This window comes from Streptomyces sp. O3 (assembly GCF_054788135.1).
This window is the reverse complement of record NZ_JBTVYK010000048.1, coordinates 1-53,752: the sequence shown is the minus strand read 5'-3', so window position 1 is coordinate 53,752 and position 53,752 is coordinate 1. Positions and strand designations below refer to the sequence as shown.

The window sequence follows — 53,752 nt, the reverse complement described above, 5'->3', positions numbered from 1 at the left end:
ATGACCTGTAGCGTCTCGTGGGCTGGGAGTTGTTTATAAGACACCGCCCTCCGCTTCGCTCCGGGCTGGGCTCCGCTGACGCTCCGCCTGTTTTCCCCGCTTGCGGGGAAAACGGAAATTCTGCTTGCGGAATTTCTGTGGGTCAATTCGCGCTTGCGCGAATTGTGCGCCCCCGCGCTTGCGCGGGGGCTGATGCTGGCTGCGGGGCGGGGTGCATCATGTGCTGGGCTGTGTGAGGTCTGGGAGACTCGGCTGTTCCCCAGGGGGTGACGAGTCGTCACTGTCCTGGGGAACAGCCGAGTCTGGGGGAAGTGGGAGGCTCCGCTGCGCTCCGCCTGGACCTGCTCTCTCGGATTGAACTAGCACGTTCAGTGACGTTTCGTCAGGTTGCACTGCAACCGGGCTATCGAGGTGAGATTGATTTGGGATCCAGGGGGAATTTCATGCACAGATAGTGCATCGCTGGAATGTAGTTGCCTGGAATGTGTTGTGTGAGAATTATATTCTATGTCTCATCCCCAGACAGACCCACCGCCCCGGCCAGTGAAACCGGGCAACGCTCACAGCCTGCACGGCCACACACAGAGCCGCAGACCCCACCGTTCAGGAAGCCGCCGGCCTCGGCTCCGCACAGACCGGCACGCCAGACCAGACACCACCCACTCAACAGAACTACGCAACGCCAGACCGCACACGACGCCTACTCACATAGGCCCAGGTCCCCCCTGACAGGCCTGAAGAAAGAAACAGGACCCGGTAGCACGCGTACGCGCGCTCTAGAAGGAAGAGCTACGCGTTTTCCCAGCTCAGAGGCCTGGACTCCCGAAGGTATGTCAGCCCTGGACTGACATACCCCGGCCGGAACGCCAGCGGGTGGAGGTACTGCGGGCACGGCTGCGATGACTTTTCCCGGGCCCGCGGGTCTACCCTTCCGACAGCCATGATCAGAGATCACCGAGCGGGAGCAGGTAGCACCATGACGCAGTTGCTGCGGGTCCAGAACTTCACCGTCTCAAGCGACGGATTCGGCGCAGGCGAGGGACAAAGCCTGGAGCGGCCCTTCGGCCACGCCGATCCGATGAGCTTGATGAGCTGGGCCAGCACCACGGCCAGCTGGAAGATGCGGACAGAGCCAGGCGGCAGCCGCGGACTGGACGACTACCTCATCCGCGACTACGACCACAACATCGGCGCCGAGATCATGGGCCGCAACAAGTTCGGCCCGCAACGCGGCCCCTGGGAAAACGAAGACTGGCAGGGCTGGTGGGGCGACGAGCCCCCCTTCCACACCCCCGTCTTCGTCATGACCCACCACACCCGCCCGTCCCTCACCCTGTCGGACACAACCTTCCATTTCGTCAACGACGACCCCGCCAACGTCCTGGAAAGAGCGAAAAAGGCCGCCCAAGGCAAAGACGTCCGCGTCGGCGGCGGCGCCACAACCATCCGCACCTTCCTGGAAGCCGACCTCCTAGACACCATCCACATAGCAGTAACCCCATCGATCACCCTCGGCTCCGGCACCCGCCTATGGGAATCCCCAGACGAGCTAACCAACCGCTACCACCACAACACCATCCCCAGCCCAAGCGGAGTAATACACCACATGTTCTGGCGCTAAAAACCCACCCAGACATCTACAAACACAACACCAACCCCCAACAACCACACCACCACACACCCCAGAAAAAACACAGAGACAAGACCCAACGAAAACAAACCACGAGCACCTAACACCACACTAAAAAACCCAACACCAAGACCACCCTGGTGTCGGCGTAAACATGAACGCGGCCCTGGCAAGATTTTCGTGAAGCGGGAGTGTGCTTCCGTGCGCCGGTGACGCTCCGTCACGGGTAGCGGCGTCGGAGCTCTGCCATGAGGATGACGCGGTGGCGAAGGAGCGGAACTCCGGCACGGCCAGCCATGATCCTCTTCTGAAGCTTCAGATCCGTGATCCGGCCTTCGTTGACGCCAGAGTTGAATGGGGTGGTGATCCCTTGAGCGACGGCGTGCTGGTCCTCTCGGATGGCCTTGGCCAGGCTAGCCAGGGCCGGGAGGCGGGGAGGCCGCGAGTTGGTCGAGCCAGTCCGGTAGTGGGGCGGCGTCGCGGGCGTCGAGCATGGCGGCGAACTGCCTAACCAGGTCGTGAGTTCGGTCCAGCTCCGGGCAGTGCGTGAAGTCGCCCGAAAATAAGCCGTGATCAAGGCATCTGGGCTGACAGTTCGGGTCCGTGGAAGAGATCGTGCCCCGGTTGAAGGAGCTGTTGTTCCCGTCGATCTCGGACGTCGCGGTGCTGTCGGTGGACGTGAGCATCGCGATAGTGCGGGTCGACGCGGAATGCACTGCAAACGGTGCCGCTTGCCCGGCGTGTGGGGTCTGGTCGAACCGGGTCCATGGTTCCTACCTGCGGTTTCCGGCTGATGTGCCCAGCACTGGACGAAGCGTTGTTCTTCAGCTGAGGGTCCGCCGGTTTGCCTGCCGGACCCGCCGCACCTTCGTCGAGCAGATACCCGGCCTGACCCGTCGGCACGGTCAGCGGACCGAGCGGCTGCGCGCGACGCTGGCCTCGGTCGGCCTCGCCCTGACGGGCCGCGCCGGCGCCCGCCTGAGCTCCGCGCTCGGGTTATGCGTCAGCCGGAGCACCGTCCTGCGCCTGGTCGACGCCCTGCCCGAGCCGGAAGCGCCCGCCCCGCGTGTGGTCGGCGTTGACGGGTACGCCACCCGCAAGGGCCGCCACTACGGCACTGTTCTCGTCGACGTCGAGACCCGCCGCCCTGTCGACCTGCTGCCCGACCGGGAGGCATCGAGCCTGGCGGCCTGGCTCACCGATCGGCCCGGCGTCGAGGTCGTGTGCCGGGACCGGGCACCGATTCGCCGATCGGACCTGGGATCGGCATGCCGCCGTCCACGCCCTGCTGACAGCGGGACACAGCCGTCGCTCGGTGCAGCGGCAGCTCGGGATGACCTACCGCACCGTCAAGCAGCTCGCAGACGCCGCGATGCCGGAGGAGCTGTTCACCGGTCAGTGGCAGAACCGGCACTCCGTCCTCGACGACTACAAGCCCTATCTGGACGACCGCTGGAGCGAGGGCTGCACCAACGCCTGGAAGCTGTGGGAGGAGATCGTGCCACTCGGCTACAAGGGCAGCTACCAGCGCGTTCGCGCCTGCCTGCACGACAAGCGCACCTCACCGCAGCCGGTGACCGCCCGGCCGCCCACGCCCCGAACCGTCGCCGGATGGATCCTCCGCCGTCCGGACACCCTCACCGAACCCGAGCAACTCCAACTCAAGGCCGTCCGGACGCACTGCCCCGAAATCGACGCCCTCACCAGACACGTCCGCTTCTTCGCGACCATGCTCACCGAGCGCCAGGGCGAGCGCCTGCCCGACTGGCTCGACGCCGTCCGGCAAGACGACCTGTCCAGCCTCCACACTCTCGCCGCAGGCATCGGCCGCGACCGCGACGCCGTCATCGCCGGCCTGACTCTGCCCTGGAGCTCAGGTGTCGTGGAAGGGCACGTCAACCGGATCAAAATGCTCAAGCGCCAGATGTACGGCCGCGCTGGCTTCTCGCTGCTGCGCAAGCGAGTTCTCCTCGCTTCGTGAGGGCAGCTGCTGCTGTCAGCACCTCAACGGTTCGCGGCTCTGCGAATGGTGACCACGGACAAGAACGGGTCGGTAGGCGGCACCAGCTCCCTGGAGGAGACCTCTACAAGGTGCGCCGGAGCATCGCCATGCTGCAAGGCGGTCACGTACTCGATGATCTGAGCGTGGGAGAGTACGGGCACTCTTTGGCGCAGGATGTGCATGGCATGAACCCTCCCACGAGCGCCTGCCACTGCCCGGACCTCATCGTGCAGATCGTCCACTGCGGTCCGCGTGACCTGCCTTCGAATGCGGACTCGGTAGTCCGCCTCCCACGCGTCCGTTACTGCAGAGACGACACCGATCTGATGCAGGCTCCCGTCGACGCGGTCAACAAGGTACGGCCCATTCCCGGCCAGCGCGAAGTCTGGGTTTCGGGTGCGCAGGTACTCCTCAGATGTCCAGGAAATGATCCATACCAGCTCATGCTGCTCTACATGCGACACAGCCATCCGCATCGGGACAAGCCCAAGTGAAAGCTCTCGCTGGTAGTCGCGTTCCAGTTCTTCCTCAACGATCTGAACCGCGGCATCTCGTTCAATCACTTTGGCAGCATCTCGTACGGCCCGGATGGCTACCACCAAGTTTCCTGCTCGCTTCACGTCTTGGCAGATCGTAGTGGACGCACGTGAACGGCGCCAACGCTGCTGATTCTCCGAGCTATGAGGTAACCCGACAGTCAGTTACGGTGATCTCGTCACAGAAGTTGTGTCAGAACCCCTTGAAGTGAACGAAGCCAATCAGGCGACCTGGCGGGGCGAGGGTGGCCGCTCGTGCGGTGTGTCGATCGGCAAACCGCGACGCAGGGGTGCAATGGCCATCTTGACCCGTTGGTAGTGGCCGCCGTAGCCCTTGGCGACGATCTCCTGGTGCAGCACCGTCGCGGTGTGCTCGCCTTCCTCCCAGCGTTGACGCAGATACTCCAGGTACGGATCGAGGCTCGTGGACCGGCGGGGCGGGGTTCGGCGTACGCAATCCTGTCAGGAGGCAGCGCGTGCGTACTTGGCAACGGTGCGTCGGTTCAGGCCCAGCTCGCGGGCTATCGCGCTGAGCGAGCGGCCGGAGTCAGAGACCGCGTGCACCGCCTCGAACAGCAGTTTGGCGTGGCGGCGAGCAGGAGAATCAACCGTCTCGGATGGTTCCGCCGACGGTGGTGTGGCGGGTTCGGGTTCAGGTACTGCGGCGGACAGACAGCCGCGGTGCGCGGCGGCAATGTCCGAGACCCGTTTCGGCAGCCCCTGCCAGAGGTGAAAACGGTCGCTGACCTGCGCTGCTTCCGGTGCCCCGTCGGTGATGCCCTGCCGGTAGACCAGCGAGCCGTCCCGGCACACCACCTCAACGCCGGGATGCGTGCGCAGCCAGGCAGCCGGCCCACAACTCGATCGGCAACCGCGTATCGGCATCCACCAGCAGCGTGCCGTAGACGTCCGCGTACAACGCGAAGTCGTCCACGCCCAGCACCCGCGGTGTCGTGACCGACGGCAGTCGCATGCGCATCAGCTGGAACAGCACGCTTGTCCGCGACAGCGGCGCCTTCAGAGTGTTCAGGAGCCGGGCCCCGCCACGGCCGGCGAGCAGTACCCCGGCCATCTCCACCAGATGCTGCAGCAGCGGACTGCGACGCTGGTAGCGCACCGTCAGCCCCTCTACCTGCTCGGCGAACGTCCGCCGGCCACAGCTCGGACTGTCACAGAACAAGCGCCACACCGCCAGGGTGATCAGCACCGGGCGTCCACCGGCAGCGACGTCGCCCAGCGTGCGGGAGTACCGGCTGTGCACCCGCGCCGATTCGCGCCCGCAGCCCGGACACGTCACCATCAACTCACGTGTCCGAGCGGCGATACGGACCACGCCGCCCGCCGACCACACCCGCTCCACCCGCACCACATCCAGGTGCGGAGACATGATCCGTACGAGGTCATCACACACTCGCAGACGGTCCCGCTACCCGTGACGGAGCGTCACCGGCGCACGGAAGCACACTCCCGCTTCACGGAAATCTTGCCAGGGCCCCATCGGAGAGTACGCGGACACCGGGAGTTGCGCAGCAAAGTCGTCGGGCTCTACAGAACCGAGTTGATCAAGCCGCAACAACCTTGGAAGACCCTGTCCGAGGTCGAGCTGACCACCGCCGAGTGGATCGACTGGTACTGCCACCGCCGCCTCCACGGTGAGATAGGCCACGTCCCGCCCGTCGAGCACGAGACCAACTACTACCTCACGAACACGAAACCCCAGGTCACAACCACCAATTGAGATCTCTACCGAACCCGGGGCGATTCAGAGTCCGTGGAGAGCCCGGTACTCGGAGACGGGTGCGCCGGGTTCGGCGAGCGGCACGGGGAAACGGACCGGTGGCAACAGTGGAACAGCGCCGGCATGCCCGTCAGGGGGCCTGTAACTGCAATGAGTTGCAGGCCCGCCCTCTTGCAAGGTGGCTCACTTCTTCAGTACAGCCTCCATGACGCTTTTGGCGATCGGGCCGCCAAGCGTGCCGCCCGCGATGGCGTCACGCGGAACGTCCTGGCCTGGGTCGATGAAGACCGCCACGGCCACCGACTTGCCCTCGGGGCTCTTTCCGTACGCGATGAACCAGGCGTACGGGGGCAGCGAGTTGTTGACACCGTGCTGGGCGGTGCCCGTCTTCGCGCCCACCGTGATGCCGTCGATCAGCGCGGGCCGGCCCGAGCCCTCCTTCGCGGTGTGCTCCATGGCCTCCCGGGTCATGCCTGCAGTCTGCTCGGAGACAGCCTGCGACATCGCCTTCGGCTCATACTTGTCCAAAATGTTCAGATCGGGACCGCGCACTTCGTCGACGAGATGTGGCTGCATGAGCTTGCCATCATTGGCGATGCCCGCCGCCAGCATGGCGATCTGCAGTGGAGTTGAAGTTACCGAGCCCTGGCCGATGCCGCTTAGGGCGGTCTGGGGCCGGTTGATGTCGGTGGGGTAGATCGAGTTCCCGGCGCGCACCGGGGTGTCCACCTTGGGATTGTTGAAGCCGAACTTCTCCGCCACCTCAGCCATCTTGTCCTTGCCGATGTCGGCGGCGAGCTTGCCGAACACGTTGTTGCAGGAGTACTGCATTGCGACCGCTACCGAGGCGTTGCGGCACGGTGCTGCCTTGTTGAGATTTGGCAGGACGGTTCGGGTGTCGGGCATGGTCCACGGGTCGGGGGAGTCCGTCGGGGCGCGTACATCGGTCACCTTTCCGGCCTCGATGGCGGCCGCTGCGGTGAGCACCTTGAAGGTGGACCCGGGGGCATAGGTTTCCTTCAGCGCCCTATTGAGCAACGGTTTGTTTCTGTCCTTGTTGAGTTCTTCCCAGGCGCGCTGGTCCTTCTTTGAAATTCCTGCGAAAGTCGACGGGTCGTATGAGGGGGTCGATGCGAGAGCGAGAATCCGACCGGTCTCGGGTTCGATGGCTGCGACACCTCCCTTGAATGTGCCGAGCCCTTCGTAGGCGGCCTTTTGGGCATGTGGGTCGATGGTGGTGAGTACGTCCCCGCCTGCTTGCGGCTGGTTGGTGAGCGTGCGCAGTGGGTCTTTGAGATGCATGCGACTGTCGGTCCCTGACAGCAAATTGCTGTTGAGCGCCTCGAGTTGGGTGGAACCGAATGCCTGGGATGCGAAGCCGGTGACCGGCGCGTACATCGCCCCGTCGGTGTACGTGCGCTTGTATTTCAGGTCGGATCCCTCCACGCGTTCCGATCCGGTGATGGGTTTCCCGCTCACCAGGATGTTGCCGAGCGGTTGTGCGTACCGCTCGATCGCCACGCGTCGGTTCTTCTCGTGTTCGGCCAGTGCGTCCCCCTGCACGAGCTGCACCCAGTTCGTGCGGATGAGCAGCGCCAGCATGAGAAGGCCGCAGAACACGGATATGTGCCGCAGCGTTTTGTTCATGGTCGAACCCTTCTTGTTTCTCCGGCGCGCCCGGATCCACGAAGGGCGCGCCGTTCTTTGGGCGGTGTCCGCGTCGTGCGGACGGCGCGCAGCTCCGGGTGTCTCTTTGGTGGATGCGAGAGAAGCCGGGGTTGCGCGTGGGGTTTGAGGTGTTGTGCGTCGCTGGCGCCTTGTGTTCAGGCCTGACGCAGGTGGTCGCGGAGCGTGCGGGCCACGTGCGCCATGAGCGCCTCGGCCGCGGTTTGCGTGGCGGCGGGCACGTGAGACCGGGTGAGCGCGGCGACCGCGAACGTTTGGCCGTCGGTGTGCTCGACCACGCCGATCTCGTGCCGCAGGTTGAGGAGCGTGCCGGTCTTGGACGACCAGGTCGAGGCGTCGGAGGCGAAGTCGGGGGCGAGCCGGTGACGCAGGACGTTGTGGGCCATGAGACAGCGCACCTGCTGGGCGGAGTCGGGGTCGAGGGCCGACGGCCGCCACAGCGCTTGAAGCAGATCGGTCCAGGCGCGGGCGCTGCCGATGTTGGCGCGGGTGACGTCCAGTTGGGGCACGCGGTGGCCTTGTCCGTCGGTTCTGGAGTCGATGGCCAGGGATTGCGCGAGGTGGTGTGCGTCGTCGAAGCGTTCGGCGGGGGTGTCGATCAGGTCGCGCATGGGGTGCCGCACGGTGATGCCGCGCAGGCCGGCCCGTTCGAGGAACTGGTTGACCTGGGCAGGCGGGGTGAGGTCGAACAGCGCGTCGGCGGCCGTACCGTCGCTGAGGCTGGTGCTCAGGTAGAGCAGGTCGTCTACGGCGATGCGGGCGGGGTGGCGGAACCGGGCCAGGCCGATGGGACCGGGTGTGGTGACAAGACCGGGGGCCACATCAATGGGCGCGGCGCCATTGAGTTCGCCGAGGCGGATGCGGTCGGCGGTTGCCACGGCGAGGGGGATCTTCACGAGCGAGGCCGCGGGCAGCTGCGCTTCCGGGTCGATACCGATCTCGTGGCCCGAGTCGAGGTCGCGGACGAGGAAGCTGCCGTGCAGGCCGGCATCGTGTAGTTGCTCGCGCAGGTGGTGCAGGAGGGCTTGGGTGTTCATGAGACCGATCGCGGAGTGTTGGGGTCTGGGGCCGGAAAGGCTCCCAGGCAGCGGGACACGGCGTCGTGCAGGCGCTCTTGGAGCGGCTTCGGGTTGCTTTGGTCGGCCGTGGCGATGACGTATCCGCGGATGGCCGACAGTTCGCCAGGCGGAAGCCAGGTCAGGTCGAGCTCGCGTGCCTCGACCTGGGAGCACAGCACCAGGTCGGCCGAGCCCAGCGCATGTGCGGCGGCCGTGGCAAGGTCGGGCGCGGCGCGCAGCTGATCGAGGCGCAGCCCCGCGGCGTCGCGCAGCCGCATCAGTGGGTCACGGATGTGCGGGACGTCGTCCTCGGGTTGGAACCAGATGTGCCGGGGCGGCTCCGAGCCGTGGCGTCCTGGGCGCAGGCTGTCGAGGTGGACGCGCTGGGTGCCAGGTGGTTGCAGTCCGGCCAGGCCGAGGGGCACCGTCCAGGCGGCCTCGTCCGCGGGCGCCGGCATCAGAGCAGCGCGCGCCTGCTGGGTGTGCAGGAGCTCGGTGCGGTCGGCCGGTGCGGCGGGCTGCGGTTCGACGACAAGGCCGAGCTGCCGGGCGTCCGCGATCAGGCGGGCCAGGGCGGCGGCAGACAGTGTCAGCGGCACGGCCAGCCGCCAGGGCTTGCGCCCGGCGCTGCGGGATTCGTGTTCAAGTGCGTCGGCGGCCTGCAGCAGCCGACGGGCGGCAGGCAGCAGGTCGCGGCCGAACGGCGTCAGCGCGAGCCGGCGGGTGCCGCGCTCCAGCAATGGCTGGCCCAGGCGCTGCTCCAGTGCTGCGATACGCCGGCTGGCCACCGGCTGGGACATGCCAGCCGCTGTGGCGCCCGCGGTGAAGCTCTCGCGTGCGCTGACGTTGACGAAGGCCCGGCACGCTCCTACCAGGTCCATACCCCCACCTCATGTCGAATCAGCATGGAACCCTTCATTTCCGCATTAGACAGAATAGGTCGCTATGGGGAGGATGCACCCATTGCCCAGGCGGACGCCAATCGACGCCTTGGAACCGAAGAGGGGAACAGTCCATGCCTCGGCCTCGCCTGCGTCAGTTCGCGCCTGTTGTGCTGTCGGTGATCCTCACGACGGTCCCGCTTGCGGCATGCGCGTACGACGGCACTGCCAAGCCCTCGCCTTCAGCCGGCACTGACGACACGAACCGCATAGGTACGCCGGATCGAACGGACGCCGCCTTCAAGGAGATAGAGCGGTCGTTCAAGGCACGGCTCGGGGTGTACGCGGTGGATACCGGCACCGGCCGGGAAGTGGCCTACCGGGATGAGGAACGGTTTGCGTACGCCTCCACCATCAAGGCGCTGCTCGCCGGGGTGGTGCTCCGCGAGCGGAACCTGGACGGGATGCAGAAGCGCGTCGCCTACTCCAAGAGCGATCTGATGCCGCACTCCCCTCAGACCGAGCAGCATGTGACCGACGGCATGACCCTGGCCGAGTTGAGTGCCGCAGCCATGCATCACAGCGACAACACCGCAGCCAACCTGCTCTTCGATGAGATCGGCGGCCCCGGCGCACTGCAGCGCGCGCTCAGGCAGGCCGGTGACCAGGTCACCCGCTCCGACCGTCGCGAGACCGATCTGAATAGCTGGGAGCCTGGCGAGGAACGTGACACCAGCACGCCGCGGGCACTCGCCGAGTCTCTGCGCGCCTTCACTCTCGGCGACGAACTCGACGAACCCGAGCGCGAGCAGCTGGTCCGGTGGTTGAAGACGAACCCCTCCGGAGCAGAGCTCATCCGCAAGGGGATGCCCAGAGACTGGCAGGTCGGTGACAAGAGCGGCGGTGGCGGCCTGTTCGGCGCCCGCAACGACATTGCGGTGATCTGGCGTCCGGACGCCTCACCGATCGTCGTGGCCGTGATGTCCAACCGCCGCACATCGACTGCCGAATACGACGACAAGCTGATCGCCGAGGCCGCATCCGTGGTGGCCTCGCATCTGCGCTGAGGATCCGCCGGGCGCGTGGGCGATGTACAACTAGGCAACGCTTCGTTGTACATAGAAGGTGTGTGCAGAGGAGGCGCCCATGTCGAAGTTCGTAGTCGATATCGATGATGACCTGCTGTCCGAAGCGGCGGACACGCTCGGTACCACCACCAAGTGGCCACGATCCGTGCAGTTCTGGAGGCGGAGATCAACCGCCGCGAGCGCCGCGACTTCGCCGCCGCCATCAAGAGCGGCGACATCGACCTGACCTACGACTCCCGCCGTGACGGCTTCCCCGCGACCACCAGCCACCAGCGCACGGATGCTGCGTGACGATCCGCCCCACCTATCTCATCGACAAGTCCGCACTGGAACGCTGGAACCGGCCCGCCGCCGAAGGCCGCCTCGACGAACTGTCCGACCAGGGCCTCCTCGCAGTGTGCGGGCCCACCGAGATGGAGATCCTTTACAGCGCCCGCGCCGCCGACGAGGCAGAGCGGCTCACGGACTGGATGAGCGCCTTCACCAAGCTCTACATGCCCGACGAAGTGTGGGACCGCGCCCAGGAGGTCCAGCGGAAGCGGACACCGCCCATCCTCTCCCGCCGCCTTCTACCGTCCCTGTCAGTCCTGAAGATTCCGGGGGAAGGACCCGTTACCGGGGTCGCCAGCGCACATGGTGAGGGCGGCCGTGAGGTGAGGCCCGTCTGGCGTCGTCCCCAGATGTCGAGCAGAGCGTAGGCGCGGGTGCCCGTCCGGGTCGCCGGGCCACGGGGCAGTGGGTGGGCTCGGGACCGTTTCAGGCGGAGTGGAGGGCGAGGGTGGGAGAGAGGCGGGAGGCGCGGATGGCGGGGTAGAGGCCGGCGACGGTGCCGATGACGAGGGTGGCGCCGAAACCTCCGATGACGGACCACAGGGGGATGACCCAGGGGATGTCGCTGCTGAGTGCGTACACGGCGGTGGCGGCGGCGCCCAGGACGATGCCGACGGTGCCGCCGAGGCCGGACAGCAGGAGGGATTCGGTCACGAACTGGCCTCTGATCTGGCCGCGGGTGGCGCCGATGGAGCGGCGCAGGCCGATCTCGAAGCGGCGCTCAAGCACGGAGATGATCATGGTGTTGGCGACGCCGACTCCGCCGACGAGGAGGGCGACGCCGCCCAGGCCCAGCAGCAGGCTGCTGAAGGCGCCTTCGGTGGCGGCCTTGGCCTTGAGGTTGGCCGACGGGTCGCTGACCTCGACGTTGCGGGGTGTCTGGGGGTCGACGGCCCGAGGGATGAGGGCGCGTACGGCGGTGACGGCTTGGTCGGCGGAGCGTTCGTAGACGGTGGTGGGGTGGCCGTCGAAGCCGAGGCGGCTGGTGGCGGTGTCCCAGCCGAGGAGTGCGGATCGGGCGATCTCGGGTGCCAGGGGCAGTTCATCGAGGATGCCGGTCACCGTGTGGTACTGCCCGGCGATGTAGACCTGCTGGCCGGGGCTGGTGATGCCCAGGCGCTGGGCGGCGACGTCGCCGAGTACGACGGCCGGGTACTTGCCGGTCGCGGCGTTCAGCCAGGTGCCGCTGCGCACGCTGCCCCGCAGGGTGGTCAGGAGGTCTTCGGTGGCGGCCTGGACGGTGATCCCGCCGGTGATGGATTCGTCGATCTTCTCGGAGCGGCGTACGGAGTGGTCGAGGGTGGCGGTGGCTCCCACGTGCTCGACGCCTTCGATGCGGGCAATGCGGCCGGCGGTGTCCTTGGCGAGGGGAATCTTCTCGCCGGTGAGCAGGTCCTCGCCGGGGGTGACGACGAGCATGTCGGTGCCGAGCCGGTCAAGTTCGGCGAGGAGTTTTTCCTTGCTGGAGGCGGAGATGCCGACCACGGCGATCATGGTGGCGATGCCGATGGCGATGCCGAGCGCGGAAAGCACGATCCGCATGGGGCGGGAGCGCATCCCGGCCGCGCCGGTGTGCAGGACGTCCCTGGGTGTCAAACGGGCCGGTTTGAGGCCGGGGCGGTGACGGCGCTTGCTCACCGGAGGTCACCTCCCACGGGGAGTTCCTGGGCGGGGCCGCTGCCCGGCGCGGTGTCCTGGGCGATGAGACCGTCGCGGATGCGGACCTGGCGGGGCAGCTGGGCGGCGATGTCCATGTCGTGGGTGATGACGGCGATGGTGGCGCCCTCCTGGTTGAGGTCGTGGATGAGGCGCATGACCGCTTCGCCGGAGGCGGAGTCCAGTGCGCCGGTCGGTTCGTCGGCCAGCAGCAGGTCGGGCTCGCCGACGATAGCGCGGGCGATCGCGACGCGCTGCTTCTGTCCGCCGGACAGTTCGTGCGGTTTGTGCCGTACCCGCTCCCCCAGGCCGACCCGTTCGAGTGCGGTGGCGGCACGGCGCCGGCGTTCGGCACGCGGCAGGCCGGTGTAGAGCAGGCCCTCGGCGACGTTGTCGAGGGCAGTGATCCCGGCGACGAGGTGGAAGGCTTGGAAGACGAAGCCGATGTGCTGGGCGCGCAGGGCGGACAGCTTGCGGTCGGTGAGGGTCGCGGTGTCGTGTCCGGCGATGGTGACAGTGCCGGCGGTGGGCTGGTCGAGGGTGCCGACGATGTGGAGCAGAGTGGACTTGCCCGATCCCGAGGGCCCGACAATGGCCAGGAGTTCGCCCCGTGCGATGGTCAGGTCGATGCCGCGCAGAGCAGCGACGCCTCCGGGATACTCCTTGGTCACCTTCGACAGCCGCACCACCGGCTCCACCACCGCGGTGGTGGAGTGGAGGGGTGTGGTGGCGGTCATGCGGAGGCCACCCCGACCTTCATACCAGCGGCCAGGTCCTTCCCGGAGATCTCGACCCTGCCCTGGGCGAACATGCCGAGGGTCACCTTCACCTCGCGGGTGCGCTTCCCTTCGACGACCTGGACTCCGAAGGAGCCGTCGGGCAGGGCGAGCAGGGCGCTGACGGGCACGCTCAGCACGTTCTTGCGCGTCTGGCCGGTGAGTTTGACGGTGGCGGGGGACTTGTCGATGCCGTCGACCTTGTCGGGGTCGTCGAAGGTGACGGTCACCGCGACCCTGGGGGTCTTGTCGCCCGGGTCGTCACCGGTCGTGGCGGTGGCGCCGACCGAGGCGACGGTGCCCGGCGCGGTCGTGCCGTCGGGCAGCTCGATGCGCACCTTGGTGCCTTCCTCGGCCAGGGCGGCCTCGGACACCTTCACCCTGAGTTCCACGACGCGCTCGGAGCTCGTCGTGGTCAGCACCTGCTGGCCGGGCCCGACGCGGTCCGCGACGGCTGCGTTCGCCGCCTGGATCCGTACCGAACCGGGGGCGAACGCGATCTGCCCGGGCCCGATCCGGCCGGTCTGCTTCAGCCCGTGCTTCTTCTGCCATCGCCTGACCGCTTCCTCGGTGCCCGCGGTGAACTCCTCGTCGTCCGCCAGGGCCGGGTTGTGGCCGAGCTCGCGCAGGTTCCGCTTCAGCTGCCGCACGTCCCTGCCCTTGTCACCGCGCTTCAGCTCCCGGTACATGGGCTCCGCCCCGTACATCAGCCGCACCTCGTGGCCGTCGAGGGCGTACAGCTTCCCATCCCTGGCGACCTTGGATCCGCTGCCGGTGATCCAGGTCAGGGTGCCGGAGGCGCCGGCGTTCAGTTTTCGCTCGCGGGAGTAGCCGAGGGTGCCGTCCACGCTGGTGGCGGAGACCAGATCACCCCGGGCGACGGTCGCGGTGCTGCGGGGCACGCCGGTGTTCTTGGCCGTGTTCTCGTCGGACGCGGGCGTGCCCAGCTCGGTGACGGCGACGCCGCCGCCCGCGATCGTGGCCACCGCGACCGCGGCCCAGACGAGGGCGGTGCGCCGCCTCACGCCGCACACTCGTTCAGCGCGGCGAGGAACTTCTCCGGGGCGGCGCCGTCAGGGATCTTGAAGCCGCTGCTCGACCCCTGCGCACCGGGCTTGGGGTCGGGCATGTCGAAGCCCTTGCCGCGGACGCACTCGGCGATCTTCACCTGCTGGTCGAGGTTCTGCTGCTGCTCCGCGCTGCCGCCGTCACCGGCCTCCGGGCCGGAGCCGCAGTCGGTCAACGCCTTGTTCCACTTCTCCGGCGACACTCCGTCCGGCTGGGTCAGCGGCTGCGCGTACGGGTTGGCGCCCGCCTCCAGGTCCGGCACGTCTATGTCCTTGCCCCGCAGGCACTTGCGCAGCGCCTGCGCCTTGTCCATGGCCTCGGTGTCCGTCCCCGCGCCGCCGGAGCCGCCGGCGGAGCTGCTGGACGACTCCTTCGCCCCGCCGCCGTCGGACGAACAGCCGGTCGTCAGCAGCGCCAGGCCCGCCAGGCCCGTGGCCAGCGCCAGAGTAAGCCGGTGATTCCTCATCGCTTCCGTCCCTTTCTCCAAGTCCCAGGGCGCCGGACACGCTCGCCCAGGGAACCGCGAGTGCCGCGGCCTGGACAGCAGCGTCACCCAAGGGGCTGTTTCACTTCTCTTACAGATCACCGGGCCCGACAGCCGTGGCCGTAACAGCAGTGAAAGGCCGGAGCAAGGTAGAACAAGAAGCATGCGTGTACTGGTGGTGGAGGACGAGGCGTTCCTGGCCGAGATGATCGCCAGGGGCCTCGGCCGTGACGCGATCACGGTCGACGTCACCCTGGACGGGGTGAGCGGGCTGCGCAAACTACAGCTCGGCGACTACGACGTCCTCATCCTGGACCGGGACCTGCCGCGACTCCACGGCGACGAGGTCTGCCGCCGCGTGGTCGCCCAGGGCCTGCGGACGAGGATCCTGATGCTCACCGCCTCCGGCACCGTCCGTGAACGCGTCGAGGGCCTGGGACTGGGCGCGGACGACTACCTGACCAAGCCCTTCGCCTACGACGAGCTCCTCGCCCGCGTCCTCGCCCTCGGCCGTCGCTCCCAGCCGGCCCTCCCTCCACTCCTCCAGCGTGCCGGCATCACCCTGGACATCCCTCGCCGGCAAGCAAGCCGCAACGGCCGCGTGCTGAACCTCAGCCGCAGGGAGTTCGCCGTCCTGGAATCCCTCATGCGCGCCGACGGCACCGTTCTCAGCGGCGAGGACCTCATCGAACAGGTCTGGGACGAAAACGTCGGCTACGACACCAACCCCGTCCGCGTCACCCTCAGCCGCCTGCGGACCAAGCTCGGCGCCCCACCCGTCATCGAAACCGTTCCCGGCGCCGGCTACCGCATCGCCGAGAACCCCCGGCCCACCGAGACGGACCGATGAGCCCCTGGCCCCTTCCGCTAACCGAGCGGGGCCGCCTCACCGCCCTGTACGGAGGGTTGCTGCTCCTGGCGGGCCTGATCATGCTCGGTGTCATCTACCTGCTGGTCCAGGCCGGACTCGACCACCGCATCAGCGAGGCAGCCACCGCTGGCCACCCGCGGGACGTACGACTCCCACAGCCTTCCGCGACACAGCAGAGTCTCCCGCCCGTCATCCCGTCCGAAGAAGCCGGCGAGTTCGCCCAGACCAAAACAGTCCAGGCCATCACGGACGCCACACTGAGCCGGCTGCTGACCGTCTCCGCCATCACCTTCACTGTCTTCGCCGTCGGCTCGGTGATCCTCGCCTGGTGGATGGCGGGCCGGGTCCTTCGCCCACTGGGCCGGATCACCGCGACCGCCCGCAGACTCTCCGGCCAGAACCTCCACCAGCGCATCGCCCTCAGCGGGCCACCCGGAGAGCTGAAAGAACTGGCCGACACCTTCGACCAGATGCTGGAACGCCTCGAACACCTCGTCACCGCCCAGCAGCGGTTCGCCGCCAACGCCGCCCACGAACTCCGCACCCCCCTCGCCGTCCAGCGCGCAGCCGCCGAGATCGGACTCGCCGACCCCGGCCCCGACGACATTCTGTGGATCCGGCAACGCCTCATCGACGCCGCCCACCACAGCGAGCAGCTCATCGACTCACTGCTCCTGCTCGTCACCACCGACCAGGGACTCGAGCACAGCGAACCCGTACCCCTGGAACAGACCACGGCAAGCGTCGCGGCCGACCTCGGCGAGGAAGCCCGCGAACGCAGCGTCACCGTCACCACCACCACCGAACCCACCACCGTGGACGGCGACCCCGTGCTCCTGGCCCACCTCGTCCGCAACCTGCTGAACAACGCCCTGCGCTACAACCACCCCGGCGGCACCGTCACCATCCGCCTCGCCGACCGCACCCTGACCGTCGCCAACACCGGCCCCCTCGTCCCGCCCGACACCGCGCCCCTCCTCTTCCAGCCCTTCCGTCGCACCGGCGAACGCACCCACACCCCCGCTGAGGGCACCGGACTTGGCCTGTCCATCGTCGCCTCCATCGCCCACGCCCACCACGCCCGAGCCAACGCCCAGGCCAACCCCGCCGGCGGCCTCACCCTCACCGTCCACTTCCCTCACTGACCATGCTGATCTTGAGCGGTCCAGGGGCAACGCGCCCTCAGCTGGCGCCAAGATCGATCAACAAGAACCAGTGACATCGAGAAGGCGGCCGGTGTGCTGCGCGCCGGCGGTCTGGTGGCTCTCCCGACCGAGACCGTCTACGGCCTGGGCGCCAACGCCGAGGACCCCGCCGCCGTCTCGCGCATCTTCCAGGTCAAGGGACGGCCGCCTTCCCACCCGCTGATCGTCCACATCGGCGGCGCCGAGCACCTGGCCGACTGGGTCGAGGACCTGCCCGCGACGGCCCGCCTGCTGGCCGAACGCTTCTGGCCGGGGCCTCTCACGCTGGTCCTGCGGCGTGGTCGCCGGGTGCCCCTGGAGGCGACCGGCGGCCTGGAAACGGTGGCCGTGCGCGTGCCCGACCACCCCCTGGCGCTCGCGCTGCTGTCGGCCTTCGGCGGCGGTGTCACGGCGCCGTCCGCCAACCGCTTCGGCTCGGTGAGCCCCACGACCGCGGACGACGTGCGTGCCGAGCTCGGTGACGCCGTCGATTTCGTGCTGGACGGCGGCCCCTGCGAGGTGGGCGTCGAGTCGACCATCGTCGACGTCACCGGCGAGCTCCCGACCGTCCTGCGGCCCGGCGGGGTGACGCGCGAGGACCTCGAAGCGGTGCTGGGGTACCCGCTCGCGGTCCCCGCGACCAGCCGCGTCCGGGTGCCGGGCCAGCATCCGTCGCACTACGCGCCGCGTGCGCGGGTCGTCCTGGTCGAGCCGGAGAAGGTCGCCGGTGAAGCGAAGATGGCGCAAGAGCAGGGACATCAGGTGGGCGTCCTCCTTCCTGCCGCCTTCGCCGGCGTTGCGGTGAAGGCGCACGTGGTGGTGCAGGTCCCTGGTTCGACGGCCGCCTACGCACGCGGGCTGTACGGTTTCCCGCGTCAACTCGACCAGCAGGGCTGCGACCTCATCATCGCTTCCTTGCCGGTGGAGGAGGGGCTGGGGCTGGCGATCGCCAACCGGCTCCGCCGCGCCGCGGGGCCCCGCATCACCGTGTGACCAGCACCAGCTCCGTGCCCTGCTGCTCCCGGAGGCGGGGACCCTACGCTCTCCTCCGACCGGGACAAGTCACCCTGGAGGAGCCTCGGTCGCGGCGGTCAGGACGCGGGAGCGTTCGAGCAGCAGGTCCACGGTGTTCCCGATGTGCTCGGCCAGGATCCAGGCGCAGCGCCCCGCCCGAAGCCGGCGGGCTCGTCGACAGCCCCTCCCCGGGTTCAGTTCAGCCAGATCTCCCAGACCGCCCGCAGTGGGTCGTCGGCCACACCGGGCTCGGAGCCGTACAGCATGGTGGTGCGCAGCGCGCTCGTGTAGCGCGGCCAGGCACAGCCTGGGTCGAGGTCGGTCACGAAGGACACCCAGGCGCCGTGCATCGCATCGGCGAGGTCCTGCGGGGGCTGCTCGCCGAGGGCGGCGGTGACACCGGGCGCGGCGAGGAGGTCGAAGGCGAACGGGACATCGGTGCAGTGGTACGCCAGGCCCGAGACGCCGGGCGCCGTGCCCGTCCAGCCGAATTCGTACAGCCACGTCGGCGCCGCACTACGGGCGCGTCCCTCGGCGATGCGGAGGGCCGGTGCGCGGAAGGTGAGGTCGGTCACGGCCTGTCCCATAAGGGTGGCCGGGGCGCCGCCCGCCGGGGTGTCGTACAGGTCGAGGAATCGCCGGGTGCGTTCCTCGTCGAGGCCGAGGCCGGCGAGCAGTGCGCGGACGTCGGCGTTCGTCGCGCCAGGCCGTGGCATGCCGGTGAACTCGTGTGCCGTGAAGCCGGCGAGAAGCGGAACGCCCCCGCCGGAGCCGCCTTCGGCGAGCGCCTCGGGAACGGGCTGCGGGACGAGCCTGCCGTCGGCGAACGGGGCGAGGGCCAGCATCGGCAGGCCGTCGCGGTCCGGCCCCGGTGCGCTCAGCAGGTCCTGGTAGCCGAGCAGTTCCTCATCGGTGCGCTCCCGCAGCGCGGCCGCGGTCGCGGGGATCCCCGTGCGGGCGGTGAACAGCCGGCTGACGGCCTCACCGCTCTCGCGTCCCTGCGGGGTCATCACGGCACCCGACATCGAGATCGCGCCGCGGAACAGGCCGCGCGCCCCCGGCGTCGCCAGCAGAGTCTGCACGGCGCCGCCGCCCGCCGACTGGCCGGCGACGGTGACCTTGCGCGGGTCGCCGCCGAAGGCCGTGATGTTCTCCTGGACCCATTCGAGGGCGGCGATCCAGTCGAGTACGCCACGGTTGTCGGGCGCGTCCGGCAGGTGCAGGAAGCCTTCGACGCCCAGCCGGTAGCCGATGGTCACGACCACGACTCCGTCGCGGTTGAAGGCGGACCCGTCGTACCAGGGGCTGGCCGCGCTGCCGGCGAGGAAGCCGCCGCCGTGGATCCACACCAGGACGGGAAGCGCCGCGCCGGGCGCCGGATCGGGGGTGAAGACGTTGAGGTTCAGGGTATCGGCGCCCGGGATGCTCGGCTCGGGGATGGTCGTGACCTCGAACAGAGGCCGGCGCTGCGCGGTCGGCCCGTACGCGGTCGCCTCGCGCGTCTCGCTCCAGGGCCCCGGCGGCACGGGGGCGGCGAACCGCAGCTCCCCGACAGGCGGTTCGGCATACGGGATGCCCAGGAAACGCACGCTGTCGCCGTGCCGTTCCCCGCGGACCGGTCCGGCACTTGTGCGGACGACAGGATGGGGCGACGTGGTCATGGGGCGGGCCTCCGGACGGTTGTGCGGGTGGTGAAGCGGTCGGGTGCGGTCGGGCGCGGCATGCGTGCGGGTGCGGGGGGGGAAGCCGTCCGCGAACCTCCATGTCAGGGTGGCGGTTCGCGGACGGCGATCGGGGTCAGGAACGCGGAGCGCGGTGCTCCACGTACCACTGGAGCCGGGCCAGGTCACGCCGTCCTGCGCCGCTCGTGCGCACTCCGTAGGTGCGGTCGGCGGTGACGGGCGCGACGGTGATGTGGCCCCGGTCGAGCAGCGCGGTGGAGTCCGCGTTCCTGACGGTCTCGGTGCAGTCGCTGGTGGGCTTGTGGTCGCAGATGCCGAAGGTGATGTCGTACAGCGTGCCGTCCCGCTCCTCCGGCTCGCGGGCTTCATAGGCGTGCCAGACGACCTTGCCGTGGCCCACGCTCGTCCACACCGGCGGCTTGGCCCGCTGTCCTGCGCTCACGTCCGGGTAGTCGACCTTGAGGGCGAACCGGTCGGTGAACAGGTCCCGTTCGCGCAGTCCGGCGATGAATCCGGCGGCGAACTGTGCGTGGGCGCGGTAGTTGGCGACAGGGAAGTGGAACTGGGTCTCGTCGCCGGAGGAGGAGAACGCGAGGGCGGGGACGCCTTCGTCGAGGGCCGAGAGCGCGGCGCCGACCGTGCCGGAGTCGTTGACCTGGGCACTGACGTTAGGACCCGAGTTGATGCCTGTGACGACGAGGTCGGGTCCGTTCTTCCAGCCCGCCTTGTCCGCGAGGCCTCCGCGCAGCGCGAACTTGACGGTGTCGGCCGGGGTGGCGCCGGGTGAGTCGGCGCCGCAGGGGCTGGTGGCGAGGCAGATGCCGTAGACCGGCGATCCGGAGGGCGTGCCCGAGCAGTCGTTCCCGTAATCCGCGGGCAGTGCGGTGCGGCGTGTGAGGGAGAGGGTGCCGCCGTTGGTGACGGCGGTTCCCTTGCCGGATTGCACCTGCCAGGGTGCGAGGGTGACGACGTCCGCGCCCGCCTCGCACAGGCCCTTGCGCAGCTCGTAGAGGCCGAGGCCGTCGGAGCCCGAGGATCTGGCGGCCTGCATCGAGTCGTCGTTGGTGAGCAGGACACGCATCCCCGCGAGCGGGCGCTGTGCGGTGGTGTCCCGTACGTTCTGCGCCGTCTCCGGTGCGGCGGACGCGGTGCTGCCCGTGCAGGCGAGTGCGAGTGCGAGGGCGGTTGCGGCGGTGAGCAGGGTGCGGGCGGCTGGGCGGCGCGGGCGGTTCATGGCGGAGAATCCCCTTGTCTGCTGCGGAATCGACGTCGTGCGGGGCGAGAGTTCGAGGACGGGCGCTCAGAGGACGAGCCCTGCCCCGTACGGGAAGAGCGGATCGTCGGTGGAGTTCGGCACGTCGCTGGGCGCGGCCCCGACGGCGGCCATGGAGCGGGGCAGTTCGTACGGCAGCCGGCCCTCGGGCCGTGCGCGGCCGAAGACCACGTCGAGCAGGGCGGCGTCGCTCGCCCCGTAGTCGGCCACCACGGCGGCGGCACGTTCGGCGATCTCCGGGATGACGGCGGGCCGTTCGAGGTGCTGCAGCACCACGGTGGGCACGGCGTCGAGCACGGCGAGCACGGGCTTGAGCTCGTCCTCGGTGAAGTTCAGGCGCCCGGTGCGGAACAGCGCCTCGAACTTGTTGGTGCGCTGCTCGTGCGGCGTGTGCAGCCGGATCAGGGCCAGGTCGGCCTCGGCGGGCTCGGACACCAGCTCCCCGTACCGGGACGCGACTACTTCGTCGAGACCCTCCACGTACAGCTGCGGCCGCTTGGGTGCCACGGGGAGCGTGGCGTCGCGGTTGACGAGGACGGTGAGCGAGCGGCGCTGGGCGGCGTCGCCGGCGGCGCGGAACTCGCTGTGTCCGACGACCGTTTCGGCGAGGTCGGGGTCGACGTACGGTTCGTCGAAGAGGCCGAGCACGAACTTCTCGCGCAGCAGTCTGCGCACGGAGGCGTCGATGCGCTCCTCGGGAATCCGGCCGGAGCGGACGAGTTCCACGATCACGTCGGGGCAGGCCTCGCCGCCGAACTGGTCGGCGCCCGCGTCCAGGGCCTTGTTCGCGCGCTCGGTGACGGGGAGGTGCTCCACGCCCCAGGCGCGTGCCCGGTGCATCTCGCCGAAGATGGGCTGGTCGGTGAGCAGGCCCCAGTCGGTGCACACGATGCCCTCGAAGCCGAGCCGTTCGCGCAACAGGCCGGTGATGACGCCCTTGTTGAAGCCGAAGCCGACCTCTTCCCAGTCCGTTCCGATGGGCTGTCCGTAGTACGGCATCATCTGCGAGGCGCCCGCGGCGATGGCGGCCTTGAACGGCTCCAGGTGGACCTCGCGCATGCCGCCCGGGTAGATCTGCTCCTTGCCATGCGGGAAGTGCGGGTCTTCGCCGTCCTTCTGCGGGCCTCCCCCGGGGAAGTGCTTGACCATCGTGGCTACGCTGTCGGCACCGAGTTCCTCGCCCTGGAAGCCGCGGATGTACGCGCTCGCCAGCTCGCTCGTCAACGTGGCGTCCGAGCCGAAGGTGCCCGACTGGCGCGCCCAGCGGGGCTCGGTGGCGAGGTCGATCTGCGGGTGCAGGGCCACGCGCAGGCCCACGGCCAGGTACTCGCGGCGGGCCGTGTCAGCAAAGCGGTATACGAGTTCGGGGTCGCGTACGGCGGCCAGGCCGGTCGGCTCGGGCCAGGCGGAAAAGGCGCCCGCACTGAACGAGGCGCCGATGTTGGTGGTGAAGGAGTGGCGCGGGTCGGTGGACACGGTGACCGGGATGCCCAGCCGGGTGGCGGCGGCCAGTTCCTGGACCCGGTTGTGCCACTCGGCCATCTGCCGCGCGCCCGCGCCGCCGAGGAGGTTGAAGTGGGTCAGCTGCTGCGTGCCGATCAGCCCGGAGGTGTCGGCGGCGACCATGGCCGTGGTGTCGCCCTCCTCGACCGTCCGGCCGTCCTCGTGCAGGGGCAGCACGGTGTGGAAGAGCTGGCCCGCCTTCTCCTCAAGGGTCATCCGGGCCAGGAGGTCGGCGACGCGTTCGTCCACGGGCAGGGCGGGGTTCTGGTAGGGGTGACCGTCGTTGCGGGGTGCGGGGTTCACGGTAGGTGCTCCAGGTAAGGCGTACGGGAGGCGACGCGTTCGGCGTGGGTGGCGGACCCGGGTCGGGCGACTCAGCGCACGCCGCGGATCGGGGCGACGGACAGTGCTCCGAAGACCGTGATCACCGCTCCGGTGACGAACAGGCCGTTGTATCCGCCGAGGTGGGCGACGGCGACGGAGGCGAGGAACGGGCCGATGATCTGCGGGCCCGCGTTGGCGATGTTGAGGACTCCCATGTCGCGGGCCGCGTCGTCGGCGCTCGGCAGGACCAGGGTGACCAGAGCCGTGTCCACCGCCATGAAGCAGCCGAAGGACAGGCCGGTGACGGCGGCGAAGGCCAGCATCCCGGTCCAGGTTCCGGCGAACACCGGAACCGCCATGCCGGCGGCGGTCAGGACGCAGCTGACGGCGATGAAGGGCTTGCGCCGGCCGATCCGGTCCGAGAGCACTCCGCCCACGACCGTGGCGAGCAGCATGCACACGGCGTTGACCGGGGACAGGATCGCCATGGCCTCGGCGGGCTCCAGCCCTGCCGGCAGGCTGATGTGGTCCTGCACGATGTACAGCTGGAACAGTGCGACCGAGAAGTAGCCCAGCATCATCAGGAACCGGCCGATGAACGCCCACCGGAAGTCGGGCGCTTTCATGGCCGCGCCGAAGGCCGCGAACTGCCGGGCGAGCGGCACGGACTCGACGGCGGGCAGCTTCTGTTCCCGTGCGAGGGCGGTGAACAGCAGCGCGGTGAGGGCGATCACCGCGCCGAGTGCGAGATAGCCGGTGTGCACGGCGCCGGGCACGAAGGAGGCGGCGAGCGTGACGCCCGCGATCACACCCAGCGGGGTACCGACGCCGACCATCGCGGAGGCCAGACCACGGCGTTCGGCCGGTACGCGGTCGGGGACGACGGCGGTGATGGCGGCCTGGTAGACGTTCATCATCGCCTGCACCAGACACCAGCCGATGGTGACGAGCAGCAGCGAGCGCATCGCGCCGAGCAGCGCCAGAGCCCCCAGGGCGGCAAGACCACCGCCCAGGATCCAGGGGTTGCGGCGCCGCGAGCGGTCTGACATCAGGCCGGCGAGCGGGTTGAAGAGCGTCGCGAAGATCGCCGAGATCCCCGACGCCAGGCCGAGGTTGGCCACCTTGTCCGCCGGGTCGAGCGCCTCGATCTGCACGGGCAGCAGCACCTGGCCCACGCCCATGTACACCATGAACATGGCGGTGTGCCCGAGTGCGAGAAGCGTCAGGAGCCTGCGGAGCCCGCCGCCCGAAGGCGGGGCCCCGGACGGGGCGGACTGCGGCGGCGCTGCGGCGGCAGACGGGTGCGGGGCCGGGGATTGCGGGGATGGACTGCTGGTTCCGGCGGGACTCATGACCGGACCTCCTCATGCGGCGAAGAGAGGTGAGGCGGCGGGGTGGGGGACGCGCACCGCCGTGGCTCGCAGAAGAGAACCATGAAAACCGAGTATCAAGTAGGTTTTAGAAATGTGACCTGCATCACTCACGCCTGCGGCAAGATCGGTCGCCGGTTAGGGTGCTGCCCATGGACCGGTCGGAGCGCGCAGCCATGCCCGCGGCGGAGAAGACGCACACGGCGCCGCCGGAAACACCGCAGACGTCGGCACAGCCGGCGGACAAGCGGGCCGCGCAGGACCCCGCGCCGAAGAAGCGCGCCGCGAAGAAGCCCGCGCCGCGCGGTCCGTACGCCGTGGGCGACGAGCGCCGCCGCCGCATCCTGGACACGGCCGTGGAGCACTTCTCCCAGTGGGGCTTCCACGCCTCATCCCTGGCCCGGATCGCCAAGGACGTCGGCGTGACCCAGGGCGGCCTCCTGCACCACTTCCGCAGCAAGGAGGACCTGCTCGTCTCGGTGCTCGAGCGAAGCGAGGAGCACGACATCGAGCGGTTCTTCACCACCGGGTTCACCTCGGCCGCGGACTGCCTGCTCCGCCTGTGCGACCTCATGGCACACAACAGCGAACGTCCGGGCCGCACGCGGATGTTCAACATCCTGATCGGCGAGGCCTCCGATCCGGGACACCCCGCGCACGCGTTCTTCACGCGCCGCTACGACCGGGTCGCGGACCAGCTCGCCCAGGCCCTGGCCGACGGGGTCGGGCGGGGCGAACTGCGCTCGGACACCGACTGCGCGGGCCTGGCACGCGAGGTGCTCGCCGCCATGGACGGCATCCAGATCCAGTGGGCGCTGACGCCCGACACGGTGGACATGCGCGAGCGACTGCGCACCTACCTCGACCGCCTCTACCGGTTCCTCTCCCCCACCGGCGCGAGCCTGCCGCCCCGCACGGACTGACACCCCCTCCGCTCCGGAGCCCCGCACCCGCCCCCGTTCCGCACACCCGCACCGGGGCGATTCCGCACGTCCGATCCCTCTGCGCGCCGCATGCGCAGCCCTTGCGCGGCCCTCCGACGACGCCGCGCGCTCCGCACTCCGGTCATCGCCGATCACGAATACCTAGCACTTACTCGGTTTTCGTGCATACGATGCGCGTGGCGGCATCCGGACCACACGCTCCACTGCGCCGCCCCGACCTCCCGCCACCACCTGGAGTTGACGCATGACGAGCGACGCCCGGCACCTCGACATCCCCGCCCTGCTCACCGCACTCACCCTGGAGGAGAAGGCCGCGCTGCTCGACGGCGCGGACTTCTGGCACACCCAGTCCAACGAACGCCTCGGCATCCCCTCCGTGTCGGTCTCGGACGGGCCGCACGGCCTGCGCAAACAGCCCGAGACCGGCGACCACCTGGGCCTGTTCGACAGCGTCCCCGCCACCTGCTTCCCGCCCGCCGCCGGCCTCGCGTCCAGCTGGGACATCGAGCTCCTCGGCCGGGTCGGCGCGGCGCTCGGCCGCGAGTGCCGGTCCGAGCACGTCTCGGTGCTGCTCGGGCCCGGCATCAACATGAAGCGCACACCGCTGTGCGGCCGCAACTTCGAGTACTTCTCCGAGGACCCGCACCTCGCGGGCGAGCTCGGCGCGGCCTGGATCAACGGTCTGCAGAGCCAGGGGGTCGGCGCCTCCCTCAAGCACTTCGCGGCCAACAACCAGGAAACGGAGCGTATGACCGTGTCCGCCGAGGTCGGCGAGCGCACGCTGCGCGAGATCTACCTCGCGGCCTTCGAGACCGCGGTCGCCAAGTCGCAGCCGTGGACCGTGATGTCCTCGTACAACAAGCTGAACGGCACGTACACCTCGGAGCACCGTGAGCTGCTCACCGACATCCTGCGCGGCGAATGGGCCTTCGAGGGCCTGGTCGTCTCCGACTGGGGCGGCGTCAACCACCGCCCCGCCTCGGTCGCCGCGGGCAATGACCTGGAGATGCCCTCGTCCAGCGGGGCCGGTGCGCGGCTGATCACCGACGCGGTGCACGCCGGTGAACTCGACGAGGCCGACGTGGACTTGGCCGTCACCCGCCTGCTGACCCTCGTCGGCCGCGCGCTGCCCGCGCTCGCCGCCGACGACGCCGGCCGGCCCTTCGATGCGGCCGCCCACCACGCTCTCGCCCGCGAAGCGGCCACCGCGAGCGCCGTGCTCCTCAAGAACGAGGGAGAGTTGCTGCCGCTCGACCCGGCCGCCGGCGGCACGGTCGCCGTGATCGGCGAGTTCGCCCGCAGTCCGCGCTACCAGGGCACCGGTTCCTCGCAGGTCAACCCGACCCGGCTCGACAACGCGCTCGACGCCCTGCATACCGCGCTGCACGGCCGCCGCGAAGTCTCCTTCGCCCCGGGGTACGTCGTCGAGTCCGAGGAGGCCGACCCCGAGCTGGTCGATGAGGCCGTGCGCACCGCCGCCGAAGCCGACGTGGCCGTCGTCTTCCTGGGTCTGCCCACGAGCTACGAGTCCGAGGGCTTCGACCGCGCGCACATGGACCTGCCCGCGCAGCAGATCGCGCTGCTGCACGCGGTCGCCGACGCCAACCCGCGTGTCGCCGTAGTGTTGTCCAACGGCTCCGCCGTCACACTCACCCCCTGGCAGGACCGCGCGCAAGCGGTCCTGGAGACGTGGCTGCTCGGCCAGGCCGGCGGTTCGGCCGTCGCCGACCTGCTGACCGGCGCGGCCACGCCGTCCGGCAAACTCGCCGAGACCCTGCCCGTCCGCCTCGCGGACACTCCGGCGCTGACCTCGTTCCCCGGCGACGGCGGCAAGGTCCGGTACGCCGAGGGTCTGTTCATCGGCTACCGCTGGTACGACGCGCGACGCCTGGAGGTGTCCTACCCGTTCGGCCACGGCTTGTCGTACACGGCCTTCGCGTACAGCGGTCTGGAGGTCACGGTCCGGCAGGACGGCGCGGACCCGCAGGTCGACGTCACCTTCATGGTGACCAACACGGGTGAGCGGACCGGCACCGAGACGGTCCAGCTCTACGTCACGGACCACGAGGCGTCCGTCCAGCGCCCCGAGCAGGAGCTGCGCGCCTTCACGCGGGTCACCCTCGCGCCGGGCCGGAGCGCTCCCGTCACGCTGACGCTCGGCCCGCGCGCCTTCGCGTTCTGGCACGAGAGCGCCTACCGCTGGGTCGTCGAGGGCGGCGCCTTCGGTCTCCGCGTCGGCGCGTCCTCCCGGGACATACGCCTAAAGGCCACGGTCGAGCTCTCGGGCGACGGGTTCACCGTGCCGCTCACCGCCGACGCCTCGGCGGAGCGCTGGCTCGCGCATCCGACGGCCGGAGCATGGCTGCGCGAGGCGCTGGGCACGGCAGGGTTCGGCGCGATGCTCACCGACCCGCGCAACGGACCGATGATGCGCGCGATCCCGCTCTCCCGCCTTGCCCGGTTCCCCGGATTCCCCGTCGGCGAGGAGCAAATCGCGCAGGCGGTACGGAAGTACGCCACGGCCTGACCTCTGCGTGCGGTCCGCGTCGGCCCACGGGGCGGCGTGGGCAGGCGGCGCTGCGCCGTATGCGCGCTCGGGTCGCGTGGTGCGGGTCAGGCTGCGGGTGCGTCATCGGCGAGGCCGACGGCGGCGCCGACGTCGTCGCTGTCGGCCGCGCTGAGGACAGCTTCCAGCAGGCGGGGGAAGCGGGCGTCGAGGTCGTCGCGACGCAGTTCGACGAAGCAGCGGGTGCCCTCCTGCCGGGTGCGGGTGATGCCCGCGTCGCGCAGCACCCGCAGGTGGTGGCTGAGGGTGGACTTGGCCACCGGGGCGCGCAGTTCACTCCATCCGCGTTCGCGGCCATCGGCCAGGACGCGCACCAGGCCGAGGCGAATGGGATCGCTGAGCGCTCCCACCACTGCGATGAGAGTGATCTCGTCCCGTTCTGGGTGCCGCGCCTGCCTCATGGCGACCATGCTACGTTAACGTTCGTCGTTCTATGAACATCGAATATCGAATGAGGAGTCTCATGGCCGCCCCGCTCCCCGCAGACCCCACCGGACAGGTCGTCATCGTCACCGGCGCAGGATCCGGCATCGGCCGTGCCACCGCGCGCGCCTTCGCCGACGCCGGAGCCCACGTGCTGGGCGTCGGACGCCGCGAGAACGCGCTGGAGGAGACCGCCGCCGGCCACCCCGGCATCGCCGCTCATCCGGCTGACCTGCGCGCCCCGGACACGCCTCAGCAGGTAGTAGACGCCGCGGTCGAACGGTGGGGCCGGCTGGACGTGCTCGTCAACAACGCCGGCGCCACGAAAGTGATGCCGCTGGCCGACACCACCGCCGCGGGCATTGCCGCGCTGTTCGACCTCAATGTCACCGCGCCGAGTCTGCTGTCGCAGGCCGCCCTGCCGCACCTGCGCCGCAGCCGCGGTGCGATCGTGAACGTCTCCAGCACCTACGGCCACCGGCCGCTGCCCGGTGGCGCCCACTACGCCGCCTCCAAAGCCGCCCTGGAACAACTCACCCGCAGCTGGGCGATGGAACTCGCAGGCGACGGCATACGCGTCAATGCCCTGGCTCCGGGGCCGACGGAGAGCCAGGCCCTGGCCGCCGCCGGGCTGCCCGAGACGGTCATCGAGCAGATCAAGCAGGAGGAGACCGGCCGTATCCCCCTCGGCCGCCGCGGCCAGCCGCACGAGGTCGCCACCTGGATCCTGCGCCTGGCCGACCCCGCCACCACCTGGCTCACCGGCCAGGTCCTCACCATCGACGGCGGCCTGGAGCTCACCTAGCGCGCCGGGCGGTGCGAGCGTCGCGGGCTGCCCGGGTCCGGCATGGCGCACCGGGCCCGGGCGGGTGGCCGCGTCAGAGCGAGAGGGTCCAGGTGTCGAGAGCCCCTGTGTCGTACCAGGCGGTGTCCTGGATACGGAGCGACCATGTGCCGTTGGCGGCCTCGCCGGACAGGTCGGCCGTGTAGGTCTCGTGGATGTCGTCGGCGCTGTCCCCGCCGCTGGCGCTCTTCAGGGGATAGACGGTGCCGTCGGGGGCGATCAGGTCGACGACGAGGTCGCCGCGCCAGGTGTGCTCGACGTGGACCTCGACGGTACTGGCGTCCGACGCGTTGCCGGTGCAGCCCGAGATCTCGATGCCGCTGGTGACGGCCGGGCCGTTGTCGGGGATGGCGACGTTCGTCCCGTTGGTGGCGCTGCACTCCGAGGGCGGGGGTGTGGTGCCGCCCCCGTAGGGGTTCTCGGCGTGCTCCGCCGCGTAGACCAGCATGGGCTTGACCTGGTTCCAGAACGTGTTCTGGCAGGAGTAGCTGGGGTGGAAACCGCCGCAGGAGCCGCCGGAGGGGCCGATCTCCCAGGTGAAGCTGGGTACGCCGAGGTCGTCGTAGGCCCAGTCGTCGTGGGTGCCGCTGGCGTTGTAGAGGATCTCGCCGGGCTGTCCGTACTGCCAGCCGCCCGCCAGGTTCGCCATGTCCTTGGCCATGGTGCGCAGCGCGGCGTCGTTGCCGGTGTCGACGGAGGAGTTGAATCCCCAGGGGAACAGCACCATGTTGGAGTAGCTGTGCAGGGTGACGAACATGCCCTGAGTGTCGGCGTCGGCGGGGGCGCTGTCGCCGGTGGGGCGGGTGTCGGGGAACAGGTCGCGGTAGAGGGCGTGGAGTGCTTGGGTCTCGGTCTCGGAGTCCGCGGAGGGGCCCTTGTAGACCTTGGAGCACGGGTTGGAGCTGGTGCCGGCGCCGCCCCAGTGGCTGCTGTTGTTGCGGTTGAGGTCGATGCCCTCGCCGCCGTAGGAGCCTTCGGAACATCCGTTGCTGTGGCTGTGGTCGGCGTTCTTGCGGTGCCACTGCTGCTGACTGGGTCCGCCCATGAAGCCCTGCTGGACCATGTCGACGCCGTCGGGGTTGCCGATCGGCACGACCCAGATCTCCCGGTCGTCCAGGATCCCGGTGGCCGTGGGGTCGGTGCCGTAGCCGTCGGTGAGGTAGTCGATCCAGCGGTAGGCCATCTCGCCGGTGCTCAGCTCACGGGCGTGGACCTGGGCCTGGACGAGGAGCCGTGGCTTGGCGGAGTCCGGGTTCAGCTGGCAGTCGCCGGACTGCTTCTTGGTGAGGCAGATGGCTTTGAGGTCGTAGCCATTCGGCCTGCCGGTGGCCTTGCGCCAGGAGTCGCCGACGTCGAAGACGGTGGCCAGGCCGGGGTGGTCGGAGGCGACCTGGTCCAGGTGGGCGTACTGGGCGTTCACGGTGCGGTAGCCGCCGTAGTAGGTCTCCTCGGCGACCTTCGCGGTCAGCCGCGGGGCCTGGCCGCTGCGCTTGGGCGGTTCCCAGGGGGCTGGTCTCAGCCGCTGCTCGACGGTGGCCTCCAGTCCGGCGGCTCTGAGGTCCTTGGCGGTGTCGGCGTCGCCGAGGACGAACAGGTCGTCGCCTTCGCGGTCTTCGATCAGGTCGAAGCCGGCGAGTCTGCTGTCCGCCGCGTGTGCGCCGTCGTGGACGCGGTAGACGTAGGCGCGTTCGTCTTGCGCTGATGCGGGGCTGTCGGGTGGCGGGGCGGCGGCACCGTAGCCGGTGCCGACTGCCAGCGTGGCCGTCGTGGCGGCCGCGACCAGCCAGAAGGTCTTTTTCCTGCGCACGTGAACCTCATTCAGTGGGGGTAGCGGTTGGTTACCGCCGTATGACGAGGAGGTGCCTGGCGACCGAAGTCATGTACATGATTAGCCAGAGGTGCCGGATCTGTGAATGCGCCTGAGCTTTCAATTCCGGGCATTGTCCGATTCCGATGCCGCCCAATCGGTATAGAACGGGGTGAAATTCGCTCTTGGCGGTGGCTTGAGGCCGACCTGTAGTACGGCGGCCGCGCCCGGCGGCCCCGTCGACGTCGGTCATCCAGATCGTCCGTGTCTCGTGGGCCGCCGTTCCGCTCGTGGGCCGCCGTTCCGCGGCCCACGAGGGCGGTCACCGATAGGTTGCCGCGATGGCGGTGAGGTCGTCGTCGGTGTGTCCGGTGGCGTCGGATCGCTGGTAGCCGGTCAGCGCGGTGTGGGTCATCGGCGTTTCGGCGCCGAGTCGTTCGGCGAGTGCGGTCAGGTAGCGCAGGTCTTTGGCGGCGAGCCGGACGGGGAAGTTCGGTGTGAAGTCGCCGGCGGTCATGGCTCCGATCGCGCGGGCGGCGGCTGGGCTGGTCACCGGCAGGCCGGTCAGGACGCGGGCTGATTCCGCGGGGTCGAGGCCGGCCCGGCGGGCGACGCCGAGCAGTTCGGCCGTGGCGGCGACCTGGGTGGCCAGGGACGCGTTCACGATGAGCTTCAGGGCTGCTGCGCTGCTGTGGTCGCCGACATGGTGGATCCGCGCCGCGCTGTCTTCCAGTACCCCGCGGGCGTCTGCCAGAACCTCAGGCGGGCCGCCGGTCAGGTGAACCAACGCACGTGCTTCGGCCTGGGGGCGGGATCCGATCATCGGCGCCTCCAGGAATCTCAGTCCGGCCTGCCCGGCCGCCGCGGCCAACTTCCGGACCCAGCCTGGGGAGAGGGTGCTGGCCTCGATGGCCAGGGTGTCCCGCGGCGCGCCGGCCAGCACCCCTGTGCGCGGGTCGAGCCACACGGTCTCGGAGGCGTCGTCGTCGGTGACGGTGACGAGTACGACATCGGCCCGAGCGGCGGCGTCCGCCGGGGACGCCGCGGCGGTCGCGCCGGCGGCGGCGAGCTGCCGCACCGGTTCGGGGGACCTGTTGGCCACGACCACCGGATAGCCGCTGGCGCACAGGTTGTGCGCCAGGCGGGCGCCCATGGCGCCCAGTCCGATCACCGCGACGCACGGCAGGGCCGTCTTCACTGGCCCTCCCCGGAGAACGCCCGCTCGAAGCCCTTGGGGTCGGTCCGCCACAGCGCCGACATCTCCTCGGAGGTGGGGTCGGGGAAGATGTCGGTGTGCCCGGCCTCGACACCGTCCACGATGGCGTCCGCGACCGTCCGCGGCTTGGCCTTCGGCACATCGTCGAACCCGGCGAGCATGTCGGTGTCGATGCCGCCGGGGTACACGCCGTGCACCGCGATGCCGCGTGGACGCAAGCCCGGGCGGATGGCCTGGGTGAAGGAGTGCAGCGCGGCTTTGGAGGCGGCGTAACCGGCCATGGGCGGTGTGCTGGCCAGGGCGAGCAGCGACAGCACATTGACGATGGCCCCGCCGCCGGCGCGCTCGATGACCGGGGTGAAGGCACGGATGAGGTCGACGGCGCCGGTGTAGTTGGTGGCCATCTCCGCCGCCAGCTTGTCGCGGTCGGCGGCGAACGGGTCGGCGAAGTGCGCCGCGCTCGCGTTGTTGACCAGCAGCGTCACGTCGGGCGCCTGCGCGACGGCGGCGCTGATGTCGTCGGGTGAGGTGAGATCGAGCCGGAGCGGGATCACCCTGTCCTGTGCGGTTGCGGCCAGGGAACCGGTGTCCCGAGCGGCCGCGTACACGCGCCGCGCGCCCTGCTCCAGCAGGGCGTCGACCAGGGCGCGGCCCAGGCCGCGGTTCGAACCGGTCACCAGCGCGACTGAGTTATTGATGTCCATGCCTGGACGTTAGAAAGCCCAGCTGTTATCCGTCCAATATGGATCTATGGTCCTGTGATTTGTCTCGCTGATCACGGCTGGTGAGGTCGAGGATCATCTCGCGCAGCAACGCCGCGCCCGGATGGTCGCTGCCCGTCAGGCGGGCCGGTCCGGTCACCAAACTGGGCGCAGTCCCGGCCAATGGCCGGAACACGACCCCGGAGCGGGTGAGGCTGCGTGCGACGGACCGCGCCACGAAGGCCACGCCCATCTCCGCGGCCACCATGGCCAGGATGGTCTGGAGCCCGGTGGCTTCATGCGCGACACGAGGGGCGAATCCGGCGGTCACGCAGGCGTCGGTGTACCGGTCGTAGGTCTGCGGCTCCAGCTCGCGCGGGAACAGCACGAATCCGTCCTCGGCCAGGTCGGGGAGCGCGATCGTGTCCTCGCCCGCCAGCCGGTGCCCGCACGGCAGAGCGACACCGACCGGTTCCTCAAGCACCGGCGTGGTCTCCAGGCCGCTGCCCGGATCCACCGGCAGGTGCACCAGGCCCAAGTCCAGCTGTCCCAGCTGCAACAGCCGCACCTGATCGGCGCTCTTGTGCTCCGCCACGCGCACCTGCAAGGCCGGGTAGCGTCCTCGCGCCGCGCGCAGGACCGTCGGCAGCAGGCTGTACAACGCCGTGCCCACGAACCCCACGCGAACCGTCGCCAGTTCCCCCCGCGCCACCCGCCCGCCGTCGTCCACCACCCGGTGTGCTTCCCCCAGCAGCCGGCGAGCGCCGGCGAGCAGTACCTCCCCGGCGGGGGTCAGCCGCACGCCGCGGCGATTCCGCGCCAGCACTTGATATCCCAGGGCGTTCTCCAGTGCCTTGACCCGATAGCTCAGACCCGGCTGGCTCAGGTGCAGCCGAGCCGCCGCACGGCCGAAGTGCAGTTCCTCAGCCACCACCGCGAACAACCGCAGGTCCCCGAAACCGACCGCGAGCTTCCCGTCATCGAACTCCGGCATCTCCGCCAGCCCTCTCGTCCCGCCGTACGAACCAGGGGTTCGTACGGCCCATGTGTCCCAAGCCTCGGTGCAGTCTCCCGATGCGTCCCGCGTAGGCCGCTTCGTTTGTCTGTCATATCCCTGGCCGGGGCCGCAGGCTGGAGCGGCGTACGACGAGTTCGGGCTGGAGCACGACCCGGCGGTGTTCGTGCGGTGTGGCGGTGTCCTCCGTTTCGGTTTCCTCCAGGAGGAGTTCCGCGGCCAGGGCGCCCATGGCGACCGCGGGTTGCCGTACGGAGGTGAGGGGGACGGCCGCGGCGGCGGCGAACTCGATGTCGTCGTAGCCGACGATCGCGAGGTCGTCGGGGACGCTTTTTCCGGCGTCGTACATGGCCTGGAGGACGCCGAGGGCGAGCAGGTCGTTGGCGCAGAAGACGGCGGTCGGGCGGTCGGCGAGGCCCAGCAGACGGGCTCCCGCGTCGCGGCCGGCGGCGACGTCGAGACGCTCGGTGGGCAGTTCGCGCAGGGCGCCGGCGCCGAGTCCGGTGTCGGCGAGGGCGGTGCGAGCTCCGGTGCGGCGGTCGCGTACCTGGTGGAGGTCGCGCGGTCCGCTGACGTAGGCGATCGAGCGGTGTCCGGACTCGATCAGGTGGCGTAGGGCGAGTGCGCCGCCGGTGACGTCGTCGACGGAGACCGAGCACTCCGAGCCGCCTTCGGCGACCCGGTCGACGAGGACGAAGGGGATCCGGTGGCGGCGGAACTCCTCGATCGTCTGGCCGGTGGCGTCGGCCGGGGTGAGCAGTACGCCGCGTACGCGTTGTTCGGCGAAGAGGGCCAGGTATTCGGCCTCTTCGGCTGGGCTCTGGGCGCTGTTGCACACCATGACGCCGAGCCCCGCGGCGCGCGCCGCGCGTTCCGCGCCGCGCGCGATGTCGACGAAGAACGGGTTGCCCATGTCGAGGACGAGCAGGCCCATCATGCGGCTGCGGCCCGCGCGCAGCTGTCGGGCCGACTCGCTGCGGACGTAGCCGAGGCGGTCGATCTCGGCCTGGACGCGGGCCAGGGTCTGTGGGGAGACGGACTCCGGTCGGTTGATCACGTTCGATACCGTGCCCACGGCCACGCCGGCGGCGCGCGCGATGTCCTTGATACCCACTGGCCGGGCCATGGGGCTGAGACCTCCTGGTGTGTGGAGCGGGGGGCGGATTTCAGATTACCCGTGGTGAGACGCCCGGCTGTCTGGCGCGGCGTGTGCCGCGTGCGGGGTCAGGAGAGGTGGAACACCTCGGTGAGGGGTTTCATGGCCTCGTCGGGCCGCTGGCCGTCGAGGGGCTCGAAGAGGGGGCTCATCTCGGCCTGCCAGCGGGCGTTGACCTCGGTGGCTTCCATGGCGGTGACGGCTGCCGTGAAGTCCTCGGTTTCCAGGTAGCCGACGAGCAGCCCGTCTTCGCGGAGGAAGAGCGAGTAGTTGCGCCAGCCGCAGGCTGAGAGGGCTTCGAGCATGTCGGGCCAGACGGCGGCGTGGCGTCGGCGGTACTCGGTGAGGCGGTCCTGGCGGACCTTGAGGAGGAAGCAGACGCGTTGCATGGGGCGTCCCTGGGGATCGCGAAGGGAGATGAAAGGTTTCATGGGATGTTTGGGAGATTAGGCGGGTCGGTCCTCTTGCGTCAATGGGGTGTGGGGAAGTCGTGGAGGGGTGACTTCTCTGGCGGGGTTGACTGTGGGGAGGAAGGCTTCTAGCTTTCGTCGTGAATCGTTTCATAATCTGTAGGAGCCTTGCTGTGACTGACCTTGCCGCGGTGAAGGCCGCGCTCAGGAGCCAGGCCGTCGAGACGCCGTCGTGGGCATACGGGAACTCGGGGACCCGTTTCAAGGTGTTCGCGCAGGAGGGCGTGCCCCGCACACCGCGGGAGAAGCTGGCCGACGCCGCCCGAGTGCACGAGGCCACGGGCGTGGCCCCGACCGTCTCCCTGCACATCCCCTGGGACCGGGTCGACGACTACGCGGCGCTCGCGCGGTACGCCGGTGAGCGCGGCGTGAAGCTGGGGGCGATCAACTCCAACACCTTCCAGGACGACGCCTACCGGCTGGGCAGCGTCTGCCACCCGGAGGCGGCGGTGCGACGGAAGGCCGTCGACCACCTGCTGGCGTGCGTCGACATCATGGACGCCACCGGGTCGGCGGATCTGAAGCTGTGGTTCGCCGACGGCACCAACTATCCCGGCCAGGACGACATCCGCGCGCGGCAGGACCGGCTGGCCGAAGGGCTCGCCGAGGTGTACGAGCGGCTCGGCGAGGGTCAGCGGATGCTGCTGGAGTACAAGTTCTTCGAGCCCGCCTTCTACACCACCGACGTACCGGACTGGGGCACCGCCTACGCGCACTGCCTCAGGCTCGGCGACCGGGCCCAGGTCGTCGTCGACACCGGCCACCACGCGCCCGGCACCAACATCGAGTTCATCGTCGCCGCACTGCTGCGGGAGGGGAGGCTCGGCGGGTTCGACTTCAACTCGCGGTTCTACGCGGACGACGACCTGATGGTGGGCGCCGCCGACCCGTTCCAGCTGTTCCGGATCATGTGCGAGGTGGTGCGGGGCGGGGGCCTCGCCTCCGGCGTCGCGTTCATGCTCGACCAGTGCCACAACATCGAGGCCAAGATCCCGGCGATCATCCGGTCCGTGATGAACGTGCAGGAGGCCACGGCGAAGGCGCTGCTGGTCGACCGGGAGGCGCTGGCCGCAGCGCAGCGGGAAGGCGATGTGCTCGGCGCCAACGCCGTGCTCATGGACGCCTATCACACGGACGTACGGCCCTTGCTCGGCGAGGTCCGCGAGGAGATGGGCCTGGATCCCGATCCGGTCGCCGCGTATCACCGCTCCGGATGGCAGGAGCGGATCGTCGCCGAGCGCGTCGGCGGCGCTCAGGCCGGTTGGGGCGCCTGACGCCCTCGCGTACGCCCCGCATCTGTTCCGACGACGCAAGGAAGAGGCCCGATCATGACGTCCCATCCCGAGGCCGCCGCGCTGCTGGCGCGTTCGCATCGGCTCGGCTCCGACCCCCGTAACACCAACTACGCCGGTGGCAACACCTCCGCCAAGGGCGTCGACACCGACCCGGTGACCGGGGGTGACGTGGAGCTGATGTGGGTGAAGGGGTCCGGCGGGGATCTGGGCACGCTGACCGAGGCGGGTCTTGCCGTGCTGCGGCTGGACCGGCTGCGGGCGCTCGCCGGGGTGTATCCCGGTGTGGAGCGCGAGGACGAGATGGCCGCCGCGTTCGACTACTGCCTGCACGGCGAGGGCGGAGCCGCTCCGTCCATCGACACCGCCATGCACGGGCTGGTCGGGGCCGCCCATGTGGATCATCTGCACCCCGACTCCGGTATCGCGCTCGCCTGTGCCGCCGACGGGGAGAAGCTGACCGCCGCGTGCTTCGGCGACGCCGTGGTGTGGGTGCCGTGGCGGCGGCCCGGATTCCAGCTCGGCCTGGACATCGCGGCCGTACGGAAGGCCAACCCGCAGGCCGTCGGGTGTGTGCTCGGCGGGCACGGCATCACGGCGTGGGGTGACACGGCCGAGGAGTGCGAGCGCAACTCGCTGCACATCATTCGCACGGCTGAGCGATTCCTGGTGGAGCGTGGCAGGCCCGAGCCCTTCGGACCGCTGATCGGGGGGTACGAGGCGCTGCCCGAGGCCCAGCGCCGTGAGCGGGCCGCCGCCCTGGCGCCGTATGTGCGGGGCATCGCCTCCCAGGACCGGCCGCAGGTCGGGCACTTCACCGACGGTGCGGCCGTCCTCGACTTCCTGGCGCGTGCGGAGCATCCGCGGCTCGCCGCGCTGGGGACCTCCTGTCCTGACCACTTCCTGCGGACCAAGGTCCGGCCGCTGGTCCTCGACCTGCCGCCGACCGCTCCGCTGGAGGAGGCCGTCGCGCGGCTGAGGGAGCTGCACACCGTCTACCGCGCGGAGTACGCCGCGTACTACCGGCGGCACGCCGGGCCCGACTCCCCCGCGATGCGCGGCGCTGATCCGGCGATCGTGCTGGTGCCGGGCGTGGGCATGTTCTCCTTCGGCAAGGACAAGCAGACCGCGCGGGTGGCCGGGGAGTTCTACGTCAACGCGGTCAACGTGATGCGGGGCGCCGAGGCGGTGTCGTCGTACGCGCCGATCGAGGAGTCGGAGAAGTTCCGCATCGAGTACTGGGCGCTGGAGGAGGCCAAGCTTCAGCGGATGCCGAAGCCCAGGGCGCTGGCCGCGCGGGTGGCGCTGGTGACGGGTGCGGGCAGCGGGATCGGCAAGGCGATCGCGCACCGGCTGGTCGCCGAGGGCGCGTGTGTCGTGGTCGCCGATGTGAACGCCGAGGGAGCGGCGGCCGTCGCCGAGGAGCTCGGCGGGGCCGACCGGGCCGTCGCCGTGGCCGTCGACGTGACGTCGGAGGAGGAGGTCAGCGCGGCGTTCCGCGCGGCCGCGCTCGCTTTCGGCGGGGTGGACCTCGTCGTCAACAACGCCGGTGTCTCCGTCTCCAAGCCGCTGCTGGAGACGTCCGCGGAGGACTGGGACCGTCAGCACGCCATCATGGCGCGCGGTTCGTTCCTCGTCTCGCGTGCGGCGGCGCGGGTGATGATCGCGCAGGGGCTGGGCGGTGACGTCGTCTACATCGCGTCCAAGAACGCCGTCTTCGCCGGGCCGAACAATGTCGCCTATTCCGCGGCGAAGGCCGACCAGGCACATCAGGTGCGGTTGCTGGCCGCCGAGTTGGGCGAGCACGGCATCCGCGTCAACGGGGTGAACCCGGACGGGGTCGTGCGCGGCTCGGGCATCTTCGCGGGGGGCTGGGGGGCGCGGCGGGCCGCGACGTACGGGGTGGCGGAGGAGAAGCTCGGTGAGTTCTACGCGCAGCGGACTCTGCTGAAGCGGGAGGTGCTGCCCGAGCATGTGGCGAACGCCGTGTTCGTCCTGGCCGGCGGGGAGTTGGCGCATACCACGGGGCTGCACATCCCGGTGGACGCCGGTGTCGCGGCCGCTTTCCTGCGATGAGTGCGCGGGGGGCGTCGGGCGGGACGGCGATGTCGTACGCCGCGGTCGATCTCGGGGCCTCCAGCGGGCGGGTGATGACCGGTCGGGTCGGGCCCGGAGCCCTGGAGCTGGCGGAGGTGCACCGCTTCCCCAATCGGCCCGTCCGGGTGCCGGAGGGGCTGCGCTGGGACATCCTCGGGCTGTACGCCGGGGTTCTGGACGGGTTGCGAGCGGCGGGGCGGGTGGACTCTCTCGGCATCGACAGCTGGGCGGTCGACTACGGTCTGCTGGACGCCGACGGGGCGCTGCTCGGCAATCCGGTGCATTACCGTGACGCTCGTACGGAGGGGGTCGCGGAGCGGGTCTGGGCGAGGATGCCCGCCGCCGAGCTGTATGCGGCGACCGGGCTGCAGTACGCGCCGTTCAACACCCTGTACCAGCTGGCGGCGGCGCGTTCGTCCCCGCAATTCGGCCAGGCCGGGCGGTTGTTGCTGATTCCGGATCTGCTGACGTACTGGCTCACCGGGGAGCAGGGCACCGAGCTGACCAATGCCTCCACCACGCAGCTCATCGATCCCCGGACGGGTGGCTGGGCCCATGAGGTGGCCGAGCGGGTCGGCGTGGATCTGGCGTTGTTCGCCCCGTTGCGTCAGCCCGGCGATCCGGCGGGGCTGCTGCGGGCGGAGGTGCTGGAGCGGACGGGGCTCACGGGGCCGGTGACGGTGACGGCGGTCGGGTCGCATGACACCGCGTCGGCGGTGGCCGCCGTACCGGCGGTGGGCGGGCGGTTCGCGTATGTCTGCACCGGCACCTGGTCCCTGGCGGGTCTGGAGCTGGACCGGCCGGTGCTCACCGAGGAGAGCCGGGTCGCCAACTTCACCAATGAGCTGGGGCTTGACGGCACGGTCCGCTACCTGCGGAACATCATGGGTCTGTGGCTGCTCCAGGAGTGCCTGCGCGCGTGGGAGGAGCCTGACCTGGGCGCCCTGCTGCGGGATGCGGGCGGGGTGCCGGGGCTGCGGTCGGTCGTGGACGCGGGTGACGCCGGGTTTCTCGCGCCCGGCCGGATGCCGGAGCGGATCGCCGATGCCTGCCGCGTGTCGGGCCAGCCGGTGCCCCGAGCGCGCGCCGAGGTCGTCCGCTGCGTCCTCGACTCGCTCGCGCTGGCGCATCGCCGGGCGATCGAGGACGCGCAGCGGCTCGCCGGTCATCCTGTCGATGTGGTGCACGTCGTCGGCGGGGGCGCGCGTAACGCGCTGTTGTGCCAACTGACCGCGGACGCGTGCGGGCTTCCCGTGGTGGCGGGGCCCGCCGAGGCGGCCGCGCTCGGCAATGTCCTCGTGCAGGCCCGTGCGTACGGTGTGGTCGGTGACCGCGGGTCGATGCGGCGGCTGGTCGCGCGTACTCAGCCGTTGGAGCGGTACGAGCCGCGGGGTGACGGCGGGCTCTGGCGTGCGGCCGGGGACCGGCTTGGGCTCGTGTGAGCGCCGGGTCGGTGATGCTGGTGCTCTGCTCGTTGTCCGTGTTCATTGTCCGGGTTCGTCGTCTGATCGACTTGAAGGGGGCGCGATGCGTGTCGCACTGTTCCTGACGTGTGTCAACGACACGCTCTATCCGGACACGGGCCGTGCCGTGGTGCGGCTGCTGACCCGGCTGGGTGTCGACGTCGACTTCCCGATGGCGCAGACCTGTTGCGGCCAGGCTCACTACAACACCGGTTACCGGCATCAGGCCGAGCCGCTCGCCCGTCGTTTCTCGGAGGTCTTCCGGGGCTACGAGGCGATCGTGACGCCGTCCGGGTCGTGTGGGGCGATGGTGCGGGAGCTGTATCCGCGGATGGGCGAGCGGGCGCGGGCCGAGGGGCGCGGGGGCGGGCTGTCCGCCGCTCTCGCGCCGGTGGTGTCCAGGATGTACGAGCTGACGGAGTTTCTGGTCGATGTGCTGGGAGTGACGGACGTCGGCGCCTGCTATCCGCACACCGTGACCTACCATCCGACGTGTCACGGGCTGCGCGGGCTGCGGCTCGGCGACCGGCCTCGGCGGTTGCTCCGGGCCGTGCGGGGTCTGGAGCTGGTGGAGCTGCCCGGTGCGGAGGAGTGTTGCGGTTTCGGCGGCACCTTCGCGCTCAAGAACGCCGACGTCTCGGTGGCCATGGGCGCGGACAAGGTGCGCCACGCCGAGTCGACGGGCGCCGAGGTGCTGTGCGCGGCCGATAATTCGTGTCTGATGCACATCGGCGGCATCATGACGCGGCTGGGCGCGGGGCCGCGGCCCGTGCATATCGCCGAGATCCTGGCCAGCACGGAGGAGGAGCGCGCCGTATGAGCGGCACTTTCGTCGGGATGCCCGCCTTTCCGGAGGCCGCGCGCGACGCCGTCCACGACCCCACTCTGCGCGGCAACCTGCGCCACGCGACCCACACCATTCGCGCCAAGCGGGCCGCGGCCGTCGCGGAGGTCTCCGACTGGGCGGCGCTGCGGGAGGCCGGAAAGCAGATCAAGGACCATACGCTGCGTCATCTGGACCGGTACCTCGTGGAGTTGGAGGAGTCGGTGACGGCGGCGGGCGGGGTCGTCCACTGGGCGGCGGACGCCGATGAGGCCAATCGCCTCGTGACGCGGCTCGTGGAGGAGACCGGCGAGACGGAGGTCGTCAAGGTCAAGTCGATGGCGACACAGGAGATCGGGCTCAACGAGGCGTTGGAGGCGGCGGGCATCCGGGCCTACGAGACGGATCTCGCCGAGCTGATCGTGCAGTTGGGCGGGGACCGGCCCTCGCATATCCTCGTTCCGGCCATTCACCGCAATCGCGGCGAGATCCGGGACGTCTTCCGTACGGAGATGGGCGCGTGGGGGCGCCCGGCGCCGGAGGGTCTGACCGACGCGCCCGCGGAGCTCGCCGAGGCGGCCCGGCTCCATCTGCGGGAGAAGTTCCTGCGCGCCAGGGTGGGGATCTCCGGCGCCAACTTCATGGTGGCCGAGACCGGGACGCTGGTGGTCGTGGAGTCCGAGGGCAACGGGCGGATGTGCCTGACCCTGCCCGAGACGCTGATCTCGGTCGTCGGCATCGAGAAGGTCGTGCCGGCCTGGCGTGACCTGGAGGTGTTCCTGCAGACGCTGCCGCGCTCGTCGACGGCCGAGCGGATGAACCCGTACACCTCGATGTGGACCGGGACGACGGACGGGGACGGCCCTCGGGTGTTCCATCTCGTGCTGGTGGACAACGGGCGCAGCGACACCCTCGCCGACGAGGTCGGCCGTCAGGCGCTGCGCTGTATCCGCTGCTCGGCGTGTCTGAACGTCTGCCCGGTGTACGAGCGGGCGGGCGGTCACGCCTACGGTTCGGTCTATCCGGGCCCGATCGGGGCGATCCTGAGCCCTCAGCTGCGGGGGACGGACAGCGCGGTGGACGCTTCGCTGCCGTATGCCTCTTCGCTGTGCGGGGCCTGCTATGACGTGTGCCCGGTCGCCATCGACATTCCTGAGGTGCTGGTTCATCTGCGGGAGCGCGTCGTCGAGGGCGGGCCGGTGACCCGTGCGGGCGCCAAGGTGGTGCTGAAGCCCGCGAAGGGGCATGCCGCGGAGCGGGCGGCCATGCGGGCGGCGCGCTGGGCGTTCAGCCGTCCGGGGGCCCTGCGCGCCGGGCAGCGGATCGCCTCGCGTACGCGGCGGCTGCAGCCGCGGGAGCTGCCCGGCCCCGGCAGGGCCTGGAGTGCGTCCCGTGATCTGCCGCCGGTGCCCGCGGAGTCGTTCCGCGCGTGGTGGCGGCGTACGAACGGTGCGGAGGGTGGGGCCGGGTGAGCAGCAGGGAGCGGGTCCTGGGGCGGGTGCGGCGTGCGCTCGCGGACGTGCCGCGGGGCGACGGGTCGCGGGACGATGTGCCGTATGAGCGGGCGGTGTCGCGTGCGTACCTTCGTCGGCACGGGGAGCTGGACGCGCGGCGGACGGTGGATCTCCTCGCCGAGAACCTGGCGGATTACCGGGCGGTCGTGCACCGCTGCGCGGACGGGGAGTTGCCGCAGGTGCTGATGCGGCTGCTGGCCGCGCGGGGCGCGGGGAGCGTGCTGGCGCCGCCGGGGCTGCCGCCGTCCTGGCTCAAGGCGGTCGACGTGACGCGCGTGCGCGACCGGGCGGCGGACACGGCGCGAGAACTCGATGGCGTGGACAGCGTGGTCACCGCCTGCGCGGTCGCCGTCGCCGAGACGGGCACGCTCGTCCTGGACGGCTCCCCCGATCAGGGCCGCCGCCGTATCACTCTGGTCCCCGACCACCACATCTGCGTGGTGCGCGTCCCGGACCAGGTGGTCTCCTCCGTGCCCGAGGCCCTGGAACGCCTGGTTCCGGCACGTCCGTTGACCTGGGTTTCCGGTCCGTCGGCGACCAGTGACATCGAACTGGACCGGGTGGAGGGGGTGCACGGGCCGCGCACGCTGGAAGTCGTCCTGGTCGGTCGGTGACGGCCGAGGGGGGTGACTCTCCGTCCGGGAGGGCGGGCCCGGTGGAGTCCGGGCCCGCCCTTCGGGTCGGTTCCGCGGGTTCAGTCGATGAGGCCCTGGGCGCGGAGTTCGCCGACGGCCAGGGCGGCGTACTCCGTCGCGCCCCGCACCGAGGTGTGGGTGTTGTCGCGTTTCTCGTCGGTCAGGTACAGCGCCTTGGACGCTTCGGGGCCGAGCTGTTCGACGCGTGCCTTGGTGAGCGCGGTCATGTCGATCAGCGGGGTGCCGAGTGAGGCGGCCATGGCGCGGGTCTGTGCCGGGAGGTTCACGCCGAGGCCGTTGACGATCAGGGCGATGTCGTTGTCCAGAGTGCCGTCCGCGGTGAACCAGCGGCGCACGATGGGGGTGACGAGGACGGGGCGGCCGCCCTCCGCGCGTACACCGTCGACCAGGGCCGTGAGGTTCGCCCGGTAGGTCTCCGCGTCGGTCTGCTTGTCGTTGTGGGCGAGCTGGATGAGGACCAGGTCGTTCTCGCGGATCTTGGTGCGTACGGTCGCGAAGAGCGCGGGGTTGGCGAGGTAGCTGACCGTGCTCTCCCCGGAGTCGGCGTAGTTGGCCAGGGCCAGGCCGCTGTCCAGGTACTGCGGCAGCTGCTGGCCCCAGCCGGAGTAGGGGGCCTGGGGCTGGTCGCAGGAGGTCGAGTCGCCGATGAGCAGGATCTGGCGTGCGTGGTGCGCGGGGGTGACCTTGAGGCCGGCGACGCGGGGTGCGGCGCCCGAGAAGACGAGGTCGAGGCCCGGAGTGCCGTCGGGTCCGGTGGGCTCGCCCTCGGGGGTGCGGACGTCGACGGTGAAGGTGCGCCGCAGCCGCTCCCCTGGTCGGGTCGCGGTCTCGGCGAGCAGGGTGCGGTGCGTCTCGGCGGTGAGGGCGGTGCTGCTGGCCCTGCCGCCGCCGAGTTCGACGGTGACGTCGTAGGTGCCGGGTTCGACGTCGACGTGGCAGCGGATGGGGGCGGTCCGGGTGCAGTGGTCCAGTGGACGGCCCTTTCCGTAGCCGGGTGGCTGTGCCTGGGCGGGTGCGGCGGCGAGCGTGCCGAGGAAGGCCAGGGCCGCCAGCAGGGCCGACGCCCTGGTGCGGGTGTTGACGCGGGTGCGGGTGCTGTTGCGGGTGCGGTGTCGTCTCACGGTCGGCTCCTGGTCAGTTCGGGATCTTGTCGCCCACCAGGGCGAGGTTCTGGATGGCGGCGAGGCCGTACAGGGCCGTGGTGTTGGTGCCGACCCAGGGGGCGTCGCTGCCGGGGACCAGGGCGACGGGGCCCTCGATCTTCTCGGTGTCCCACGGGTCGGACTCGCGGTAGTCCCAGGGGTCGCCGTCGTAGAACCTGCGCCAGGCCCGTGCGGCGAGCTTGTCGTCGCCGAGCTGGACGGCGGCGTACGCGTCCTGGCGTGAGTGGCCCTGGAAGAGCAGCAGGGTGCCGAAGTTCTCGCCGTAGCGCTCGGCCTGTTCGGTCTTGCTGGCGCTGTAGTAGCGGCAGTAGTCGAGCCAGGCCTCCTTGAACCGGGGCATGTCGACCATGGCGATCAGCTCGGCGTTGATCTCGACCAGGCCGAACATGGCGGACAGGTGCGAGACGCCGACCGCGGGTTCGTCGGCGATCGCGAAGCGGCCGGTGTCGAGGTCGTACAGGGCGGTGCCCTGGACGAAGCCGTTGGGCTGGGCCGCGATGGTCTCCATGGTGCCGAGCAGCCGGTCCTTGGCCTTCTTCGCCTTCGGTCCCTCGCGCTCCCATTCGGTGAGCCAGGCCGCCGCGAGGCCGCTCCAGTCCGTGCCGAAGCCGATGGACAGGGCGTTGCGGTCGGGTTCGTAGGGCTCCTTGCGGATCTTGCGGATGGGGTCGAGGGCGAGGAAGGTCTCGTCGGAGTCGACCAGGGCGTGCATCAGGTCGCCGACGCGTTCGTCGGCCGTGAGGAAGTAGTACGGGCGGCGGTAGACGGCGGTGGAGATGCGCTGCTGTTTGGCGCTGTCCGCGAAGTGCTGGACGCCGTGCCGGGTGCCGAGGCCCGCCCACTTGCCGAGGTGGTAGACGTCGACTTCGCCGGTGTGGCGGGTCATGGCCTCGGCGAAGCGGAAGATGTCGGCGCGTCCTGAGCGCAGATAGGCGTACCAGAGCCACAGGTCGGGCGAGAGTTCGGAGTTGTCCCAGGCGTAGCCGCCGACGTCGTAGCGCCACTGGCGGCGGTCGGTGTCGTAGGTGTGCATGATGTCGCCGTAGTCCCAGAAGCCGTACCAGCGGCGCTGTTCGACCTGGTCCTTGTAGTAGGTGAAGAGGAAGTCGAGGTGGTCCTCGATCTTCTTCTTGGGTGCGGTGGAGCGGTCGACTGGTGCGAACAGTCCGCCGAACACCTTTGCCGCCGCGAGGTGTTCGGGCGGGGCGGCGAGCTGGGGCGGGGTTTCGGCGGCCTGGGCCTGGCGGGCGAGTTCGGCGGCTTCGGGGGTGGTGGCGTTGGCCCAGAACATCAGCTCGCTGGTGCGGGCGATGCCGTAGGGGGTGCCGAACTCGGGTTCGTAGTCCTCGTAGGTGATGTTCAGGCCTTCGAGTTGTTCGGGGTGGGTGTCCTGGTCCATGCCGTCGTGGTAGAAGCGCAGGTCCATCGGCTGGGCTTCGGGTGACCACAGCCAGAGGGTGACCTCGGCCTCGCGGGTGTGCGCGCCCCGGATGTCGAGCTGGGCGGGGAACTTGCGCCAGAAGTCGCGCAGTCCGAAGGAGAGGCCGCCGGATACTCCGCCCACATAGCCGAAGCCGGAGGCGCGGCGGCCGCCGCCCGCGGGGATCCAGCCGTGGTCTTCCTTGGTGCGTTTGCGTACGCCGAAGCCGTCGGCGGAGAGCTGGCTCAGGGTGTAGTCGCCCCACTCGGGGATGTACCGCAGGCGGGAGGTGACGCGCTGGTCCCAGGTGCTGGGGTCGGGGAGTCTCTCGCCCTTGACTTGGGCGGTGCGGACGGCCTCGCCTGGGTCGCGGCGCAGTCCGGTGATCCCCTTGACGGCTTCGACGAGCATGCCGTCGCCTTCGCCGCCGACGCGGATGTGGCGGTCGTATGTCTCGTCGCGCAGGGGGACGGTGAAGCGGACGCCGAGGCCGCGGATGAAGTCGCCCTTGGTGCGGCCCGCGGTCTGTTCGCCGTCGTAGGTGAGGGTGTGCACCATGCGGAAGGAGTCGGATCCCGCGTAGAAGTAGAGCCGGACGCTGAAGGGGAGCCAGCCGCGCCTGCCTCTGCGGTGCTCGCCGTCGACGCGGACGACCGCGCGCACCGGTCCTTCCTGCTCGACCTTCGCTTCGCCGATGGCGCCGTCGAAGCGTTCCCACCGGGCGTGGCCCTGGTCGCCGTCGGCGAGGTCGCCCTGGCGCAGGACGACGAGTCGGCCGTCGGTGGCGATCTTCCTGCCGTCGCGGGTCACGGACTGGACGAGTTTGCCGCCGCGGGTGCCGATGGCCGCGGTGATGGTTCCGGTGTCGACGGTGACGCGCCCGCCGGAGCGGCGGACGGTGACTTTCTTCTCGCCGGAGGCCGGGGTCGCGCCGGGGGTGAGGATGAAGGCGTCGGCCCCGGCCGCTTCGGGGGATACCGCGTGGGCGGTCCACTTGAGGGTGCCGTCCGGCCAGTAGGCGGTGGGCCAGGTCTGTACGGGGACGTCCGTGCCGTCGGCGGTGGCCAGGGCGAACGCCGTGTCGGCGGGGTGGGCGCCCCGCGGCCAGGGCACGCCGAAGGTCGATCCGGGGGCGGCACCGAGGCCGCCGTCCTCCAGCCAGGTGACGGCCACGGGGGCGTCGGCGCGGGGAGCGGCGGCGGGGGCGGCCTGGGCGTCGGCGCGGCTGAGTGTCCAGCTGAACGATGTGGCGGCGCCGGCCACGGCGGCCGCTTTGAGTACGGATCTGCGGGGGATCGGGGACATCGTCGTTTCCTTTCAGAGAGTGGACATGGGCATGACATGTGATCGCCCCGGTGTGTGCCGGGAGTCGGTGGTGGGCGGGGTCGTCTCAGTGCGGGGTGCGGCGCCGCTCGGCCGCCATCGCCGCCGCGACGACGATGCCGAGCGCGGGAGCGGCCAGCGGCGGAGTGAGCCACGCCGACACCGCCACGACACCGGCACCGCAGACGAGCAGCAGCGACCCGGCGGGGTCGAGCAGGGTGCGCCGCCCCGCGTCAGCGAGCAGCGCCCGCCACGGGGAGCCGGGCCGCCAGCACACGGCCGCCCGCAGCGTGGCGACGGCCGCCGCGAGCACGGCGAGTACGCCCACCGCGGCGACGGCCGGGCCGCCCGGCAGCCCGGCCCGTACGGCGGCGAGGTCCACCCACAGCAGTGCCAGCGCCGCCAGGGCGGCCAGGCCCACCAGCCAGCCGCGGCGGGCCGCGGCGCGCAGGTCCGCGGTGAACTCCCGCCAGGTGGCGGGCTCGTCGGCGAGGTGGCGGCGCAGATGGGCGGCCCCGGCGGCGAGCGCCGCGGGCAGGGTGAGCAGCGGCAGCGCGGCCACCGTCATCCACACGCCGGTGAGCAGGCACTCGGCGAAGACGCCGAACCCGGACCGGAACGCGGACTCCCGGTCCGCGGACTTCGCTGTGTGGCCCACGGTCGTCAGCCCTTCAGTCCCGAGGTGGCCATGCCGTCGATCAGGTACCGCTGGAAGGCGAGGAAGAACAGCAGCACGGGCAGCAGCGCGACGAGCGACATGGCGATCATGCCGCCGTAGTCGGCGATGCCCTCCTGGTCGACGAACATCTTCAGGCCGAGCGCGACGGTGTACTTCTCGGGGTCGTTGAGATAGATCAGCGGGCCGAGGAAGTCGTTCCAGGAGTTGATGAAGGTGAAGATGGCGCTGGTGATCAGCGCGGGCCGGCACAGCGGCAGCACGATCGACCAGTAGATCCGCAGATGCCCGCAGCCGTCCAGGCGGGCCGCCTCGTCCAGTTCCTTGGGCAGATTCCGCATGAACTGCATCATCAGGAAGACGAAGAAGGCCTCGGTGGCGAGGTATTTGCCCAGCAGCAGGGGCGTGTTGGTGTTGATCACGCCCATCTTCTGGAACAGCACATACTGCGGGATGAGCAGGACGTGGTAGGGCAGCAGCAGGGTGCCGATCATCAGCGTGAAGAGCAGATTGCGGCCCGCGAACCTGATCCGTGCGAAGGCGTACGCCGCCAGGGAGCAGGAGAGAAGAATTCCGGCCACCGAACCGACCGCCAGAACGATCGAGTTGACGAAGAAAGTGGAGATCGGGATGTCCGCGATGCCCTCGGTGAGACGCCGGTAGTTCTCGATCACCGGGTCGGCCGGGAGGAGATCCAGGCTGCCGACGATCTCGTTGCCCGGCTTGAACGAGCCGCCGAGCACCCACAGCACGGGGTACAGGACGACCGCGAGGACGGCGAGCGAACCGATGTGCCAGGCGAGCGACCCGGCCCCGCGCCGGCGGACGTCTGCCGCGCGGGTCGCCGTTCGGGGCGCCGTTCGGGGCGTGGTCGACGCGCTCATCGGGCGGCCTCCTCGTAGTGCACCCAGCGTCGCTGGGACCAGAACAGCACCGCCGTCACCAGAGCGATCGCGAGCAGCAGCACCCACGCCATCGCCGACGCGAGGCCCATCCGGCCGTTCTCGAAGCCCTGGATGTAGAGGTAACAGGTGTAGACGAGCGAACCGTCGGCGGGGCCGCAGGCGTTGCCGCCCGCTCCCCCGCCGACGATGTACGCCGAGGCGAATATCTGGAAGGAGTGGATGGTTTCCAGCAGGACGTTGAAGAACAGCACGGGGGAGATCATCGGCAGGGTGATGTTCCAGAACCGGCGCCAGGCCCCGGCGCCGTCCATCTCGGCCGCCTCGTACAGCTCGCGGGGAACCTGCTTGAGACCGGCGAGGAAGATCACCATGGGGGCGCCGAACTGCCAGACGGTGAGCGCCACCAGGGCGTACAGGATCCACTCCGGGTCGCCGATCCAGCCGCCCACGTCCATGCCGAGCGCGCTCTGCGCCCGGTCCACCGCCGCGTCGTCCGAGAAGATGGCCTTCCAGACGATGGCGATGGACACGCTCGCACCGATCAGCGAGGGGGCGTAGAACGCGGCCCGGTAGAAGGCCTGGCCGCGGCGCTGCTGGGCGAGCAGCAGGGCCACGCCGAGCGCGAGGGCGAGCTTGAGCGGGGTGCCGATGGCGACGTACCACAGGGTCACTGACACCGACTTGCGCCAGCGTGGGTCGGCGAACATCTCCTGGAAGTTGTCGAGGCCGATCCACTCAGGGGGGTGGAAGAGGTCGTAGTCGGTGAAGGCGAAGTAGAGCGAGGCGATCATCGGGCCCGCGGTGAGCAGCAGGAAACCGGCGATCCAGGGGGACATGAAGAGATATCCGGCGAGGTTCTCGCGGCGGCCCCGCCGCTTCACCGCGGCACGGCCGCCGGTTTTCGGCGGGCCGTGCCGCGGCGCGGCGGCCGCGGCACGCGCGCCGTCCTGCGCGGGGGCGTGGGTCACGGTCGTCCCCATCAGCCGGGGAGCGCCGTCTTCGCCTCGGCGAAGAACTGCTTCACCGCTTCGCCCACCGACCGGGTGCCCAGGGCCAGTTCCTCGGCGATCCGCAGGAAGGCGGACTCGCAGATGTCCGCGCCCTGGGGGTGCGGGGTGATGGGTTCGAGGACGCCCGCGTCGACGAGTGACTGCTCGTAGGCGGCGATCTCCTTGTTGACCGGGTCGCTGGGCGTGTAGGCCTCGTACTGTTCGGTCGTGGCGTGCACCCCGCGGTCGTACTCCATGATCTTGCCGACTTCGGGGTCGTGCACCATGAAGTCGATGAACTGGGCGACTTCCTCGGGGTGCTTGGTCCTGCGGGAGGCGCTGAGCATCAGCGAGCCGAGGTACTGGCCGGTCTTCCGGCCGTCGGTGGTCGGGATCGGTGCGAGGCCGTACTCGCTCTTGCCCTCGTCGGTATAGCGGTTGGTGAAGTTGTCCCAGGTGAACTCGCCGCCCGCGAGTCCGGCCGTGACGGCGGACTTGGGTTTGGCCTGGACGACCTTCTTCGCGTCCGCGACCACACCGGACTCGATGCCCTTCTCGGCCTTGGTCCACCACTGGGTCAGGTCCGCCTCGGTGAAGCCGAGGCCGTCCTCGGTGAAGAAGGCCTTGCCCCGCTGGCGCAGATACATGTCGTAGAGGTACATGACCCCGTACATGCCGCTGTCTCCGGCCCGTCCCGTCTTGTCGCGGATCTTCTCCAGCGCCTGGTCGAAGTCGTCCCAGGTCCAGCCCTGTTCGGGCTTGACGCCTGCCTTGGCGTAGACGGGCTTGTCGATGATCAGGGCCATGGAGTTACTGCCGACGGGCACGCCCAGGAGCTTGCCGTCGACCTCGCCGAACTTCTCCAGGCCCGCGCGGAAGTTGTCCATGCCGAGGTTCCCGGCCTTGACCTGGTCGCTCAGGTCGAGCAGGACGTTCTTCTCATCGTACTTGCGCAGGAATCCGATGGCGTTCTGGAAGACGTCCGGTGGATTGCCGCCGGAGGCCTGGGTGTTGAACTTCTTCCAGAAGTCGGGGTAGGGCTGGAAGTCCGTCTTGACCTTGATCTTGGGGTACTTCTTCTCGAAGAGCTTGATACTGTCGTTGATCCTCCTGGCGCGGTCGTCGGAGCCCCACCAGGCGTATCTGATGGTGACTGTCCCGTCCCCCGATCCGCTGCCGCTGCCGCACGCTGTGGCCGTGCCCGCCAGACCCAGGGCGGCCACTGAGCCACCCGCGATCTTGAGCAGGCCGCGCCGGTCAACACCGTCAGTCGTTCGCACCGTTCGCCTCTCCAGCCGCCGAATTGAATCGTTCTAAGAAAGCGCTTGCCGGGCAAACGTAAAGACCCCTGGTTCGGACGTCAACGGTTGGGAGGGCATGAATCGAAACGCTTCACATGGTTCGGGCGGGCCGCCGCCGGTGGTGAGGCGGTCGGCACCGGGCGGCGACGCGGGCCGACAACCGCGCCGAGCCTGGAGCTGACTGGGCCTTGGCGGTGGAACTGGCGGCCATGGAAACGGAGTTCGAGGGCGGGCCGGTCGGGGAAGGTTCACCTCGGCAAGGCCGTGGTGCTGCGCGCGCGTCGACCGCTGGCGGCCCAGGCGTTGCGCGCGACAGTCGTGCTTCCTCAACCGCGCTTCCTCAACCGCGCTTCCTCAATCGCGTAGGAGACTCAGTGAGACTGACCCGAAGCATCGGCAGGACGGCCTTCGCCCTGAGCGGGGCATTCGCTCTGGTGATCGCCTTCGCGGGGACCGCCCTGGCCGCCCCGCCCCCGGCGCTGCCCGCGAACGCCAACGGCCTGGAGCAGACCTACCAGCCCGCCTACGACTACGACGGCGACGGCTGCTATCCCACGCCCGCCATCGGCGCGGACGGCACCGTCAACGGGGGCCTGAAGCCGTCGGGCGCGGTCAACGGGCAGTGTCATGACGCGAGCGATCTCGACAACGCCAACGGCTACTCCCGCGCCAAGTGCGACAACGGCTGGTGCGCCATCCTGTACGCCCTGTACTTCGAGAAGGACCAGGCGCTGCCCGGCAGCGGCCTCGGCGGCCACCGCCACGACTGGGAGCACGTCGCCGTCTGGGTGAAGGACGGCCGTGCCGAGTACGTCTCCACGTCCGCGCACGGGGACTTCGACATCTACGCGCGGGATCAGATCCGCTGGGACGGCGCCCATCCCAAGATCGTGTACCACAAGGACGGGATCAGCACGCACTGCTTCCGTCCCGCTGCCGCGCACGACGAGCCGCCCGAGAACCACCACGGCTTCTGGCAGTTCCCCGACCTCGTCGGATGGGAGGGCTATCCGGCGGGTCTGCGCGAGAAGCTCAGTTCGCACGATTTCGGCAGCGCCCACTTCGGCCTGAAGGACGGGAGCTTCGCCAGCCACCTGGCCGCGGCGCTGCCCCCCGGCGTGCCCTTCGACGTCCACGCGTGAGCGTCGCGCGCGGCTGCCCGGCGGCGGCGCTACCGGGCTCGCCCCGTCGGCTGCGGGACGCGGGCCGTCGCCGGTGCGGGCGGGTCCTGCGGCCTCCTGGTCCGGGTGACCTCGGTGCCGTACCGTGCGACCCCGGCCGTCGCGAGCGCCATGGGGGCCGCGATCGCGGCCGCGACCCCGCCGAGCGGCATCGCGGCCAGGAGCCAGCCCACCGCGGGCGGGCCCAGGATGCCGCCTGACTTGGTGCACGCGGCCGACAGGCCGCTGCCCAGACCGCGCAGTGCGGTGGGGTAGACCTGGGCGGTGTACGGGCCGAGCACGGCGACCACGCCGCTGGCGCCGGTCAGCAGGCCGATGAGCACGGGGACCGCCAGGGTCGCGTCGTCCAGCGGGATCGTGGTCAGGGCGACGAGCGACAGCGTGGTGACGGCGCCGTAGAGGACCATCGTCCGCCGCGACGACCAGCGGCTGTAGAGCCAGGCGGTGACGGCTGTGCCGGGGATCGACAGGACGGAGGCGCCGAGGAGGATCTGTGCGGCCGGGGTCGTCAGACCGGCCTCGGTGAGCACGGTCGGCAGGAACGTCACGAAGCCCCAGTAGACCAGGCCCCACGACAGGGCGAATCCGCAGATGAGCGAGGTCTGGCGGCGGTGGCGGGAGCCGAACAGGGCCCGGCCGCCGGGCCGTGTCGGCTGGTCGGCGGTCAGGGCCTCGGTGTGCAGGGCCTCGGTGTGCAGGGCTTCGATGGACAGGGCCCCGGTGGACAGGGGCGCGGTGGACAGGGGCGCGGCGGCCGGGGTCGCCGCGGCCGGGGGTTCGGCGAGGCCGAACATGCGGGCCATCCGGCGGGCTTCGGCGCCGCGGCCGCGGGAGACCAGGAAGCTCGGCGACTCCGGGATCCACCGGTTGAGGACCAGCAGCGCGACCGCGAAGGGAAGTTGCAGGAACCACAGGCTCCGCCAGCCGTACAGCGGGACGAACACGGAGGCCAGGCCGCTCGCGGCGAGATAGCCGCCGACCGTGGTGAGGCCCGCGGTCAGCACCATGACGCCGCTGCGGCCGGGCAGGACCTCGGACATCAGCGCGTACACGATCGGCAGCATGCCGCCCGCGGACACGCCCATCAGCACGCACATCAGCACATTGCCGCCGAAGGTCGGCATCGCGCCGCACACCGTGGTGGCCAGGAACATCAGGGCCGCGAGCAGGACCGAGGCGCGGCGTCCGATCCGGTCCGCGAGGCGTCCCCACAGCACGGAGCCGACCACGGTCCCGGCCAGGGCGGTCGTCGGCAGCAGGGCTACCTCGGCCCGTGTCAGGCCGTATTCCGCGCGGGCGCCCGGCAGGATAAAGGCCAGGGTGGCCGGTTTCATCTGGTCCACCATCAGGGCGAACGACAGGATCGCCACGAGGCGGCGGCGCAGCGGGCCGCGCCGCTGGTCCGGTGGGGGCTCCAGCGGGGGTTCCAGCGGGATGTCGGGGGCCTTCGTCACCTCGCGGCGGGGCACCAGGCCGAGCCCGGCGAGTACCAGACCCGCCACGGTCCCGGTCATGGCCCACCACATCGAGGCACCCATGTCCATGCCCGCCATGTGGAAGTCCATGGCGGCGGGGGGGGGGGGGGGGGGGGCGCGGCGGAGGGGGGGCCCCCCCCCACCGGGGGGGGGGGGTGCGGGGGGGACGGCGCGGGCA

At 70.1% G+C, this 53,752-nt stretch carries 49 protein-coding genes and 1 pseudogene; 20 read left to right on the top strand and 30 right to left on the bottom strand.

The window, feature by feature from the left end:
• Positions 1-976 precede the first annotated feature (976 nt).
• A complete protein-coding gene (locus tag ACX6XY_RS22875; protein ID WP_460333835.1) occupies positions 977-1,621 on the top strand; it encodes a dihydrofolate reductase family protein in 645 nt (214 codons plus the stop codon).
• 422 nt (positions 1,622-2,043) lie between these two features.
• Here ACX6XY_RS22875 and ACX6XY_RS22870 read toward each other — a convergent pair whose 3' ends face one another.
• Positions 2,044-2,316, bottom strand: a complete 273-nt coding sequence (locus tag ACX6XY_RS22870; protein ID WP_460333832.1) for a hypothetical protein — start codon at positions 2,314-2,316, stop codon at positions 2,044-2,046.
• On the opposite strand from ACX6XY_RS22870, the pseudogene ACX6XY_RS22865 reads away from it, so the two are divergent.
• Together ACX6XY_RS22865 and ACX6XY_RS22860 are read left to right on the top strand one after the other, a co-directional pair.
• Positions 2,234-2,425: pseudogene (locus ACX6XY_RS22865) on the top strand (ISL3 family transposase); the annotation flags it as partial. The gene ACX6XY_RS22870 and the pseudogene ACX6XY_RS22865 overlap by 83 nt on opposite strands.
• A gap of 538 nt (positions 2,426-2,963) precedes the next feature.
• Positions 2,964-3,611, top strand: a complete 648-nt coding sequence (locus tag ACX6XY_RS22860; protein ID WP_460333847.1) for an ISL3 family transposase — start codon at positions 2,964-2,966, stop codon at positions 3,609-3,611.
• 23 nt (positions 3,612-3,634) lie between these two features.
• Here ACX6XY_RS22860 and ACX6XY_RS22855 read toward each other — a convergent pair whose 3' ends face one another.
• From ACX6XY_RS22855 to ACX6XY_RS22840, 4 genes are all read right to left on the bottom strand, one after another.
• Positions 3,635-4,195 carry a YrhB domain-containing protein gene (locus ACX6XY_RS22855; RefSeq protein ID WP_433111033.1) on the bottom strand — a complete coding sequence of 187 codons (561 nt, stop codon included), beginning with the start codon at positions 4,193-4,195 and terminating at the stop codon, positions 3,635-3,637.
• A gap of 195 nt (positions 4,196-4,390) precedes the next feature.
• A complete protein-coding gene (locus tag ACX6XY_RS22850; protein ID WP_460333828.1) occupies positions 4,391-4,528 on the bottom strand; it encodes a hypothetical protein in 138 nt (45 codons plus the stop codon).
• 102 nt (positions 4,529-4,630) lie between these two features.
• Positions 4,631-4,981 carry a hypothetical protein gene (locus ACX6XY_RS22845; protein WP_460333825.1) on the bottom strand — a complete coding sequence of 117 codons (351 nt, stop codon included), beginning with the start codon at positions 4,979-4,981 and terminating at the stop codon, positions 4,631-4,633.
• A gap of 4 nt (positions 4,982-4,985) precedes the next feature.
• Complete coding sequence (locus tag ACX6XY_RS22840; RefSeq protein ID WP_460333822.1) at positions 4,986-5,555, bottom strand: transposase family protein; 570 nt, start codon at positions 5,553-5,555, stop codon at positions 4,986-4,988.
• 135 nt (positions 5,556-5,690) lie between these two features.
• Between ACX6XY_RS22840 and ACX6XY_RS22835 the strand changes: the two genes are divergently transcribed.
• Positions 5,691-5,906, top strand: coding sequence for an integrase core domain-containing protein (locus ACX6XY_RS22835; RefSeq protein ID WP_460333819.1), 216 nt, complete (start codon positions 5,691-5,693; stop codon positions 5,904-5,906).
• A 183-nt stretch (positions 5,907-6,089) separates the two neighbouring features.
• Here the strand turns inward: ACX6XY_RS22835 and ACX6XY_RS22830 are convergent, their stop codons facing one another.
• The 3 genes from ACX6XY_RS22830 to ACX6XY_RS22820 form a co-directional block, all read right to left on the bottom strand.
• Positions 6,090-7,553, bottom strand: coding sequence for a peptidoglycan D,D-transpeptidase FtsI family protein (locus tag ACX6XY_RS22830; protein ID WP_460333816.1), 1,464 nt, complete (start codon positions 7,551-7,553; stop codon positions 6,090-6,092).
• 176 nt (positions 7,554-7,729) lie between these two features.
• The gene (locus ACX6XY_RS22825) at positions 7,730-8,629 is read right to left on the bottom strand and encodes a serine hydrolase (RefSeq protein ID WP_460333813.1); all 900 of its coding nucleotides are present in this window, start codon (positions 8,627-8,629) and stop codon (positions 7,730-7,732) included.
• Entirely contained in the window at positions 8,626-9,531 is a 906-nt protein-coding gene (locus ACX6XY_RS22820) for a LysR family transcriptional regulator (RefSeq protein WP_460333810.1), read from the bottom strand. The genes ACX6XY_RS22825 and ACX6XY_RS22820 overlap by 4 nt, the downstream gene beginning before the upstream one ends.
• A 134-nt stretch (positions 9,532-9,665) precedes the next feature.
• Here ACX6XY_RS22820 and bla point away from each other — a divergent pair, with 134 nt between their 5' ends.
• From bla to ACX6XY_RS22805, 3 genes are all read left to right on the top strand, one after another.
• A complete protein-coding gene (bla, locus tag ACX6XY_RS22815; protein WP_460333807.1) occupies positions 9,666-10,598 on the top strand; it encodes a class A beta-lactamase in 933 nt (310 codons plus the stop codon).
• 153 nt (positions 10,599-10,751) lie between these two features.
• Positions 10,752-10,910, top strand: coding sequence for a hypothetical protein (locus tag ACX6XY_RS22810; RefSeq protein ID WP_460333804.1), 159 nt, complete (start codon positions 10,752-10,754; stop codon positions 10,908-10,910).
• Complete coding sequence (locus ACX6XY_RS22805) at positions 10,907-11,317, top strand: PIN domain-containing protein (protein ID WP_460333801.1); 411 nt, start codon at positions 10,907-10,909, stop codon at positions 11,315-11,317. The genes ACX6XY_RS22810 and ACX6XY_RS22805 overlap by 4 nt, the downstream gene beginning before the upstream one ends.
• 58 nt (positions 11,318-11,375) lie before the next feature.
• Here the strand turns inward: ACX6XY_RS22805 and ACX6XY_RS22800 are convergent, their stop codons facing one another.
• From ACX6XY_RS22800 to ACX6XY_RS22785, 4 genes are read right to left on the bottom strand one after another with little or no spacing between them, the layout of a single operon-like run.
• Complete coding sequence (locus tag ACX6XY_RS22800) at positions 11,376-12,587, bottom strand: ABC transporter permease (RefSeq protein WP_460333798.1); 1,212 nt, start codon at positions 12,585-12,587, stop codon at positions 11,376-11,378.
• The gene (locus ACX6XY_RS22795) at positions 12,584-13,342 is read right to left on the bottom strand and encodes an ABC transporter ATP-binding protein (protein WP_460333795.1); all 759 of its coding nucleotides are present in this window, start codon (positions 13,340-13,342) and stop codon (positions 12,584-12,586) included. The genes ACX6XY_RS22800 and ACX6XY_RS22795 overlap by 4 nt, the downstream gene beginning before the upstream one ends.
• Positions 13,339-14,406, bottom strand: a complete 1,068-nt coding sequence (locus tag ACX6XY_RS22790) for a peptidoglycan-binding protein (protein ID WP_460333792.1) — start codon at positions 14,404-14,406, stop codon at positions 13,339-13,341. Before ACX6XY_RS22790 ends, ACX6XY_RS22795 begins: the two co-directional genes overlap by 4 nt.
• Positions 14,403-14,915, bottom strand: a complete 513-nt coding sequence (locus ACX6XY_RS22785; RefSeq protein WP_460333789.1) for a hypothetical protein — start codon at positions 14,913-14,915, stop codon at positions 14,403-14,405. The genes ACX6XY_RS22790 and ACX6XY_RS22785 overlap by 4 nt, the downstream gene beginning before the upstream one ends.
• Positions 14,916-15,096: 181 nt before the next feature.
• On the opposite strand from ACX6XY_RS22785, the gene ACX6XY_RS22780 reads away from it, so the two are divergent.
• From ACX6XY_RS22780 to ACX6XY_RS22770, 3 genes are all read left to right on the top strand, one after another.
• The gene (locus ACX6XY_RS22780) at positions 15,097-15,783 is read left to right on the top strand and encodes a response regulator transcription factor (RefSeq protein ID WP_460333786.1); all 687 of its coding nucleotides are present in this window, start codon (positions 15,097-15,099) and stop codon (positions 15,781-15,783) included.
• Positions 15,780-16,949 (top strand): sensor histidine kinase, encoded by a 1,170-nt coding sequence (locus tag ACX6XY_RS22775; RefSeq protein ID WP_460333783.1) that lies wholly within the window; start codon positions 15,780-15,782, stop codon positions 16,947-16,949. The genes ACX6XY_RS22780 and ACX6XY_RS22775 overlap by 4 nt, the downstream gene beginning before the upstream one ends.
• 75 nt (positions 16,950-17,024) lie before the next feature.
• Positions 17,025-17,981, top strand: coding sequence for an L-threonylcarbamoyladenylate synthase (locus tag ACX6XY_RS22770; protein ID WP_460333844.1), 957 nt, complete (start codon positions 17,025-17,027; stop codon positions 17,979-17,981).
• Positions 17,982-18,196: 215 nt separating this feature from the next.
• On the opposite strand, the gene ACX6XY_RS22765 is transcribed toward ACX6XY_RS22770, so the two are convergent.
• The 4 genes from ACX6XY_RS22765 to ACX6XY_RS22750 all read right to left on the bottom strand — a co-directional run bounded on the left by ACX6XY_RS22765 (position 18,197) and on the right by ACX6XY_RS22750 (position 24,136).
• Positions 18,197-19,663: a carboxylesterase/lipase family protein gene (locus ACX6XY_RS22765; protein ID WP_460333780.1), complete on the bottom strand. Its 1,467-nt coding sequence runs from the start codon at positions 19,661-19,663 to the stop codon at positions 18,197-18,199.
• A gap of 136 nt (positions 19,664-19,799) precedes the next feature.
• Positions 19,800-20,918, bottom strand: a complete 1,119-nt coding sequence (gene surE / locus ACX6XY_RS22760) for a 5'/3'-nucleotidase SurE (protein ID WP_460333777.1) — start codon at positions 20,916-20,918, stop codon at positions 19,800-19,802.
• 66 nt (positions 20,919-20,984) lie between these two features.
• Positions 20,985-22,676, bottom strand: coding sequence for a glycoside hydrolase family 3 protein (locus ACX6XY_RS22755; RefSeq protein WP_460333841.1), 1,692 nt, complete (start codon positions 22,674-22,676; stop codon positions 20,985-20,987).
• A gap of 158 nt (positions 22,677-22,834) precedes the next feature.
• Positions 22,835-24,136, bottom strand: coding sequence for an MFS transporter (locus ACX6XY_RS22750; protein ID WP_460333774.1), 1,302 nt, complete (start codon positions 24,134-24,136; stop codon positions 22,835-22,837).
• A gap of 170 nt (positions 24,137-24,306) precedes the next feature.
• Here ACX6XY_RS22750 and ACX6XY_RS22745 point away from each other — a divergent pair, with 170 nt between their 5' ends.
• Both ACX6XY_RS22745 and ACX6XY_RS22740 read left to right on the top strand, forming a co-directional pair.
• Positions 24,307-25,077, top strand: coding sequence for a TetR/AcrR family transcriptional regulator (locus ACX6XY_RS22745; RefSeq protein WP_460333771.1), 771 nt, complete (start codon positions 24,307-24,309; stop codon positions 25,075-25,077).
• Between the two features lie 265 nt (positions 25,078-25,342).
• A complete protein-coding gene (locus ACX6XY_RS22740; RefSeq protein ID WP_460333768.1) occupies positions 25,343-27,625 on the top strand; it encodes a beta-glucosidase family protein in 2,283 nt (760 codons plus the stop codon).
• An 86-nt stretch (positions 27,626-27,711) separates the two neighbouring features.
• Here ACX6XY_RS22740 and ACX6XY_RS22735 read toward each other — a convergent pair whose 3' ends face one another.
• Positions 27,712-28,065: an ArsR/SmtB family transcription factor gene (locus ACX6XY_RS22735; RefSeq protein ID WP_460333765.1), complete on the bottom strand. Its 354-nt coding sequence runs from the start codon at positions 28,063-28,065 to the stop codon at positions 27,712-27,714.
• Between the two features lie 62 nt (positions 28,066-28,127).
• On the opposite strand from ACX6XY_RS22735, the gene ACX6XY_RS22730 reads away from it, so the two are divergent.
• Positions 28,128-28,892, top strand: coding sequence for an SDR family NAD(P)-dependent oxidoreductase (locus tag ACX6XY_RS22730; RefSeq protein ID WP_460333762.1), 765 nt, complete (start codon positions 28,128-28,130; stop codon positions 28,890-28,892).
• A 73-nt stretch (positions 28,893-28,965) separates the two neighbouring features.
• Here the strand turns inward: ACX6XY_RS22730 and ACX6XY_RS22725 are convergent, their stop codons facing one another.
• From ACX6XY_RS22725 to ACX6XY_RS22700, 6 genes are all read right to left on the bottom strand, one after another.
• Complete coding sequence (locus ACX6XY_RS22725; protein ID WP_460333760.1) at positions 28,966-30,738, bottom strand: M14 family zinc carboxypeptidase; 1,773 nt, start codon at positions 30,736-30,738, stop codon at positions 28,966-28,968.
• A gap of 322 nt (positions 30,739-31,060) precedes the next feature.
• On the bottom strand, positions 31,061-31,936 hold the full coding sequence (locus tag ACX6XY_RS22720; RefSeq protein ID WP_460333757.1) for an NAD(P)-dependent oxidoreductase: 876 nt from the start codon (positions 31,934-31,936) through the stop codon (positions 31,061-31,063).
• Positions 31,933-32,658 (bottom strand): SDR family oxidoreductase, encoded by a 726-nt coding sequence (locus ACX6XY_RS22715; RefSeq protein ID WP_460333754.1) that lies wholly within the window; start codon positions 32,656-32,658, stop codon positions 31,933-31,935. The genes ACX6XY_RS22720 and ACX6XY_RS22715 overlap by 4 nt, the downstream gene beginning before the upstream one ends.
• Before the next feature lie 25 nt (positions 32,659-32,683).
• The gene (locus ACX6XY_RS22710) at positions 32,684-33,649 is read right to left on the bottom strand and encodes a LysR substrate-binding domain-containing protein (RefSeq protein WP_460333751.1); all 966 of its coding nucleotides are present in this window, start codon (positions 33,647-33,649) and stop codon (positions 32,684-32,686) included.
• 112 nt (positions 33,650-33,761) lie between these two features.
• The gene (locus ACX6XY_RS22705; RefSeq protein WP_460333748.1) at positions 33,762-34,796 is read right to left on the bottom strand and encodes a LacI family DNA-binding transcriptional regulator; all 1,035 of its coding nucleotides are present in this window, start codon (positions 34,794-34,796) and stop codon (positions 33,762-33,764) included.
• A gap of 98 nt (positions 34,797-34,894) precedes the next feature.
• Positions 34,895-35,215: an L-rhamnose mutarotase gene (locus ACX6XY_RS22700; RefSeq protein ID WP_460333746.1), complete on the bottom strand. Its 321-nt coding sequence runs from the start codon at positions 35,213-35,215 to the stop codon at positions 34,895-34,897.
• 194 nt (positions 35,216-35,409) lie between these two features.
• Between ACX6XY_RS22700 and rhaI the strand changes: the two genes are divergently transcribed.
• The 6 genes from rhaI to ACX6XY_RS22670 all read left to right on the top strand — a co-directional run bounded on the left by rhaI (position 35,410) and on the right by ACX6XY_RS22670 (position 43,099).
• Entirely contained in the window at positions 35,410-36,570 is a 1,161-nt protein-coding gene (rhaI, locus tag ACX6XY_RS22695; RefSeq protein ID WP_460333743.1) for an L-rhamnose isomerase, read from the top strand.
• Positions 36,571-36,624: 54 nt separating this feature from the next.
• On the top strand, positions 36,625-38,664 hold the full coding sequence (locus ACX6XY_RS22690) for a bifunctional aldolase/short-chain dehydrogenase (RefSeq protein ID WP_460333741.1): 2,040 nt from the start codon (positions 36,625-36,627) through the stop codon (positions 38,662-38,664).
• Positions 38,661-40,127 (top strand): rhamnulokinase, encoded by a 1,467-nt coding sequence (locus ACX6XY_RS22685; protein ID WP_460333738.1) that lies wholly within the window; start codon positions 38,661-38,663, stop codon positions 40,125-40,127. The genes ACX6XY_RS22690 and ACX6XY_RS22685 overlap by 4 nt, the downstream gene beginning before the upstream one ends.
• Positions 40,128-40,212: 85 nt before the next feature.
• Entirely contained in the window at positions 40,213-40,968 is a 756-nt protein-coding gene (locus ACX6XY_RS22680; RefSeq protein ID WP_460333735.1) for a (Fe-S)-binding protein, read from the top strand.
• Entirely contained in the window at positions 40,965-42,443 is a 1,479-nt protein-coding gene (locus tag ACX6XY_RS22675) for a LutB/LldF family L-lactate oxidation iron-sulfur protein (protein WP_460333732.1), read from the top strand. The genes ACX6XY_RS22680 and ACX6XY_RS22675 overlap by 4 nt, the downstream gene beginning before the upstream one ends.
• Positions 42,440-43,099 carry a LutC/YkgG family protein gene (locus tag ACX6XY_RS22670; protein ID WP_460333729.1) on the top strand — a complete coding sequence of 220 codons (660 nt, stop codon included), beginning with the start codon at positions 42,440-42,442 and terminating at the stop codon, positions 43,097-43,099. The genes ACX6XY_RS22675 and ACX6XY_RS22670 overlap by 4 nt, the downstream gene beginning before the upstream one ends.
• Before the next feature lie 80 nt (positions 43,100-43,179).
• Here the strand turns inward: ACX6XY_RS22670 and ACX6XY_RS22665 are convergent, their stop codons facing one another.
• From ACX6XY_RS22665 to ACX6XY_RS22640, 6 genes are all read right to left on the bottom strand, one after another.
• Positions 43,180-44,262, bottom strand: a complete 1,083-nt coding sequence (locus ACX6XY_RS22665) for a rhamnogalacturonan acetylesterase (RefSeq protein WP_460333726.1) — start codon at positions 44,260-44,262, stop codon at positions 43,180-43,182.
• 13 nt (positions 44,263-44,275) lie between these two features.
• A complete protein-coding gene (locus tag ACX6XY_RS22660) occupies positions 44,276-47,029 on the bottom strand; it encodes an exo-rhamnogalacturonan lyase family protein (RefSeq protein WP_460333723.1) in 2,754 nt (917 codons plus the stop codon).
• Positions 47,030-47,114: 85 nt separating this feature from the next.
• The gene (locus ACX6XY_RS22655; protein ID WP_460333838.1) at positions 47,115-47,714 is read right to left on the bottom strand and encodes a hypothetical protein; all 600 of its coding nucleotides are present in this window, start codon (positions 47,712-47,714) and stop codon (positions 47,115-47,117) included.
• Positions 47,711-48,607 (bottom strand): carbohydrate ABC transporter permease, encoded by an 897-nt coding sequence (locus ACX6XY_RS22650; protein ID WP_460333720.1) that lies wholly within the window; start codon positions 48,605-48,607, stop codon positions 47,711-47,713. The genes ACX6XY_RS22655 and ACX6XY_RS22650 overlap by 4 nt, the downstream gene beginning before the upstream one ends.
• Positions 48,604-49,608, bottom strand: a complete 1,005-nt coding sequence (locus tag ACX6XY_RS22645) for a carbohydrate ABC transporter permease (protein ID WP_460333717.1) — start codon at positions 49,606-49,608, stop codon at positions 48,604-48,606. The genes ACX6XY_RS22650 and ACX6XY_RS22645 overlap by 4 nt, the downstream gene beginning before the upstream one ends.
• Positions 49,608-50,897 carry an ABC transporter substrate-binding protein gene (locus ACX6XY_RS22640; RefSeq protein ID WP_460333714.1) on the bottom strand — a complete coding sequence of 430 codons (1,290 nt, stop codon included), beginning with the start codon at positions 50,895-50,897 and terminating at the stop codon, positions 49,608-49,610. Before ACX6XY_RS22640 ends, ACX6XY_RS22645 begins: the two co-directional genes overlap by 1 nt.
• A 395-nt stretch (positions 50,898-51,292) precedes the next feature.
• Between ACX6XY_RS22640 and ACX6XY_RS22635 the strand changes: the two genes are divergently transcribed.
• A complete protein-coding gene (locus ACX6XY_RS22635) occupies positions 51,293-52,060 on the top strand; it encodes an NPP1 family protein (protein WP_460333711.1) in 768 nt (255 codons plus the stop codon).
• Between the two features lie 29 nt (positions 52,061-52,089).
• Here ACX6XY_RS22635 and ACX6XY_RS22630 read toward each other — a convergent pair whose 3' ends face one another.
• Positions 52,090-53,664 carry an MFS transporter gene (locus ACX6XY_RS22630; protein WP_460333708.1) on the bottom strand — a complete coding sequence of 525 codons (1,575 nt, stop codon included), beginning with the start codon at positions 53,662-53,664 and terminating at the stop codon, positions 52,090-52,092.
• Between the last annotated feature and the right edge of the window lie 88 nt (positions 53,665-53,752).

Coding starts and splice junctions, on each gene's coding strand:
- ACX6XY_RS22875 (WP_460333835.1), top strand. CDS start 977: ATGACGCAGTTGCTGCGGGTCCAGAACTTCACCGTCTCAAGCGACGGA.
- ACX6XY_RS22870 (WP_460333832.1), bottom strand. CDS start 2,316: ATGCTCACGTCCACCGACAGCACCGCGACGTCCGAGATCGACGGGAAC.
- ACX6XY_RS22860 (WP_460333847.1), top strand. CDS start 2,964: ATGACCTACCGCACCGTCAAGCAGCTCGCAGACGCCGCGATGCCGGAG.
- ACX6XY_RS22840 (WP_460333822.1), bottom strand. CDS start 5,555: ATGTCTCCGCACCTGGATGTGGTGCGGGTGGAGCGGGTGTGGTCGGCG.
- ACX6XY_RS22830 (WP_460333816.1), bottom strand. CDS start 7,553: ATGAACAAAACGCTGCGGCACATATCCGTGTTCTGCGGCCTTCTCATG.
- ACX6XY_RS22825 (WP_460333813.1), bottom strand. CDS start 8,629: ATGAACACCCAAGCCCTCCTGCACCACCTGCGCGAGCAACTACACGAT.
- ACX6XY_RS22820 (WP_460333810.1), bottom strand. CDS start 9,531: ATGGACCTGGTAGGAGCGTGCCGGGCCTTCGTCAACGTCAGCGCACGC.
- bla (WP_460333807.1), top strand. CDS start 9,666: ATGCCTCGGCCTCGCCTGCGTCAGTTCGCGCCTGTTGTGCTGTCGGTG.
- ACX6XY_RS22795 (WP_460333795.1), bottom strand. CDS start 13,342: ATGACCGCCACCACACCCCTCCACTCCACCACCGCGGTGGTGGAGCCG.
- ACX6XY_RS22785 (WP_460333789.1), bottom strand. CDS start 14,915: ATGAGGAATCACCGGCTTACTCTGGCGCTGGCCACGGGCCTGGCGGGC.
- ACX6XY_RS22780 (WP_460333786.1), top strand. CDS start 15,097: ATGCGTGTACTGGTGGTGGAGGACGAGGCGTTCCTGGCCGAGATGATC.
- ACX6XY_RS22775 (WP_460333783.1), top strand. CDS start 15,780: ATGAGCCCCTGGCCCCTTCCGCTAACCGAGCGGGGCCGCCTCACCGCC.
- ACX6XY_RS22765 (WP_460333780.1), bottom strand. CDS start 19,663: ATGACCACGTCGCCCCATCCTGTCGTCCGCACAAGTGCCGGACCGGTC.
- surE (WP_460333777.1), bottom strand. CDS start 20,918: ATGAACCGCCCGCGCCGCCCAGCCGCCCGCACCCTGCTCACCGCCGCA.
- ACX6XY_RS22755 (WP_460333841.1), bottom strand. CDS start 22,676: ATGACCCTTGAGGAGAAGGCGGGCCAGCTCTTCCACACCGTGCTGCCC.
- ACX6XY_RS22750 (WP_460333774.1), bottom strand. CDS start 24,136: ATGAGTCCCGCCGGAACCAGCAGTCCATCCCCGCAATCCCCGGCCCCG.
- ACX6XY_RS22745 (WP_460333771.1), top strand. CDS start 24,307: ATGGACCGGTCGGAGCGCGCAGCCATGCCCGCGGCGGAGAAGACGCAC.
- ACX6XY_RS22740 (WP_460333768.1), top strand. CDS start 25,343: ATGACGAGCGACGCCCGGCACCTCGACATCCCCGCCCTGCTCACCGCA.
- ACX6XY_RS22735 (WP_460333765.1), bottom strand. CDS start 28,065: ATGAGGCAGGCGCGGCACCCAGAACGGGACGAGATCACTCTCATCGCA.
- ACX6XY_RS22730 (WP_460333762.1), top strand. CDS start 28,128: ATGGCCGCCCCGCTCCCCGCAGACCCCACCGGACAGGTCGTCATCGTC.
- ACX6XY_RS22715 (WP_460333754.1), bottom strand. CDS start 32,658: ATGGACATCAATAACTCAGTCGCGCTGGTGACCGGTTCGAACCGCGGC.
- ACX6XY_RS22710 (WP_460333751.1), bottom strand. CDS start 33,649: ATGCCGGAGTTCGATGACGGGAAGCTCGCGGTCGGTTTCGGGGACCTG.
- ACX6XY_RS22705 (WP_460333748.1), bottom strand. CDS start 34,796: ATGGCCCGGCCAGTGGGTATCAAGGACATCGCGCGCGCCGCCGGCGTG.
- ACX6XY_RS22700 (WP_460333746.1), bottom strand. CDS start 35,215: ATGCAACGCGTCTGCTTCCTCCTCAAGGTCCGCCAGGACCGCCTCACC.
- ACX6XY_RS22690 (WP_460333741.1), top strand. CDS start 36,625: ATGACGTCCCATCCCGAGGCCGCCGCGCTGCTGGCGCGTTCGCATCGG.
- ACX6XY_RS22685 (WP_460333738.1), top strand. CDS start 38,661: ATGAGTGCGCGGGGGGCGTCGGGCGGGACGGCGATGTCGTACGCCGCG.
- ACX6XY_RS22680 (WP_460333735.1), top strand. CDS start 40,213: ATGCGTGTCGCACTGTTCCTGACGTGTGTCAACGACACGCTCTATCCG.
- ACX6XY_RS22675 (WP_460333732.1), top strand. CDS start 40,965: ATGAGCGGCACTTTCGTCGGGATGCCCGCCTTTCCGGAGGCCGCGCGC.
- ACX6XY_RS22660 (WP_460333723.1), bottom strand. CDS start 47,029: ATGTCCCCGATCCCCCGCAGATCCGTACTCAAAGCGGCCGCCGTGGCC.
- ACX6XY_RS22650 (WP_460333720.1), bottom strand. CDS start 48,607: ATGAGCGCGTCGACCACGCCCCGAACGGCGCCCCGAACGGCGACCCGC.
- ACX6XY_RS22645 (WP_460333717.1), bottom strand. CDS start 49,608: ATGGGGACGACCGTGACCCACGCCCCCGCGCAGGACGGCGCGCGTGCC.
- ACX6XY_RS22630 (WP_460333708.1), bottom strand. CDS start 53,664: ATGGACTTCCACATGGCGGGCATGGACATGGGTGCCTCGATGTGGTGG.